This is a genomic window from Citrobacter sp. Colony219 (assembly GCF_019382635.1).
GTDB lineage: Bacteria > Pseudomonadota > Gammaproteobacteria > Enterobacterales > Enterobacteriaceae > Citrobacter > Citrobacter youngae.
Genome location: NZ_CP080033.1, coordinates 3,867,828 through 3,925,250, shown reverse-complemented (window position 1 = coordinate 3,925,250; position 57,423 = coordinate 3,867,828). Strand labels below are relative to the sequence as shown.

General features: G+C 53.5%; 53 protein-coding genes, 5 tRNA genes and 1 pseudogene (1 of these 59 cut by a window edge). 32 read left to right on the top strand and 27 right to left on the bottom strand.

Features of this window, described 5'->3' with window-relative positions:
• Window positions 1–1,001, top strand: the 3' portion of a protein-coding gene (locus JTI85_RS17510; protein ID WP_061068472.1) for a non-oxidative hydroxyarylic acid decarboxylases subunit C. The gene continues 427 nt to the left of window position 1, outside the view; the window shows 1,001 of its 1,428 coding nt (coding positions 428–1,428); the start codon falls outside the window, past its left edge; it ends in the stop codon at window positions 999–1,001.
• 10 nt (window positions 1,002–1,011) lie between these two features.
• Window positions 1,012–1,248, top strand: coding sequence for a non-oxidative hydroxyarylic acid decarboxylases subunit D (locus JTI85_RS17505; RefSeq protein WP_061068471.1), 237 nt, complete (start codon window positions 1,012–1,014; stop codon window positions 1,246–1,248).
• A 122-nt stretch (window positions 1,249–1,370) separates the two neighbouring features.
• Here the strand turns inward: JTI85_RS17505 and mutS are convergent, their stop codons facing one another.
• Window positions 1,371–3,932: a DNA mismatch repair protein MutS gene (gene mutS, locus JTI85_RS17500; protein ID WP_061068470.1), complete on the bottom strand. Its 2,562-nt coding sequence runs from the start codon at window positions 3,930–3,932 to the stop codon at window positions 1,371–1,373.
• Window positions 3,933–4,084: 152 nt separating this feature from the next.
• Here mutS and JTI85_RS21575 point away from each other — a divergent pair, with 152 nt between their 5' ends.
• Both JTI85_RS21575 and JTI85_RS17490 read left to right on the top strand, forming a co-directional pair.
• Window positions 4,085–4,327 carry a DUF4102 domain-containing protein gene (locus tag JTI85_RS21575; RefSeq protein WP_320338604.1) on the top strand — a complete coding sequence of 81 codons (243 nt, stop codon included), beginning with the start codon at window positions 4,085–4,087 and terminating at the stop codon, window positions 4,325–4,327.
• A gap of 23 nt (window positions 4,328–4,350) precedes the next feature.
• A pseudogene (locus JTI85_RS17490) lies at window positions 4,351–4,860 on the top strand (transposase); the annotation flags it as partial.
• Between the two features lie 187 nt (window positions 4,861–5,047).
• Here JTI85_RS17490 and sitD read toward each other — a convergent pair.
• From sitD to JTI85_RS17460, 6 genes are all read right to left on the bottom strand, one after another.
• Window positions 5,048–5,899 (bottom strand): iron/manganese ABC transporter permease subunit SitD, encoded by an 852-nt coding sequence (sitD, locus tag JTI85_RS17485; protein ID WP_048213041.1) that lies wholly within the window; start codon window positions 5,897–5,899, stop codon window positions 5,048–5,050.
• Window positions 5,890–6,753, bottom strand: a complete 864-nt coding sequence (gene sitC, locus JTI85_RS17480; RefSeq protein WP_199986485.1) for an iron/manganese ABC transporter permease subunit SitC — start codon at window positions 6,751–6,753, stop codon at window positions 5,890–5,892. Before sitC ends, sitD begins: the two co-directional genes overlap by 10 nt.
• 2 nt (window positions 6,754–6,755) lie before the next feature.
• Window positions 6,756–7,571, bottom strand: coding sequence for an iron/manganese ABC transporter ATP-binding protein SitB (gene sitB / locus JTI85_RS17475; protein WP_219351814.1), 816 nt, complete (start codon window positions 7,569–7,571; stop codon window positions 6,756–6,758).
• Window positions 7,568–8,485: a metal ABC transporter substrate-binding protein gene (locus tag JTI85_RS17470; RefSeq protein ID WP_048213038.1), complete on the bottom strand. Its 918-nt coding sequence runs from the start codon at window positions 8,483–8,485 to the stop codon at window positions 7,568–7,570. The genes sitB and JTI85_RS17470 overlap by 4 nt, the downstream gene beginning before the upstream one ends.
• Window positions 8,486–8,667: 182 nt before the next feature.
• A complete protein-coding gene (locus JTI85_RS17465; protein WP_061068468.1) occupies window positions 8,668–9,441 on the bottom strand; it encodes a DUF4886 domain-containing protein in 774 nt (257 codons plus the stop codon).
• 10 nt (window positions 9,442–9,451) lie between these two features.
• Entirely contained in the window at window positions 9,452–10,492 is a 1,041-nt protein-coding gene (locus JTI85_RS17460; RefSeq protein WP_219351813.1) for a porin, read from the bottom strand.
• A 406-nt stretch (window positions 10,493–10,898) separates the two neighbouring features.
• On the opposite strand from JTI85_RS17460, the gene JTI85_RS17455 reads away from it, so the two are divergent.
• Entirely contained in the window at window positions 10,899–12,269 is a 1,371-nt protein-coding gene (locus tag JTI85_RS17455) for an adenylosuccinate lyase family protein (RefSeq protein WP_219351812.1), read from the top strand.
• Window positions 12,270–12,315: 46 nt separating this feature from the next.
• Here the strand turns inward: JTI85_RS17455 and JTI85_RS17450 are convergent, their stop codons facing one another.
• Complete coding sequence (locus JTI85_RS17450; RefSeq protein WP_061068465.1) at window positions 12,316–13,209, bottom strand: MurR/RpiR family transcriptional regulator; 894 nt, start codon at window positions 13,207–13,209, stop codon at window positions 12,316–12,318.
• 353 nt (window positions 13,210–13,562) lie between these two features.
• Here JTI85_RS17450 and dcuC point away from each other — a divergent pair, with 353 nt between their 5' ends.
• The 3 genes from dcuC to JTI85_RS17435 all read left to right on the top strand — a co-directional run bounded on the left by dcuC (window position 13,563) and on the right by JTI85_RS17435 (window position 17,107).
• Window positions 13,563–14,930, top strand: a complete 1,368-nt coding sequence (gene dcuC / locus JTI85_RS17445) for a C4-dicarboxylate transporter DcuC (protein WP_061068464.1) — start codon at window positions 13,563–13,565, stop codon at window positions 14,928–14,930.
• Between the two features lie 51 nt (window positions 14,931–14,981).
• Complete coding sequence (locus JTI85_RS17440; protein ID WP_142878819.1) at window positions 14,982–16,676, top strand: NAD-dependent malic enzyme; 1,695 nt, start codon at window positions 14,982–14,984, stop codon at window positions 16,674–16,676.
• A gap of 86 nt (window positions 16,677–16,762) precedes the next feature.
• Window positions 16,763–17,107, top strand: a complete 345-nt coding sequence (locus JTI85_RS17435) for a nitrous oxide-stimulated promoter family protein (RefSeq protein WP_219352595.1) — start codon at window positions 16,763–16,765, stop codon at window positions 17,105–17,107.
• Window positions 17,108–17,232: 125 nt separating this feature from the next.
• Here the strand turns inward: JTI85_RS17435 and JTI85_RS17430 are convergent, their stop codons facing one another.
• The 7 genes from JTI85_RS17430 to hypA form a co-directional block, all read right to left on the bottom strand.
• Window positions 17,233–17,661, bottom strand: coding sequence for a molybdopterin-binding protein (locus tag JTI85_RS17430; protein WP_137346143.1), 429 nt, complete (start codon window positions 17,659–17,661; stop codon window positions 17,233–17,235).
• A gap of 44 nt (window positions 17,662–17,705) precedes the next feature.
• Window positions 17,706–19,784 (bottom strand): formate hydrogenlyase transcriptional activator FlhA, encoded by a 2,079-nt coding sequence (gene flhA, locus JTI85_RS17425; RefSeq protein WP_061068462.1) that lies wholly within the window; start codon window positions 19,782–19,784, stop codon window positions 17,706–17,708.
• Between the two features lie 219 nt (window positions 19,785–20,003).
• Complete coding sequence (gene hypE / locus JTI85_RS17420) at window positions 20,004–21,014, bottom strand: hydrogenase maturation carbamoyl dehydratase HypE (protein ID WP_219351810.1); 1,011 nt, start codon at window positions 21,012–21,014, stop codon at window positions 20,004–20,006.
• On the bottom strand, window positions 21,011–22,132 hold the full coding sequence (hypD, locus tag JTI85_RS17415) for a hydrogenase formation protein HypD (protein WP_115642975.1): 1,122 nt from the start codon (window positions 22,130–22,132) through the stop codon (window positions 21,011–21,013). The genes hypE and hypD overlap by 4 nt, the downstream gene beginning before the upstream one ends.
• Entirely contained in the window at window positions 22,132–22,404 is a 273-nt protein-coding gene (gene hypC, locus JTI85_RS17410) for a hydrogenase 3 maturation protein HypC (RefSeq protein WP_061068460.1), read from the bottom strand. The genes hypD and hypC overlap by 1 nt, the downstream gene beginning before the upstream one ends.
• Window positions 22,395–23,267 carry a hydrogenase nickel incorporation protein HypB gene (gene hypB, locus JTI85_RS17405; protein ID WP_219351808.1) on the bottom strand — a complete coding sequence of 291 codons (873 nt, stop codon included), beginning with the start codon at window positions 23,265–23,267 and terminating at the stop codon, window positions 22,395–22,397. Before hypB ends, hypC begins: the two co-directional genes overlap by 10 nt.
• A gap of 103 nt (window positions 23,268–23,370) precedes the next feature.
• A complete protein-coding gene (hypA, locus tag JTI85_RS17400) occupies window positions 23,371–23,742 on the bottom strand; it encodes a hydrogenase maturation nickel metallochaperone HypA (RefSeq protein WP_115601575.1) in 372 nt (123 codons plus the stop codon).
• 198 nt (window positions 23,743–23,940) lie between these two features.
• Between hypA and hycA the strand changes: the two genes are divergently transcribed.
• The 9 genes from hycA to hycI all read left to right on the top strand — a co-directional run bounded on the left by hycA (window position 23,941) and on the right by hycI (window position 31,819).
• The gene (gene hycA / locus JTI85_RS17395; protein WP_115601576.1) at window positions 23,941–24,399 is read left to right on the top strand and encodes a formate hydrogenlyase regulator HycA; all 459 of its coding nucleotides are present in this window, start codon (window positions 23,941–23,943) and stop codon (window positions 24,397–24,399) included.
• Window positions 24,400–24,542: 143 nt separating this feature from the next.
• Window positions 24,543–25,154 carry a formate hydrogenlyase subunit HycB gene (hycB, locus tag JTI85_RS17390; RefSeq protein WP_005130602.1) on the top strand — a complete coding sequence of 204 codons (612 nt, stop codon included), beginning with the start codon at window positions 24,543–24,545 and terminating at the stop codon, window positions 25,152–25,154.
• Window positions 25,151–26,977 carry a formate hydrogenlyase subunit 3 gene (hycC, locus tag JTI85_RS17385; protein WP_219351806.1) on the top strand — a complete coding sequence of 609 codons (1,827 nt, stop codon included), beginning with the start codon at window positions 25,151–25,153 and terminating at the stop codon, window positions 26,975–26,977. The genes hycB and hycC overlap by 4 nt, the downstream gene beginning before the upstream one ends.
• Window positions 26,978–26,979: 2 nt before the next feature.
• The gene (locus JTI85_RS17380; protein ID WP_219351804.1) at window positions 26,980–27,903 is read left to right on the top strand and encodes a respiratory chain complex I subunit 1 family protein; all 924 of its coding nucleotides are present in this window, start codon (window positions 26,980–26,982) and stop codon (window positions 27,901–27,903) included.
• A 17-nt stretch (window positions 27,904–27,920) separates the two neighbouring features.
• Window positions 27,921–29,630, top strand: a complete 1,710-nt coding sequence (hycE, locus tag JTI85_RS17375) for a formate hydrogenlyase subunit HycE (protein ID WP_003037393.1) — start codon at window positions 27,921–27,923, stop codon at window positions 29,628–29,630.
• Between the two features lie 9 nt (window positions 29,631–29,639).
• Window positions 29,640–30,182 (top strand): formate hydrogenlyase subunit HycF, encoded by a 543-nt coding sequence (gene hycF / locus JTI85_RS17370; RefSeq protein WP_003037391.1) that lies wholly within the window; start codon window positions 29,640–29,642, stop codon window positions 30,180–30,182.
• The gene (gene hycG / locus JTI85_RS17365) at window positions 30,182–30,949 is read left to right on the top strand and encodes a formate hydrogenlyase subunit HycG (protein WP_003037388.1); all 768 of its coding nucleotides are present in this window, start codon (window positions 30,182–30,184) and stop codon (window positions 30,947–30,949) included. The genes hycF and hycG overlap by 1 nt, the downstream gene beginning before the upstream one ends.
• A complete protein-coding gene (locus JTI85_RS17360) occupies window positions 30,946–31,356 on the top strand; it encodes a formate hydrogenlyase maturation HycH family protein (protein ID WP_003037385.1) in 411 nt (136 codons plus the stop codon). Before hycG ends, JTI85_RS17360 begins: the two co-directional genes overlap by 4 nt.
• Window positions 31,349–31,819, top strand: a complete 471-nt coding sequence (gene hycI / locus JTI85_RS17355; RefSeq protein WP_003037382.1) for a hydrogenase maturation peptidase HycI — start codon at window positions 31,349–31,351, stop codon at window positions 31,817–31,819. Before JTI85_RS17360 ends, hycI begins: the two co-directional genes overlap by 8 nt.
• 53 nt (window positions 31,820–31,872) lie before the next feature.
• Here the strand turns inward: hycI and JTI85_RS17350 are convergent, their stop codons facing one another.
• From JTI85_RS17350 to ascF, 3 genes are all read right to left on the bottom strand, one after another.
• The gene (locus JTI85_RS17350) at window positions 31,873–32,112 is read right to left on the bottom strand and encodes a SymE family type I addiction module toxin (RefSeq protein WP_003037379.1); all 240 of its coding nucleotides are present in this window, start codon (window positions 32,110–32,112) and stop codon (window positions 31,873–31,875) included.
• A 172-nt stretch (window positions 32,113–32,284) separates the two neighbouring features.
• Window positions 32,285–33,709: a 6-phospho-beta-glucosidase gene (locus tag JTI85_RS17345; RefSeq protein WP_219351803.1), complete on the bottom strand. Its 1,425-nt coding sequence runs from the start codon at window positions 33,707–33,709 to the stop codon at window positions 32,285–32,287.
• A gap of 22 nt (window positions 33,710–33,731) precedes the next feature.
• Window positions 33,732–35,186, bottom strand: a complete 1,455-nt coding sequence (gene ascF, locus JTI85_RS17340; protein ID WP_003037374.1) for a PTS cellobiose/arbutin/salicin transporter subunit IIBC — start codon at window positions 35,184–35,186, stop codon at window positions 33,732–33,734.
• A 264-nt stretch (window positions 35,187–35,450) separates the two neighbouring features.
• Between ascF and JTI85_RS17335 the strand changes: the two genes are divergently transcribed.
• From JTI85_RS17335 to hypF, 3 genes are all read left to right on the top strand, one after another.
• Window positions 35,451–36,458 carry a LacI family DNA-binding transcriptional regulator gene (locus JTI85_RS17335; protein ID WP_048213491.1) on the top strand — a complete coding sequence of 336 codons (1,008 nt, stop codon included), beginning with the start codon at window positions 35,451–35,453 and terminating at the stop codon, window positions 36,456–36,458.
• 151 nt (window positions 36,459–36,609) lie between these two features.
• Complete coding sequence (gene hydN, locus JTI85_RS17330) at window positions 36,610–37,155, top strand: electron transport protein HydN (protein ID WP_003037366.1); 546 nt, start codon at window positions 36,610–36,612, stop codon at window positions 37,153–37,155.
• Between the two features lie 143 nt (window positions 37,156–37,298).
• Window positions 37,299–39,539 carry a carbamoyltransferase HypF gene (gene hypF / locus JTI85_RS17325; protein ID WP_172741792.1) on the top strand — a complete coding sequence of 747 codons (2,241 nt, stop codon included), beginning with the start codon at window positions 37,299–37,301 and terminating at the stop codon, window positions 39,537–39,539.
• A gap of 810 nt (window positions 39,540–40,349) precedes the next feature.
• Here the strand turns inward: hypF and norW are convergent.
• Both norW and norV read right to left on the bottom strand, forming a co-directional pair.
• Window positions 40,350–41,483 (bottom strand): NADH:flavorubredoxin reductase NorW, encoded by a 1,134-nt coding sequence (gene norW / locus JTI85_RS17320; protein ID WP_115601585.1) that lies wholly within the window; start codon window positions 41,481–41,483, stop codon window positions 40,350–40,352.
• A complete protein-coding gene (norV, locus tag JTI85_RS17315) occupies window positions 41,480–42,928 on the bottom strand; it encodes an anaerobic nitric oxide reductase flavorubredoxin (RefSeq protein WP_048213024.1) in 1,449 nt (482 codons plus the stop codon). The genes norW and norV overlap by 4 nt, the downstream gene beginning before the upstream one ends.
• A gap of 188 nt (window positions 42,929–43,116) precedes the next feature.
• On the opposite strand from norV, the gene norR reads away from it, so the two are divergent.
• Window positions 43,117–44,637 carry a nitric oxide reductase transcriptional regulator NorR gene (gene norR, locus JTI85_RS17310; protein WP_048213023.1) on the top strand — a complete coding sequence of 507 codons (1,521 nt, stop codon included), beginning with the start codon at window positions 43,117–43,119 and terminating at the stop codon, window positions 44,635–44,637.
• Here norR and gutQ read toward each other — a convergent pair.
• The 7 genes from gutQ to srlA form a co-directional block, all read right to left on the bottom strand.
• Entirely contained in the window at window positions 44,634–45,599 is a 966-nt protein-coding gene (gene gutQ, locus JTI85_RS17305) for an arabinose-5-phosphate isomerase GutQ (protein WP_137364287.1), read from the bottom strand. The two genes, norR and gutQ, sit on opposite strands and share 4 nt — an antisense overlap.
• A complete protein-coding gene (locus JTI85_RS17300) occupies window positions 45,592–46,365 on the bottom strand; it encodes a DNA-binding transcriptional repressor (protein WP_048213021.1) in 774 nt (257 codons plus the stop codon). Before JTI85_RS17300 ends, gutQ begins: the two co-directional genes overlap by 8 nt.
• 68 nt (window positions 46,366–46,433) lie before the next feature.
• Window positions 46,434–46,793, bottom strand: a complete 360-nt coding sequence (gene gutM, locus JTI85_RS17295; RefSeq protein ID WP_048213020.1) for a transcriptional regulator GutM — start codon at window positions 46,791–46,793, stop codon at window positions 46,434–46,436.
• A 55-nt stretch (window positions 46,794–46,848) separates the two neighbouring features.
• A complete protein-coding gene (gene srlD, locus JTI85_RS17290; RefSeq protein WP_005130555.1) occupies window positions 46,849–47,628 on the bottom strand; it encodes a sorbitol-6-phosphate dehydrogenase in 780 nt (259 codons plus the stop codon).
• A gap of 17 nt (window positions 47,629–47,645) precedes the next feature.
• Window positions 47,646–48,008 carry a PTS glucitol/sorbitol transporter subunit IIA gene (srlB, locus tag JTI85_RS17285; protein WP_048213019.1) on the bottom strand — a complete coding sequence of 121 codons (363 nt, stop codon included), beginning with the start codon at window positions 48,006–48,008 and terminating at the stop codon, window positions 47,646–47,648.
• A 13-nt stretch (window positions 48,009–48,021) separates the two neighbouring features.
• Window positions 48,022–48,993 carry a PTS glucitol/sorbitol transporter subunit IIB gene (locus JTI85_RS17280; RefSeq protein ID WP_061068450.1) on the bottom strand — a complete coding sequence of 324 codons (972 nt, stop codon included), beginning with the start codon at window positions 48,991–48,993 and terminating at the stop codon, window positions 48,022–48,024.
• A complete protein-coding gene (gene srlA / locus JTI85_RS17275) occupies window positions 48,990–49,553 on the bottom strand; it encodes a PTS glucitol/sorbitol transporter subunit IIC (protein WP_048213017.1) in 564 nt (187 codons plus the stop codon). Before srlA ends, JTI85_RS17280 begins: the two co-directional genes overlap by 4 nt.
• 264 nt (window positions 49,554–49,817) lie before the next feature.
• Here srlA and mltB point away from each other — a divergent pair, with 264 nt between their 5' ends.
• The 11 genes from mltB (at window position 49,818) to JTI85_RS17220 (ending at window position 57,418) form a co-directional block, all read left to right on the top strand.
• Window positions 49,818–50,897, top strand: a complete 1,080-nt coding sequence (gene mltB, locus JTI85_RS17270) for a lytic murein transglycosylase B (RefSeq protein WP_219351801.1) — start codon at window positions 49,818–49,820, stop codon at window positions 50,895–50,897.
• A 191-nt stretch (window positions 50,898–51,088) separates the two neighbouring features.
• Window positions 51,089–51,586, top strand: coding sequence for a nicotinamide-nucleotide amidase (gene pncC / locus JTI85_RS17265; protein WP_115601590.1), 498 nt, complete (start codon window positions 51,089–51,091; stop codon window positions 51,584–51,586).
• A gap of 92 nt (window positions 51,587–51,678) precedes the next feature.
• Entirely contained in the window at window positions 51,679–52,743 is a 1,065-nt protein-coding gene (gene recA, locus JTI85_RS17260) for a recombinase RecA (protein WP_121584967.1), read from the top strand.
• Between the two features lie 86 nt (window positions 52,744–52,829).
• Window positions 52,830–53,330 (top strand): recombination regulator RecX, encoded by a 501-nt coding sequence (gene recX, locus JTI85_RS17255; protein WP_061068449.1) that lies wholly within the window; start codon window positions 52,830–52,832, stop codon window positions 53,328–53,330.
• 128 nt (window positions 53,331–53,458) lie between these two features.
• Window positions 53,459–56,086, top strand: coding sequence for an alanine--tRNA ligase (gene alaS, locus JTI85_RS17250; protein ID WP_048213013.1), 2,628 nt, complete (start codon window positions 53,459–53,461; stop codon window positions 56,084–56,086).
• Window positions 56,087–56,324: 238 nt separating this feature from the next.
• A complete protein-coding gene (gene csrA, locus JTI85_RS17245) occupies window positions 56,325–56,510 on the top strand; it encodes a carbon storage regulator CsrA (protein ID WP_000906486.1) in 186 nt (61 codons plus the stop codon).
• Window positions 56,511–56,846: 336 nt separating this feature from the next.
• A tRNA-Ser gene (locus JTI85_RS17240) sits at window positions 56,847–56,939 on the top strand.
• 3 nt (window positions 56,940–56,942) lie between these two features.
• Window positions 56,943–57,019, top strand: a tRNA-Arg gene (locus tag JTI85_RS17235).
• 90 nt (window positions 57,020–57,109) lie between these two features.
• Window positions 57,110–57,186, top strand: a tRNA-Arg gene (locus JTI85_RS17230).
• Window positions 57,187–57,225: 39 nt separating this feature from the next.
• Window positions 57,226–57,302: transfer RNA gene (locus JTI85_RS17225), tRNA-Arg, on the top strand.
• Between the two features lie 39 nt (window positions 57,303–57,341).
• A tRNA-Arg gene (locus JTI85_RS17220) sits at window positions 57,342–57,418 on the top strand.
• Window positions 57,419–57,423 lie beyond the last annotated feature (5 nt).

The window sequence follows — 57,423 nt, the reverse complement described above, 5'->3', positions numbered from 1 at the left end:
AAGCCTGCGTGGTTTCGCGCGATCCGCTGGATGTCGACAATTTCGGCAAGCAGAACGTCGGTATTTACCGTATGGAAGTAAAAGGCAAGCGTAAACTGGGCCTGCAACCGGTGCCGATGCACGATATTGCGCTGCACCTGCATAAGGCTGAAGAGCGCGGCGAGGATCTACCGATTGCGATCACCCTTGGCAACGATCCGATCATCACTCTGATGGGGGCAACGCCGCTGAAGTACGATCAATCTGAATACGAAATGGCGGGGGCGCTACGAGAAAGCCCGTACCCGATCGCCACCGCACCGCTCACCGGTTTTGACGTACCGTGGGGTTCAGAAGTGATCCTCGAAGGGGTCATTGAAAGCCGCAAGCGTGAAATAGAAGGGCCATTTGGTGAATTTACCGGGCACTACTCTGGCGGGCGCAACATGACTGTGGTGCGCATTGATAAAGTCTCTTATCGCAGTAAACCTATTTTTGAATCGCTGTATCTCGGGATGCCGTGGACGGAAATCGACTATCTGATGGGGCCAGCAACCTGCGTACCGCTGTATCAACAGTTGAAGGCAGAATTTCCGGAAGTGCAGGCGGTGAACGCCATGTACACCCACGGTTTGCTGGCGATTATCTCCACCAAAAAACGTTACGGCGGCTTTGCCCGTGCGGTAGGGTTGCGGGCGATGACCACGCCGCACGGTCTGGGTTACGTGAAAATGGTGATTATGGTTGATGAGGATGTTGATCCGTTCAACTTACCGCAGGTGATGTGGGCGCTGTCGTCGAAGGTTAATCCGGCGGGGGATCTGGTGCAATTGCCGAATATGTCGGTGCTGGAGCTTGATCCGGGTTCCAGTCCGGCGGGGATTACCGACAAGTTAATTATTGATGCTACCACGCCGGTCGCGCCGGATAACCGTGGGCACTACAGCCAGCCGGTATGTGATTTACCGGAAACGAAAGCCTGGGCTGAAAAGCTGACCGCCATGCTGGCTAACCGTAAATAAGGAGTTGCAGATGATTTGTCCACGTTGTGCCGATGAACATATTGAAGTGATGGCGAATTCGCCGGTAAAAGGCGTCTGGACGGTATATCAGTGCCAGCATTGTCTGTACACCTGGCGTAATACTGAACCGCTACGTCGCACCAGCCGTGAGCACTACCCGCAGGCGTTTCGCATGACGCAGAAGGATATTGATGAAGCACCGATGGTGCCAAGTATCCCCCCGCTGTTGGCGGAAGATAAGCGCTAATCAAAAATGCAGGTGAGGCGAAGCCCCGCCCGGTAAATTTGCCCGATGGCACTGTGCTTATCGGGCCTACAAATCAGGCCGTAGGCCGGATGAGGCGGAGCCGTCATCCGGCACCACGAGCATTACACCAGACTCTTCAACCGATAGATCCACTCCAGCGCCTGGCGCGGCGTCAGCGAATCCGGGTCAATATTCTCCAGTGCTTCAACGGCAGGTGATGTCTCTTCCGGTGCACTGAGCAGTGACATCTGCGTCCCATCAACCTGCGTTGCCGCGGCGTTTGGCGTGATGCTTTCCAGCTCGCGCAGTTTTTGCCGTGCGCGTTTGATAACCTCTTTCGGAACGCCAGCCAGTGCCGCGACCGCCAGACCATAGCTCTTACTCGCCGCGCCATCCTGTACGCTGTGCATAAAGGCGATGGTATCGCCATGCTCTAACGCATCCAGATGTACGTTCGCTACGCCTTCCATTTTTTCCGGTAACTGAGTCAGTTCGAAGTAGTGGGTAGCAAACAGCGTGAGTGCTTTGATTTTATTCGCCAGATTTTCAGCACAAGCCCAGGCCAGAGATAAACCGTCATAGGTTGAGGTCCCGCGCCCAATCTCATCCATCAGCACCAGGCTGTTCTCAGTGGCGTTATGCAGAATATTGGCCGTTTCGGTCATTTCTACCATGAAGGTTGAACGACCGGATGCGAGGTCATCCGCTGCGCCCACACGGGTAAAGATACGGTCGATTGGACCTATTTCTACCTTTTGTGCCGGCACATAGCTACCGATGTAGGCCAGCAATGCAATCAGCGCGGTCTGGCGCATATAGGTGCTTTTACCGCCCATATTTGGCCCGGTGATAATCAGCATCCGCCGCTGCGGGGAAAGGTTAAGTGGGTTGGCGATAAACGGTTCACTCAGCACCTGTTCCACCACCGGATGACGACCCTCTGCAATACGGATACCGGGCTTATCGCTGAATGTCGGGCAGGTGTAGTTCAGGGTATAAGCGCGTTCGGCCAGGTTGACCAGCACGTCAAGCTCTGCCAGTGCGCTGGCGCTCTGCTGTAAATCAGCCAGATGCGGCAACAGCATGTCGAACAGCTCGTCATACAGCTGTTTTTCCAGTGCCAGCGCTTTGCCTTTTGAGGTCAGGACTTTGTCTTCGTACTCTTTCAGCTCAGGAATAATGTAGCGCTCGGCATTTTTCAGCGTCTGACGGCGTACGTAGTTAATCGGTGCCAGATGACTCTGCCCACGGCTGATCTGAATGTAGTAACCGTGGACGGCGTTAAATCCAACTTTCAATGTGTCCAGGCCGGTGCGCTCGCGCTCGCGGATCTCCAGTCTGTCCAGATAATCGGTTGCGCCATCAGCCAGCGCTCGCCATTCGTCCAGCTCTTCGTTATAGCCCGGTGCGATAACACCACCGTCGCGTACCAGCACTGGCGGGGCATCAACCACGGCACGCTCCAGCAGTTCACGCAGTTCCGTGAACTCGCCCATTTTCTCGCGCAGCATCTGTACGGGAGCGCTGTTTACGTTTTCCAGTTGAGCGCGCAGTTCCGGTAATTGCTGGAAGGCGTGACGCATCCGCGCCAGATCGCGTGGGCGCGCGGTACGCAGTGCCAGACGAGCCAGAATACGTTCCAGATCGCCCACCTGACGTAGTACGGGTTGCAATTCGCTGGTGGAATCCTGCAGCGCGCCGATGGTCTGCTGGCGCTCGATCAGTATCTGCGTATCGCGGACTGGCATATGCAGCCAGCGTTTGAGCATACGGCTACCCATTGGCGTCACGGTGCAATCGAGCACCGATGCCAGCGTGTTTTCTACGCCACCGGCCAGGTTCTGGGTAATTTCCAGATTGCGGCGCGTGGCGGCATCCATAATGATGCTGTCCTGCTGGCGTTCCATGGTGATGGAGCGAATATGTGGCAGTGAGGTGCGCTGGGTATCTTTTACATATTGCAGCAGGCAGCCGGCAGCGCATAATCCACGCGGCGCGTTTTCCACACCAAAGCCGATCAGATCCCGTGTGCCAAACTGCAGGTTTAACTGCTGGCGGGCGGTATCAATTTCAAACTCCCACAGCGGACGACGACGCAGGCCGCGACGGCCTTCGATCAGCGACGTTTCTGCGAAATCCTCGGCATACAGCAATTCGGCAGGATTGGTGCGCTGTAGTTCCGCAGCCATCGTCTCACGGTCTGCGGGTTCACTGACGCGAAAACGCCCGGAGCTGATGTCCAGTGTGGCGTAGCCAAAGCCTTTACTGTCCTGCCAGACGGCGGCCAGCAGGTTGTCCTGACGTTCCTGTAAAAGTGCTTCATCGCTGATGGTGCCCGGTGTGACGATGCGTACCACTTTGCGTTCAACCGGCCCTTTGCTGGTTGCTGGATCGCCAATCTGCTCGCAAATAGCGACAGATTCCCCCTGATTGACCAGCTTAGCGAGGTAGTTTTCCACCGCATGGTGGGGAATGCCCGCCATCGGGATTGGCTCGCCTGCCGATGCGCCACGTTTGGTCAGCGAGATATCGAGCAGCTGCGACGCACGTTTCGCGTCGTCATAAAACAGTTCGTAAAAGTCGCCCATGCGGTAAAACAGCAGGATCTCCGGGTGCTGAGCCTTCAGCTTGAGATACTGCTGCATCATGGGGGTGTGAGAGTCTAGATTTTCTATTGTACTCATTGGAGTGTGATGTCCATATTTCTTAATTTTTAATGAGTTAGTGAATTTTATGGTTATCATTAGGTTTCACGTTGTCTCATCGAATATCATGGAATCCTACAGTTAACAGTAGGAATTCATGACTGCATAAGGTGCATGATAACGGAGTCTTTATGGTAGTAAAACAAGAGGGAAAGCCACTTTCGTTTAAAGCGGTAAAAATGATGAAGCCTGGTGGCAAAGATGAGGCTGACGTGGGCGAAAATCGTGGTTTACGTCTCTCATGTGGTGCCACCGGGATGAAGTCTTTTTCCTACCGTTACGCGAGTCCCCGACTGGTAAACTTGTTCAGTTTAAAATTGGTAACTTTCCACAACTTCTCTCGTTTGCTGCACGTTTTAAACTCCACGAATTAAAGCTTCTCCGTCAGGCCTGCCGGAGTCTGAACCAGAACTGGTCTGTCGACTTTATGCCTGATGCCCAGGTCTGTGGCCGTCGTTTTCGCACGTTCAATGTTGTTGATGACTTTAACCGTGAGGCGTTGTCGATTGAAATCGAACTGAATCAGCCAGCTCTGCGCGTGGTCCGTGTGCTCGACAGGATCGCGGCAAATCGCGGCTATCCGGTCACGTTACGCATGGATAATGGTCCGGAATTTATCTCACTGGCACTGGCTGAATGGACAGAGAAACATGCAGTAAAACTGGAGTTTATCCAGCCGGGTAAGCCGACACAGAACGCTTTTATTGAGCGCTTTAACCGAACATACCGTACAGAAATACCCGATTTTTATCTGTTCAGAATGCTGAATGAAGTGCGGGAAATCACGGAGAAATGGTTATCTGAATATAACTGTGAACGCCCGCATAAATCACTGAACAATATGACACCGGAGGAATACCGACAGCACTATTATCTGGCCGGGATCTCAAAAAATGCCTGGAACTAAAACGGGTCTATTTACACCACACCCCAATGTACCATTGAAGTGTGGCTGGTGAAGTTTGTATCAAATTACTCATTCATTTCGTGGTTGCTCTTTTTTATCTTATTGAATATCGATAATACCCGTCAGGATGCGGAAACGAGGTTTTAGAGGCATAAGCATCATTAGCTGGCATATCATGAAGCATTATTTATACATCATGCAGCTGAAGTTGATTCTCTAAACGCCGATCGCGCAGCGTTGAATAAATAAAGGTGATGACAAACAGCAGGGAAAATAAAACGACTATGGTCGGCGCGGGGGCACTGTCGATGAAAAATGACAGGTATACACCCAGAAATGACGTTGCAACCGATATGGCTGTAGCCAGTAATAATGCCTGGGCGAACCTGCGCGTCATTAAAATCGCAATCGCACCGGGGGCAATCAGCAAGGAGATCGACAAAATAATACCTACCGACTTTAGCGTCGCGACGATAGTCAGGGCTATCATACACAGCAGACCATAATGCAGCAGTGTGGTGTTAAGACCGCTGGCCTTTGCCTGGTGCGGATCGAACGCATGCAGTAGCAGATCTTTCCATTTAAGCCCGATGATAAGCGCTATCCCCAAAGCGATAACCGCAGTCTGCGCAATGTCGCCCAGCGAAACGCCCAGCATGTCACCGAACAAAATATGGTCCAGATGAATTTCAGACTGGATTGACACATACAGCACCAGTCCGGCGCCAAACATACCGGAAAAGACGATCCCCATCAGGGTATCGCGCTTGATACGGCTATTATCGTCAAGATACCCGGTGGCGACCGCGCAGAACAATCCGGCGACAAAAGCGCCAATCGCCAGCGGAATACCCGCAATCCAGGCCAGTACAATCCCTGGAAAGACCGCATGGCTCATGGCATCCCCCATCAGCGCCCAACCTTTCAACACCAAAAATACCGACAGCAGCGCGCAGGGGACGGCGACGATAACGGAGATGGTCAGCGCGTTGACCATAAAGCTGAACTGAAAGGGTTCCAGTAATGTGGTTAAGAACATGAGGACTCCTTGTTCACCAGTCGGGCGCGTCGGCGATTCGCCAGCAGACCATGTTTTGGTGCGAAGACAAATGCCAGCAGGAACAGCAATGTTTGCAGAACGACGATAATTCCGCCGGTTGCGCCGTCCAGCCAGTAGCTCAGCCAGGCGCCGAAAAAGCTGGTCAGGCTGCCGATAGCTACGGCGATGGTGAGCAGGCGTGGAAAACGATCGGTCAGCAGCCAGGCCGTTGCTCCGGGCGTGACCACCAGGCAAATGACCAGAAATGCGCCGACGGTTTGCAGTGCAGCAACGGTGGAAACGGAGAGCAGCGTAAAAAATAGCAGCTTCAGCCGACCAGGATTCAGACCAATAGAGCGTGCATGGTTTTCATCGAAAAAGACCACCATCAGGTCTTTCCACTTCAGCAGCAGGATAGTCAGTGAGATGACGCCGATGATCGCCAGTTGCAAAATATCTTCCGGCGCAATCGCCAGCACGTTACCGAGAATAATGGTCTGGATGTTCACCGACATCGGATTGAGCGACACCATAAACAGCCCGATACCGAAAAAAGACGAAAAAATCAGTCCGATAATCGCATCTTCCTTCAGGCGTGAGCGCTGATTGAGAAACAGCATACTGCCCGCAGCCAGTCCCCCGGAAAGAAATGCCCCCAGCGCGAAGGGAAGCCCTAACATATATGCCCCGGCAACACCGGGGACGATGGAATGCGATAGCGCATCGCCAATAAGCGACCAGCCTTTGAGCATCAGGTAGCATGAGAGGAACGCGCACAGGCCGCCGACCATCGCCGAAACCCACATGGCGTTGAGCATGTACTGGTAACCAAAGGGTTCTGTCAGCCAGTTCATGACTATTCCCCCTCGCGTGCCGTGCGGCGCGAAATAAACGGGCGCTCATCATCTGTAATCACATGCTGCTCACCCCCACTCAATGCGACGTGACGCAGAACGCCGCTAAATGCCTGTTCAAGGTTCTCGGTGGTAAAGGTGGTGTCAGTTGGACCGCTTGCCAGCACGGTGCCTTTAATCATTACCGTGTAATCACAAAACTCGGTGACCGAGCCCAGGTTATGGGTGGAGACCAGCATGGTTCGGCCCTCATCACGCAATTCGCGCAGCAGGTCGATGATCCGGGCTTCGGTTTTTACATCCACGCCGGTGAAGGGTTCATCCAGTAAAATAACCTGTCCGTCCTGTGCGATTGCCCTTGCCAGAAAAACACGCTTTTTCTGCCCACCGGACAGTTCACCAATCTGGCGATGGCGATATTCCAGCATATCAACCCGCGCCAGTGCAGCATCCACGCAGGCGTGATCGTGCGCCTTTGGCCGACGCAGCCAGCCCATATGGCCAAAACGTCCCATCATGACCACATCTTCCACCAGTACCGGAAATGACCAGTCCACCTCTTCAGACTGGGGCACATAAGCAATCAGATTCTGTTTTAGCGCCTTGTTGACCGGCTGTTGCAGGATAGAGATTTCCCCCTGTGCCAGCCGGACAAACCCCATCAACGCCTTAAACAGTGTTGATTTCCCGGAACCGTTGACACCAACCAGTGCGGCAATCGAGCCGCCCGGAACCTGAAACGTGGCATCCCGCAGTGCAGTGTGGCCGTTGCGATACGTCACCGTAACCTGATTCACGGTAATCGCAGATTGACTCATGGTTGACTCCCAAGGCCGTTATTGATGCCGTTAACAATGGTTTGTGTGGTGACGCGCAGTAGATCCAGATAGGTCGGGACCGGGCCGTCGGCAGCGCTGAGTGAATCGACGTACAGCACGCCGCCGTAATGTGCGCCAGACTCCCGGGCTACCTGACGCGCGGGTTTGTCGGACACGGTACTTTCGCTAAATACCGTGGGGATCTGATGCGCACGTAAGGTATCGATCACCTTGCGTACCTGCTTCGGCGTACCTTGTTGATCGGCGTTGATCGGCCATAAGTACAGTTCTTTCAGGTCGTTATCGCGCGCCAGATAGGAGAACGCCCCTTCGCTAGTGACCAGCCAGCGTTTATCGGCAGGAATTTTGGCAAGTTCGGCCTGGAGCGGCGCGAGCGTTTGCTGAATTTCTGCTTTATAGCGATCGGCATTCTTCTGGTAGGTCGCTGCGTTTTCCGGGTCATATTTCATTAACGCATCGCGAATGTTATCCACGTAAATCAGTGCGTTGTCTGCTGACATCCAGGCATGCGGATTGGGTTTTCCATTGTATGGCCCTTCGCTGATGCCCATCGGTTTTACGCCGTTTGAGACCATCACTTCCGGTACGCCGGACAGATGTTGGTAGAAGCGGGTAAACCAGAGTTCCAGATTGAGACCATTAGAGAGAATTAACTGCGCGCCCTGCGCCCGCTTAATGTCGCCTGGCGTGGGCTGGTATTCGTGAATCTCTGCCCCGGGTTTGGTGATTGAACTGACGTCTGCCGCATCGCCTGCCACATTGCTTGCCATATCAGCAATGATCGTAAACGTCGTGATGACCTTGAACTTTTCTTTCGCCCAGGCAGGCGACAGCGTAAGTGCCGTCAACAGGCTGGCAAGGAGAACTGACTTCAGACGAGGCAGATGCGGCATAGTATCCCTCACAACAAAGTGGTTAATTTATCATCGAATATAGCCTTTGCTATGTTATATAGCACATGGCATAAATAAATGAAAATAATTCTTATTTGCGTAGGGTGCTAAGGAATAGATGGGGGATAATGTGTTTTACGCCGGTACGATTGCCGGCGTGTTGGGAACGAATAACCCGGTGATTATGACTTTTGGAACTCGGTGACGGTTTCCCATGCTACCTGTTGTAACACTTTGGCGGTGGCTGGGGTCATGTCCGTATCAACAGGGAGCGCGCCGCCGACTGGAGACTGGTTATACAGGGTAGCGAAGAATACGCAGGCAGCGAGATACGTTCCAGAAATCGAAGGATGTACACCATCATGATAATACAGGTTAATTTCTGGGTGCGTTTTACGTGCTTTCTCGAAAGCCAGACCTACCGGAGCCACATATCCCCCCGTTTTTTGCGCAATCGAGATATAAGCATCTGCCAGTTTTTGGCTATCTTCGGGTTTGTCTTTTTTCGGCCAGGTCATGAAATAGACAACTTTTGCACCGGCTTTATGCGCCATCTCAGCCATTTGGGTTGCAGAGTCCACGAAGTTTTGTCGGGTACTTTCTTTCTTTGAAATCGTTTCTGTTGAGTTCCCCTGCAGGATGACGACATCCCATTTCTGTAGCGTGTTCTGATAGCGCATATTCTCAATTTGCCAGCCTAAATGACCGCTGGAAATCGTGATCCCCCGATACTTATAGCCTTTGGCATGGTCTGGCAGTAGGGACTGCGTTAAATCCCGCAGGCGGGTATTAATATTATTGTTATAGAAAGTGAAAGAGTTACCATAAAGCGCGACAATTTTATTCTCGCCATCCATTTTCGCATGTGCGGAAGGTGCTAATAACGTATCCGCGTGAGCACAGAGACTACTTAATGCGAGGGTCGTCGCTGCGGCAAGCAATGTTATCTTTTTCATTTTTTATCTCTTAGAAATCATAACGGAGTCCAACGATGAGCGCGTCATCATTGGTTTTTTTGTTCTTACTGGCGAACTCTTTATCGTAAGTAAATGATAACCACGTATCTTCGGCCAATGTTAATTGCGCTTCAGCACGCCAGTCTTCTTTTTCAGCAATATCTTTACCATCTTCATTTAAAAAACTATATCCGGTGAGAACCTTGACGGTGCCAAAATTGTAGGAAATGAGTGAATCCATCCCTTTATAATTATTATCGCTTTTGTTATCGCGAGAAATAGAAGTACGCAATGCGGTTACCGCGACTTCATAGGCTTTATAGCTGAGTTGTAATCCTCCCATAATTTGATCGTTTTGATTACGGCCATCGGTGGTCACTACGCCATCCTGTCGTTTGTAACGACTGGCCGCTATCGCAGGTGTAATCCTAAAATCGCCAAATTTGAAAGACTTACGATAGCTGGCTATTGCCCCGTAATCCAGCGCTTCGTTATCACTGTTGCCGTTACCGGAGACCCATGCCAGCTGGATTTCGTTACCGGCAAATTTGGCGTTCCACTGAACGGTGCCGTCCTGTCGGTTGAACTGGTAAGAATCATCAATGGTTGTAATACCATAGCTGTAGATATTGGGGGTGAAGTTTTTATACTTATCGGTCATTTTCATCACCTGATACAACGGGTTCTTGGTTCTCCCGGTGATCAGCTCGCCCCATGTTTTATTTGACAGGCCGACATAGGAATAACGGGCCTCCATATCGCTTTCACCGGTATTGTTATCATTTTTTTCGGTACGCACCTGCCATTCCAGGCGCCCCACGATTTTAGTTTCTGGCAGAAGGTCCAGATCCCGGGTGAGATAAATACCGACACGGCCACCCAGATCGCTTCGGCTTTCGCTACCAGCAAATGAATTCTGGCCACTCGCAATTTTTCCCTCAACGCGGCCATAAATATCCAGCGTATTTCCGTCCTTATTATAGACGTTTAAGGCGAACGCCGAGGAACTCATACCCATTAGTAATATTAGTGAATAATTTTTTAGCTTCATGTCATCCCTCAAACTTGCATTAATTTCCTGACCATAAAATAAAGTTCACAGCGGGATAATTGTTTGTGGAAAAGGAATGGCAGCGGTATGGGAATCATTTTTTCTCGTAATGAAATGTGATTATTCACGCATAAATATCTCTATTTTTGCTATTATATTAATGGTTCTAATATTTTATGAACGATTCTTTTGAAATATTACGGCTATTTGATCTACATTTTAAAAATTACTGTGAAGTGCATCGCATTTCTACTGGATAGAAAAGCTGAAAATGGGAAAGTTGTATTCTCATAATTATTTTTGGGGTGGGAATACTATTTTCCCCTATAAATTGGCAGACAGATCCCGCAAAATTGATTAATCACATTTTCGATTATCACGCATTCATTGGCCGGAGAGGCGCTGTATGTACGGGAAGCAAACAACGGTATTTGATTCTGACCTTTATTCATCATTGTTCACTCAGGCCAGGATGCGGGAAATATGGTCTGACGACAATCTGCTGCGTTGTTGGTTGCGCTTTGAGGCGACGGTCGCTCGCGTGCAAAGTGAGTTGGGGATTATCCCTGAACAGGCGGCCGTTGAAATTGAACAAACCTGTCGGGAAATACAGATAGACTGGCCAGCGCTGGCGCAGGAAACACAGACGGTCGGCATGGCGATAAAACCGCTGATCGATCAGATCTCCGCCAGCGGAACGCCGCTGGTAAGTCAGTTTCTGCATTGGGGATGCACCACTCAGGATTTACTCGACTCAGGCATGGCGATGAGATTGCAGCAAACGCTGCGGCTATTGCGTGAGCAATTGCTTGATGTTGGCGAAACCATGAAAACGATGGCGTTACGACATGCTCGTACGGTAATGGTTGCTCGCACCAATTCGGTGGATGCCTCTGCAACGACGTGGGGGCTGCATGTTTGCAGTTATCTGGCGGAGATAAACCGCCACCTGACAAGGCTCCAGCAGCTGTATCCGCGCGCCGTTACCGGACTCTTTGGCGGTGCGGTGGGCAACCTGGCTTCTGTGGGCGAGCAGGGAATGGAAACGCGCAAGCGGCTGATGTTAGCGCTGGGTCTGAACGTGCCCTGCGGGATTAATAATGCCAGCCAGGATGCGGTTGTTGAGGTTGTGCAGTTTTTTGCTCTTATCCACGGCACGCTGTGTCGCCTGGCTAACGATGTCGAAACCATGGGACGCACGCCGATTGCCGAAGTGCTTGAAGGAGAAGGCGGCGGCGGGTCAAGCACGATGCCGCACAAAGTTAACCCACGCGCCAGTAACATGATACAAACGCTGGCAAGGATGGGCTGGATGTATGCTTCTGGTGCGCCGGCCATGTTGGATCAACAGGATGTGCGAGCCGCCTCTATGAGGGTTCTGAACTGGACGATCCTTCCGGAGGCATCAAATGCCTTATCGACCAGTCTGACACGCGCAAAAAATCTGCTTTCGCATCTCGTCATTAATGAAGAGAAAATGCGCGCCAATTTTGACTGCTCAAAGCACTTTATTATGTCGGAATCGCTGACGATGAAACTTGCCGCCAAAATTGGCAGAGAGTCCGCCTATAACGTAGTGAAAAACCTGCTAAAGCATGCAACCGGAGAGCACCGCTTCATGGAGATCGTACAGGCTAGCCCGGAAATCCGCGCGTCATTGTCTGTGGCAGAAATTACCGCCGCCTGTGAGCCGCTGTCATATATCGGGGCTAACGATGCGCTCATTGCGGAAACAATTGCTGAGTTCGATCGCGTGAAAACCGCAGAGATTGCCTGATTCGTCATGCTGCCGGGCGGGATAACTCTCCTGGCGGCTGGCAGCGCTAAGTATTATGAGCCGATGCAGAAAATGTTTCGAAGAAGACGAACAATTCTTCCAGTTGGGCAAAATTCCCCTCGCTATCTCCTTTCTCATAAGCCAGATGCAGAATGAGTTCGATAAAAAAGAAGCCAAGAATACGGCTTTGAAAAATGGAATGTACGTCGCTTGGGAGAACAAACTGCAGATCGCAGAACTTACCGTAAGGGTTCGCCTCTGAGTTGGTCACCAACACTACGACGGCATTCTTTTTTCTGAACCATTTTGCAATATTGAGCGCGACCCGGTTAAATCGATAGTAAGAGAACACAATCAGGACGTCCTCCTCCTTGATATTGATGAGGCATTTGGGGAGTTCGCTGATGTCTGTTGGTAACAGGGTAATATCGCTGCGAAAGTACTTTAGCAACGTACAAAAATGCGTCGCCATGGCATGAGAAGATGAAGGACCGACGACATAAATATGGCGTTGATTGTTTAATACCAGATCGATAAACGCATTCAGGCTTTCAATATCGATATTATTTTTAAATTGACTAAATAACGTTGATATTTTATGCGTGAAATCAGTAACAATACTTTCTGTCGTGATGCTGGAATTGTTACGCAGTTTGATGTTTTTCTCAAAAGGTGCTGATAGTTTATTTTTTGACAGTGTAATGTCTAATGCTTTACGGAAAGCGGCATAACCGGTAAAACCTATTTTATTCAGGAATCGACCGATAGTAGCTTTACTTACCATCGCATTCTGCGAGAGATCAACAATGCCATGATAGGGGAGTTCATTGAAGTGCTTATTAATGTACTCATTAAGTCGGCACTCAGATTCTGTAAGATCGCCCATATTAAGAGTAAGTGAGTTATACTCATCCAGACTTAACGTGTTTTTTTTGTACATAGATAACACCCGATGGCTGTTGTATATCAACGCTGTTATAGGGTAATACGCTTTCGACGTCAATCATTGAATGAATATCCTGGAAACCCGCATCCAGCCTTTTTTGGAGGATGTGACCGTATTCAGATGAGTTGCGATCTTACTCACAAAAAGAGGTGGGAAAACACCTTTCCCGTATTTTACAACCACACAACCCATTACAATTAAATCTCAATATTTGAGTATGTAATACGATAAATTTACGTACATATTATAACTGCTTATATATGGATGTGATTTCCCGGTATCCTGCATAAGCTATGATGATATGACGGGTAACCCTACCAGATTTGTATGGCATAGGAATTGTTATTATGACGGCGTTTATTATAGCAATAGTGATAACAGTTATTGCTGCATGGTTAATTGTTAAAAATTATCAGCCGCAAACTGTTTTATTACTCGCTGGACTGGCATTATTGACCATCACAGTACTGTTTTATCCAGAAAACAGCATTCTCTATGATAAAGCGAAATCCACGGGGTCAACCTGGCTGGATATCTTTAGCTTTGCAAAAGCATCGTTGACCACACAAATTGCGGGTATCGGTCTTATCATCATGGCGGCGGGTGGATTTGCCAGCTATATGGATCACATCAAAGCATCGAACGCGATGGTGAATATGTGCATTCGCCCGCTACAGGTAATTAAAGCGCCTTACCTTATCCTCGCGTTGGGGTACATCTGCGCGCAGCTTCTGCACGTGGCAATTTCAAGTGCGGCGGGCCTGGCAATGTTGCTGTTGGTGACATTCTTCCCGGTTCTGGTGCGCCTCGGAGTCAGTAAAGCCTCTGCGGCCGCGATGATTGCCCTGTGCGCGTTTATGGATCTAGGGCCTGCGGCAGGTACGGCGAATCTGGCGGCGAAGCATGCCGGAATGGAAAGCGCTATCTACTTTGCTCATTACCAGATGCCGGTTGCGGTGGCGGTTATGCTGGCCGTGGCGGTGGTGATTTACTTCACCGCGAAATATTTCGACAAAAAGGATGGCTTTGTACCGGGTGCGCAAAGCGTGGCGCAAGCGGAAGAAGAGGGTCGCAAAGCGCCCGCGATTTATGCTCTTTTGCCGGTCCTGCCGGTGGCACTGGTGCTGGTCTTTAGCCCTTTGGTTATCAAATCCATCAAAATTGACGTAGTCACGGCGATGATCCTTGGCGCTGTGGTCGCATTTTTCTTTGAACTGGTGGCTACCCGTGATTTCAAAAGCAGCTGCAAAGGATTACAGGTCTTTTTCAAAGGCATGGGCAGCATGTTTACCAGTATCGTTTCCTTGCTGGTATGTGCGGATATCTACGCCCAGGGGTTGCAGAAAATTGGCGCGGTGGACTACCTGTTACAGTCAGTGCAAAACGCAGGACTGGGCTTTACCAGCATGACGCTGGTGATGACCGCGCTGGTGGGCGTAACCGCCATCCTGACAGGCTCTGGTGTTGCCGCCTTTTTCTCCTTCTCCGGACTGGCCCCCTCCATTGCAGCAAAATTTGGTGAGAGCGCCGTCAATATGATCCTGCCTATGCAGTTAATGGCGGGAATGGGGCGCTCAATGTCCCCAGTGGCTGGAATCATTATTGCGGTGAGTAAAGCAGGAGAATGTTCACCGTTTATGATCGTCAGAAGAACGCTGCTTCCAGCGCTGGCCGGTATTGCGGCGATGCTGGTTGCCAACTATGTCCTGATTTGAATCCCGAGAGCCTGCTAATGCAGGCTCTTATTTTTTATCTGGTTGTAATTTATGGATGGCAACGTGACAAACGATGTTTTATACGTCCCGTTTACGGGGAAGTTACTGCTTGAATCTCCGTTATTAAACAAGGGAAGCAGCTTCACGCAGCAAGAAAGGCACGACTTTAACCTGAGTGGGCTACTGCCTTGCGCCATTGAGAATATTGATGAACAAGCCGAACGGGCGTATCAACAATATCTTGAGGCTGAGTCCCACAACGCTCGACATATTTACCTGCGTAATATCCAGGATACCAACGAAACGTTATTTTATTACCTGCTGAAAAAGTATCTTCCAGAGATGCTGCCCATCGTTTATACCCCGGTAGTCGGGGCCGCCTGTGAAAAATTCTCGTGGATATATCGTCGTGCGCGCGGTGTTTTTATCTCCTGGCCCGATCGCGATCGTATTGACGATATTTTGCATGATATTCCACGGCACCATATCAAGGTCATCGTCGTCACCGATGGTGAGCGCATTCTGGGGCTGGGCGACCAGGGCGTTGGCGGTATGGGAATTCCTATCGGGAAACTGTCGCTCTATACCGTCTGTGGCGGGGTAAATCCGGCGAATACGCTACCTATTTTACTGGATGTCGGCACGAATAATGCGCGACTGCTGGACGATCCGCGCTATATCGGCTGGCGTCATCCGCGCATAACTGGTGAAGACTATTTCGCATTTATTGGAATGTTTATTGCTGCCGTAAAACGGCGCTGGCCTAACGTTCTGCTGCAGTTTGAAGATTTTGCCCAGCATACCGCGGTACCGCTGCTGGACCGTTATCGCGATGAGCTGTGCTGTTTTAACGATGATATTCAAGGCACGGCGTCGGTGGCTCTGGCGACTTTGGTTGCTGCCTGCCGAGGCAGCGGTCGTGACTTCCGTCAGCAATCAATCGTAATTGTGGGGGCGGGGGCTGCGGGATGTGGGATTGCCCGGCATATTATTGCCTGTCGCATCAGTGAAGGAATGAGCCAGTCTGAAGCCAGACGGACCATTTTTATGGTGGATCGCGACGGTCTGGTGATGACCACCAATAATGCCTTAGCTGATTTCCAGCAACCGCTGGCGCAGTCGCCCGAGGAAATTTCTGACTGGCAGTATGAGGGGCCGGCACCGTCGTTACTGGAGGTGATCCACAATGCCAAACCGGCGGTTATGCTGGGGGTGTCGGGTCAGGCTGGATTGTTCTCGCAGGAGGTAATTAGCACGATGTACCAATACTGCGACCGTCCGATTGTTATGCCGTTGTCGAATCCCACTTCGAGAATGGAAGCGCGACCAGAAGATATCATTCGCTGGACCGAGGGACAGGCCATCATTGCGACCGGCAGTCCCTGCGGTGTGATTGAATTTAATGGACGCTCCATTCCGGTGGCGCAGTGCAATAACGTGTATGTTTTCCCGGCCATCGGTCTGGGGGCTATCGCCAGCGGCGCGACACGCGTAACAGAGGCTATGCTGATGGCGGCAAGCCGTGCGCTGGCCGATGCTTCCCCGTTGGTGCGTAACGGGGAAGGCGCTCTGTTGCCGGAGATTGGGACAATCTGCGAGGTGACCCGCAGCATTGCCTTTGAGGTCGGTAAGGCGGCACAGCAGTCGGGTGTGGCAGAGAAGATGAGCGACGACGCGCTGTCGCAGAGTATTAAAGATAACTTTTGGCTACCGCACTACCGTCCTTATAAACGCAGGGCTATTTAGCCGTTGTGACGAGTAAGCGGTACTCGGGTCTTGGTTGCCTTCATGATTAAGGTGTATTATTTATGCAACTTAATTGTGGAGGCATCATGTCCGGCAAACGTATTGCTCGTGAAAAAATGACGATCCAAAAGATGATCTCGCTGTACGAAAGCCAGTGTCCGGAAGCTTCAGATGAACAGGGGCATTACGATGCGTTGTTTGCTTATGCGCGAAAGCGCCTGGACAAGTGCGTGTTTGGCGAGGAAAAACCGGCCTGCAAACAGTGTCCGGTACACTGCTATCAACCTGCTAAACGCGAAGAGATGAAGCAAATTATGCGTTGGGCCGGGCCGAGAATGCTCTGGCGTCACCCGATTCTGACCGTTCGCCATCTGATTGATGACAAGCGTCCCGTCCCGGAATTACCTGAGAAATATCAGCGCAAGAAGTAATCTGGTTATTTTGTGCCGGATGGCGGCGATGCCTTATCCGGCTAGCAAGCGCAGGCTCACCTGTCGCGTAGGCCCGATAAGCGTAGCGCCATCGGGCAATTTAACTATCGGGTACCGGATGGCGGTTACGCTTTGGTGGCAATAAGAATGGCCGAGGCTTTGATCAGCGCGATGACCCGGCTTCCCTGGCTCAGTTTCATCTCTTGCTGACTTTCGTTCGTCACGACCGCAACAATGTCAAAACCGGCATCAGTTTTGATGTGTACGGTGGCGTTAACGGCGCCTTCGGTTACCTGTGAAACGCTACCGGCAAATTGGTTACGGGCAGAGAATTTCAGGCCACAGTCTTCAGTCGCCAGCGTCACCCACGGCGCTTTAATCAGCGCAATGGCTTCTTTTCCTTTCGCCAGACCCAGTGCCTGCTGGCTGCTATGGGTCACAATCGCGACCAGTTTTGCGCCGCCAGCCAGCGTCAGTTCAACTTCATCATTCACTGCACCAGTGGCAACTGCACTGACTGAACCGGTTAATTGATTACGTGCTGATACCGCCATACTGCCTCCTTTCGTTGAGTTATCACCCAGTATAGCCACAATGGCTAAACCAGCGCATCCTTATCAATACCTAATCGCTTCATACGCGACAACAACGTGGTTCGTTTTAGCCCCAATCGCTGCGCAGCACCTTTAGGACCGGCAACCACGCCGTTGGTCTCTTTCAGGACGCGCATGATCAACTGGTATTCGTCCTCGCCATCCTGCGCAACTTCGGTGGCTACCGGCGGTGCGGACGGCGTCAACGCGGCAATATCCGGCAGGGACAGCTGTAGCACGTTGCCTCGGGTAAGCAGAACCGCGCGCTCCACCACGTTTTCCAGTTCGCGCACGTTACCCGGCCACTCCATGCTGCTCAAGGTACGAAGCGCTTCGGCAGGAATACTGTCGATATTGCGTCCCATCCGGCGAGCAATTTTAAAGGTAAAGGCTTTCACCAGCAGTGGGATATCTTCCGGGCGCTCGCGCAGCGGAGGTAAATGGATTGGGAAAACGTTCAGCCGGTAATACAGATCGTTACGGAATTCCCGATCGGCAACCATCTTTTTCAGATCGCGGTTAGTGGCGGCGATCAACCGAACGTCGGTCTGGATCAGCTTGTTGCTGCCCAGGCGTTCAAATTCCTGCTCTTGCAGTACGCGCAGCAGCTTAGGCTGTAGCTCCAGCGGCATGTCACCTACTTCATCGAGGAACAGCGAGCTTTTATCCGCCAGTTCAAAACGCCCAATTCGCTGTGTGCTGGCCCCGGTAAACGCGCCGCGCTCGTGACCAAACAGGTCGCTTTCCAGTAATCCGGCAGGCATTGCCGCGCAGTTCATCTTCACCATCCGGCGGGCGTTACGGCCACTCAGATTATGAATCGCTCTGGCGATCAGCTCTTTACCCGTACCTGTCTCACCCAGAATCAATACGGTGCTGTCGCTCTGCGCCACCATTTCGACCTGTTTGAGTACGCTGTACATGGCTTCGCTGCGACCGATAATTTCGCCGAACTCACTGTCCACATTGTTCAGTTGCTCGGTCAGCGCCAGGTTTTCATCGACCAGACGTTCTTTCAGGCGATGTATCTCCTGATAGGCAAGCGCGTTATCTACCGCAATGGCTACGCGTTCGGCAATCTGGCGCAACAGTTTCAGGTTGGCGGTGGTGAAAACTTTTTCTTCACACTGCGCCAGTTTGAGCACGCCAAGCATCGTGTTGCCGGACATCAGCGGCAGCAGGCACAGAGTCTGTAGCTGGTTGCCCCAGGTTTCGAACAGCATCCGTTCGTAAGGGGCGAGCGTATCGCGTTCGCTCAGATTAATCAGCAGCATCTCTTTGCTTTTGAAAACGCGTTCAGAAAGCGTACCTGCTTCATCCACTTCACTTTGTTCGTGCGCCGGATGATGTTCATCCAGATAGTGGGTGGAATAAATGCTGAGCTTGTTTTTGCGATCGCTGCGTAACACGATGCTGATGGCATCAATGTCGAAGTAGTGATGGATCTCTTTGGCGACTTCGCTGACCAGCTCGTCAATGTCCAGGCGGGAGAGCACCGCATTGGTGATGGCGACGAGGATACGAAAGTTGTCACGTTCGCGACACAGCAAATCGTAATCGACGTTGTTGCTGACTCTGCTCTGAATTTGTTCCGCAACGACGCCGACTATCTGGGTGAAGGTCTGCAGCCGGTTGTACTCTTTTTCACTCCACGGACGATCTTCGTTGCGGATGAATTCACAGCCGCCAAAGATGCGTCCATCCGCCGCCAGCGGCAGCAGGCAGTAGTGGCCAAATTCAGAATACAGTCCACCTGAAGCCAACTGTGGCCAGGTTTCCGTAAACTCGTGATAGTTGCAGTGCAGCGCATCGGGGCGAGACAAAATACGGCGTACCGGGCCATGGGCCAGTACCGTTTCATCTTCATAATCGATGGGTTTACCATTTTCACGCGTCGCAAAATAACGCGCACGCTGCGTTTGTGCCTGCCATAACACAATAGCCGCGCAGTCGGCCAGCGCTGAACGCTTGACCAGCTGCGAAAGCGCCTCGCTGAGAGACGGGAGATCGGGCTGCTGTAATAATGTACGAGTAATATCGAACAGGCCTTGCTGTCCGAGGTCACTCATCGGTGTATACGACATATTGCTTTTCCAGGAAAAGCACCGCAGAACGGTGCGAAAACGGTAAATGAATTATAGGTATAAGTCGTAAATCATTGCCGGATAGCTGACCGCGAACTCGCTGGTCACGCAATCCGTAGGCCTGATAAGCAAAGCGCCATCAGGCGATAATGCAGCGTTAATGCCGGATGTCGACGCAAATGCGTCTTATCCGGCCTACAGTATGCTGCCAACTGGCTGCTAACATATACGAGGTAAAGGTTCGGCGTGTGGTAAATCGAGGGTCCGTTTCACGCCGTACAGTCCGGCCAGACGCACACCTTTGCGTTCTACCACTTCACCAATCAGCGCGGCATCGCGTCCTAACGGATGCGCGCGCAGCGCGGCAAGTACGGCTTCAGCAGCCTGACGTTCAACGGCAATCACCAGCTTACCTTCGTTAGCAAAATTGAGCGCATCCAGACCCAGCAGTTCGCAAACGCCACGCACCGCGGGTTTCACGGGCAGGGCCGCTTCAGACAGCTCAATGCCAAACCCGCATGATGCGGCAAATTCATGCGTTACCGCATTCACGCCGCCACGGGTCGCGTCACGCAGCGCCTTCACGCCGGGGATATCACGTAGCGTCTGGATAAGCGGCGTCAATACCGCGCAGTCGCTGACCAGTTCGCCATCAAGACCCAGCTGTTCGCGCAGGTTAAGGATAGTTGCACCATGATCGCCAAGCGTACCGCTGACCAGCAGCACATCGCCCACGCTCAGGGTCTGGGCACCCCAGTGAATGTTGGCGGGGATCGCGCCCATTCCGGCGGTGTTGATAAAAAGTTTGTCCGCCGCGCCGCGCTGCACAACTTTGGTATCGCCGGTTACGATAGCAATACCCGCTTCGCGCGCGGTTGCCGCCATGCTGTTAACGACGGTTTTCAGCGTGTCCATTGGCAGACCCTCTTCGAGGATAAAACCGCAGGAGAGGTAGCGCGGTATCGCGCCGCTGACCGCCACGTCGTTAGCCGTACCGCAGATTGCCAGCTTGCCGATATTACCGCCCGGGAAGAACAACGGATCGATAACATAGCTGTCGGTTGAAAACGCCAGACGATCGCCTTCAGCGACCAGTTGCGCCAGTTCCAGACGTGCCTGATCTTCTTGTTCCGCCAGCCACGGATTCGCGAATGCCTCCATAAACAGACTGTTGATCAACTGCTGCATAGCCTGGCCGCCGCTACCGTGGGCGAGTTGTACGCTGTTCATGCTTCACACTCCTGCTGACGATACTGATACCAGGCGGCACATGCGCCTTCGGAGGAGACCATCAGGGCGCCAAATGCGGTCTCCGGGTTACAGGTTTTGCCAAATAGCGGGCACTGATGCGGTTTGCATCTGCCGGTCAATACCTCTCCGCAACGCGCGCGCGGATCGTCATACACCTGCTGCGGCGCTGGCTGGAAATGCGCTTCGGCGTCAAAGCGCTGATAGTCAGGCGTCAGGTGAACGCCAGAGGATTCGATAACGCCCAGACCGCGCCATTCGCTGTCGCCATTGACGCAGAACACCTCGGCGATGGCCTGTTGCGCTAACGCGTTACCGGCATCCGGTACCACGCGGCGATACTGATTTTCTACCTGGCTGTGCGCGGCAATTTTCTGCTCAATCAACATCACCACGCCCTGCAGGAGATCGAGCGGTTCGAAGCCAGCGACCACTAACGGACGATGGAAATCTGAGGCAATAAAATTATAGGCGTCAGTGCCAATCACCATGCTGACGTGACCCGGCGCTAAAAAGGCATCAATGCCGTTGTCCGGTTGTTCCAGCAGGCTGCGCAGCGTTGGGATCAAGGTGATGTGCTGGCAGAAAAAGTAAAAGTTCTGCACATCGCGCTGTTTGGCCTGCTGCAGAGTGATGGCGGTTGTCGGCATGGTGGTTTCAAAACCCAGGCCAAAGAACACCACTTTGCGCGTTGGGTTTTCCTCGGCCAGCTTCAGCGCATCCATTGGGGAATAGACGATACGGACATCCGCGCCGCGCGCTTTGGCTTGTAGCAGAGAACCTTGTTTACCCGGGACGCGCATCGCGTCGCCAAAGGTGCAGAAAATCACTTCCGGGTGGCTGGCGATTTCGACACAGCTGTCAATTCTGCCCATCGGCAGAACGCACACCGGGCAGCCTGGACCGTGAATAAACTCGACGTTTTCAGGCAGTAACTGGTCGAGACCGAACTTGAAGATTGCGTGGGTATGACCCCCACAAACTTCCATGATGCGCAGCGGGCGTTCAGCCGTGTAGGGGAGGAGTGCAGCACGTTCACACAGGTGCTCTATCAACTGCATCACCTGTTCTGGTGCGCGGTATTCGTCAACAAAACGCATTATTTTTCCTCGCCATACAGCAACGCGCCGACATCCGGCTCAACGTCAAACATGTTTTGCAGCGCGTCGAGCGTGTCGCGCGCTTCTGCTTCATTAATGATGCTCATGGCGAAACCGACGTGAACCAGTACCCACTGGCCCAGGCGTGGCTCACCCTTTTCATCACAGCTACCGACCAGCGTCAGATCGACGTCGCGCTGAATACCGCAAACGTCGACCTTAGCCTGGTTGCCATCAATGGTGCGGATTTGACCCGGAACACCTATGCACATCGCTGATTCTCCAGCCATGACAGCCATTGATCCATCCCTTCGCCGCTGGTGGCGGAAATCAGGATGATCTCAATTTCCGGATTCACTTCCCGGGCGCTGGCGATGCATTTTTCAACGTCAAAATTGAGGTACGGTAGCAGATCCACTTTGTTGAGCAGCATCAGCGATGCGGCGGCAAACATATGCGGATATTTCAGCGGTTTGTCTTCACCTTCGGTGACGGAAAGCACGGCCACTTTATGGCGCTCGCCGAGGTCGAAGCTGGCAGGGCAGACCAGGTTGCCGACGTTTTCAATGAACAGAATGCCGTTATCGTCAAGCGGCAAACGCGGCGCGGCGTCAGCAATCATTTGTGCGTCAAGGTGGCAACCTTTACCGGTGTTGACCTGAATGGCGGGCGTGCCTGTGGCGCGAATACGGGCAGCATCGTTCACCGTCTGCTGGTCACCTTCAATAACGGCGCACGGCACGCTATCTTTCAGCTTCATCAGCGTTTCGGTCAGCAGCGTGGTTTTACCGGAGCCCGGGCTTGAAACAAGGTTCAGTACCAGATGCTGACGGGCCGCAAAGCGGGCACGGTTGCGCTCGGCCAGGCGGTTGTTTTTATCCAGTACGTCAATTTCCACTTCCAGCATGCGGCGCTGGCTCATGCCTGGCGCGTGGGTGCCTGCTTCACCGTGACCGTAGTGCAAATCACCTTCTTCGGTCTGGCTCGGTGTGAAATTTGAGGTCTTCACACCGGTAATATTCAGCGCCGGACGAGCCGCCGGGGCAAATGGCGCGCTGCGAAACGCCGAGTGGGGATTATGCTCATCACCCTCTATATATAGGTTGCCTTCAGCGCAACCACATGTCGTACACATCGCTCACTCCTGATCTTTTTACTTGCGATACATCTGTTGCCGGATGGCGGCTTTGCCTTATCCGGCCTACAAACGAGCTCTTTGTGTAGGCTGGATAAGACGCTTAAGCGTCGCCATCCGGCGCTGGAGTCTGATCTATTTCAATACGTCGAATCTGTAAGCCGTCATCAGCCACAATTCTCAGCATATCGCTGTTGCATTGCGGACATCGGCGCACGCGTTGCGTCAGTAACGTGACGTATTGCTGACAAGATTCGCACCAACATTCGGCTTCTTGTTCTTCGAGGTGGAGTTTACAACCTTCTGCAAGGGTGCCACGGCATACCAGATCAAAACAAAAGGCGAGAGCGCTGGTTTCTACGCAAGAAAATGCGCCAATTTTGAGCCAGACCCCAGTTACCCGCTTTGCGCCGTGTTGGGTGGCCTGTTGTTCAATCAATTCCAGTGCCCGTTGGCAGAGGGTTATTTCGTGCATACCGCCTCCTGTGAAGTTGCCGTATCAAAAGCAATAAGCATGCCAGGTTGAATTTTTTCATTCGTGACAATGACGACGATGACGAAATGACATGTCGTCACCCGCCTTTGATTTTTTATCTATATGAAAATTAAGTAATTTAATTTTGGCATGAAATGTGCTTAAGGCTGTTCATCTCTGCTAAACGGGTAACCTGACATGACTATTTGGGAAATAAGCGAAAAAGCCGATTACATCGCTGAACGGCATCGTCGCCTACAGGACCAGTGGCGTATTTACTGTAACTCGCTGGTTCAGGGGATCACCCTGTCAAAAGCGCGTTTGCATCATGCAATGAGCTGCGCACCGGACAAAGATCTCTGCTTCGTCCTTTTTGAACACTTCACTATCTACGTCACGCTGGCGGACGGTTTTAACAGTCATACCATCGAATACTACGTCGAAACGAAAGACGGTGATGATAAGCAGCTGATTGCACAGGCAGAATTGACCATCGACGGTAAGGTCGATGAGCGTATCAGCAACCGCGATCGCGAGCAGGTGCTGGAGCACTATCTCGAAAAAATCGCCAGCGTCTACGACAGCTTGTACACCGCGGTTGAGAACAATATGCCGGTGAATTTAAGCCAGCTGGTTGAGGGACATAGCCCGGCTTAAGCCTCGGGGGCCGTCCAGTTTTGTCATGATGCGGTTTCATACTGCGTCACGATGTTTTAGGGAATGGGCATGTCGAAAAATGTCGAAATGACATTTTGCAGACATGTTTTCGTCAAAAATGACTATCACCTGAGGAATGCCTGGTGAATCGTTTTGTAATTGCTGACTCCACTCTTTGTATTGGCTGCCACACCTGTGAAGCCGCCTGCTCAGAGACACATCGCCAGCATGGCCTGCAGTCAATGCCGCGCCTGAAAGTGATGTTAAATGAAAAAGAATCCGCGCCGCAGCTTTGCCACCAGTGTGAAGATGCGCCTTGCGCCACCGTTTGTCCGGTTAATGCGATTAACCGTGTCGATGGCGCCGTACAGCTGAATGAAAGCCTGTGCGTCAGCTGCAAATTGTGCGGGATTGCCTGTCCGTTCGGCGCGATTGAGTTTTCCGGCAGCCGTCCGCTGCACATCCCGGCGAACGCCAATACGCCAAAAGCGCCTCCGGCTCCGCCGGCGCCTGCGCGTGTGAGCACGCTGCTGGACTGGGTTCCGGGCGTTCGCGCCATCGCGGTGAAATGCGATCTGTGCAGTTTTGACGAGCAAGGTCCGGCCTGCGTGCGCATGTGCCCAACCAAAGCCCTGCACCTGGTGAGCAACATGGATATCGCCCGCGCCAGCAAACGTAAGCGTGAGCTGACTTTCAACACCGATTTCGGCGATCTCACCTTGTTTCAGCAGGCTCAGAGTGGGGATGCAAAATGAGCGCAATTTCACTAATTAACAGCGGCGTGGCCTGGTTTACAGCGGCGGCGGTTCTGGCATTTCTGTTTTCATTTCATAAATCGTTGAGTGGCTGGATTGCCGGGGTTGGCGGTGCGGTGGGCAGCCTGTATACGGCGGCTGCGGGTTTTAGCGTACTGATTAATGGGCTGGCGGTCAGCGGCGTGATGCCGTTTATTGGTCACAGTCTGCAAATGACGCCGCTGAACGCTATCTGGCTGATTACGTTGGGTCTGTGCGGTCTGTTTGTCAGCCTGTACAACATTGACTGGCATCGTCATCCGCAGGTGAAAGCTAACGGCCTGCTGGTGAATCTGCTGATGGCCGCGGCGGTATGTGCGGTGGTTGCCAGCAACCTCGGTACGCTGGTGGTGATGGCGGAAATCATGGCGCTGTGTGCTGTGTTCCTCACCGGATGCAGTAAAGAAGGCAAACTGTGGTTTGCGCTGGGACGTATTGGTACGCTGCTGCTGGCGGTTGCCTGCTACCTTGTGTGGCAACGCTACGGCACCCTGGAGCTGCGTCTGCTTGATCTGCGTACCCAGGAGCTGCCGCTCGGCGCCGACATCTGGCTGCTGGGCGTGGCGGGTTTTGGCCTGCTGGCCGGAATTATTCCTCTGCATGGTTGGGTGCCACAGGCTCACGCCAATGCCAGCGCACCGGCTGCGGCACTGTTCTCTACCGTCGTCATGAAGGTGGGTCTGCTGGGTATTCTGTCGCTGTCGCTGCTGGGCGGTAACGCGCCGCTGTGGTGGGGCGTTACGCTGCTGGTGCTGGGGATGATCACCGCGTTTGTTGGCGGTCTGTATGCGCTGATGGAGCACAACATCCAGCGTCTGCTGGCGTACCACACGCTGGAAAACATCGGCATTATTCTGCTGGGGCTGGGCGCTGGCGTGACCGGGATTTCCCTGAATCAACCGGCGCTGATTGCGCTGGGTTTGACCGGCGGTCTGTACCACCTGGTAAACCACAGCCTGTTCAAAAGCGTTCTGTTCCTGGGCGCAGGCAGCATCTGGTTCCGTACCGGTCATCGTGATATCGAAAAACTGGGCGGTATCGGCAAACGCATGCCGGTTATCTCTCTGGCGATGCTGGTTGGTCTGATGGCGATGGCCGCGCTGCCGCCGCTGAACGGTTTTGCCGGTGAGTGGGTTATCTACCAGTCCTTCTTTAAGCTTGGCAACAGCGGCGCATTTGTCGGCCGTTTTTTAGGACCGTTGCTGGCGGTAGGACTGGCGATTACCGGCGCGCTGGCGGTGATGTGTATGGCGAAAGTCTATGGCGTTACTTTCCTTGGCGCACCGCGCACGAAGGAAGCTGAAAACGCCTGCTGCGCGCCAATCCTGATGGGTGTGAGCGTCGTTGCGCTGGCTATCTGTTGCGTGATTGGCGGCGTGGCTGCGCCGTGGCTGCTGCCGATGATCTCCTCTGCCGTTCCGCTGCCGCTGGAAACTGCGAACACCACCGTTTCTCAGCCAATGATCACGCTGCTGCTGATAGCATGTCCGCTGCTGCCGTTCATCATCATGGCAATTTTCAAAGGCAACCGTCTGCCGTCGCGTTCACGCGGTGCGGCATGGGTGTGTGGTTACGATCACGAGCAGTCAATGGTCATTACCGCACACGGTTTTGCCATGCCGGTGAAAGAAGCCTTTGCCCCGGTACTCAAACTGCGTAAATGGCTAAACCCGGTATCACTGATTCCGGGCTGGCAGAATGCGGCTGCACCGGTGCTGTTCCGTCGACTGGCGCTAATTGAGCTGGCGGTGCTGGTGGTGATTGTGGTTTCACGAGGAGCCTGAGAATGAGTGTTTTATATCCGTTAATTCAGGCGCTGGTGCTGTTTGCCGTTGCGCCGCTGCTGTCCGGCGTTACCCGCGTGGCGCGTGCGCGTTTGCACAATCGCCGTGGTCCTGGCGTTTTGCAGGAATACCGCGACATTATCAAACTGCTGGGCCGTCAGAGCATTGCGCCTGCGGATTCCAGCTGGGTTTTCCGCCTGACGCCGTTTGTGATGGTGGGCGTGATGCTGACTATCGCCACTGCGTTGCCGGTAGTGACCGTTGGCTCACCGCTGCCGCAACTGGGCGATCTGATCACCTTAGTTTACCTGTTCGCCATTGCCCGTTTCTTCTTCTCTATCGCGGGACTGGATACCGGTAGCCCGTTTACCGCCATTGGTGCCAGCCGTGAAGCGATGCTCGGCGTGCTGGTTGAACCTATCCTGCTGCTGGGGCTGTGGGTAGCGGCACAGGTTGCAGGTTCAACCCATATCAGCAATATCGCCGATACCATTTACCACTGGCCTGCTGCGCGCAGCATCCCGCTGATTCTGGCACTGTGCGCCTGTGCTTTCGCCACCTTTATCGAAATGGGCAAACTGCCATTCGATCTGGCAGAAGCAGAGCAAGAGCTGCAGGAAGGTCCATTGACTGAATACAGCGGCAGCGGTTTTGCCGTGCTGAAATGGGGCATTAGCCTCAAGCAACTGGTCGTTCTGCAAATGTTCGTTGGTGTGTTCCTGCCGTGGGGACAGATGGAAACCTTCACCGCGGGTGGGCTGCTGCTGGCGCTGGTGATTGCCGTCGTCAAACTGGTCCTCGGCGTGCTGGTCATCGCCCTGTTCGAAAACAGCATGGCGCGTCTGCGTTTTTGCGCCACTTCACGCGTGACCTGGGCCGGTTTTGGGTTTGCGTTTTTAGCGTTCGTCTCCTTGCTGGTGGCGTGATTTAAGAGAGTTTGAGCATGTCTGAAGAAAAATTAGGTCAACAATATCTCGCTGCGCTGCATCAGGCCTTTCCGGGCGTGGTGCTGGATGAAGCCTGGCAGACCAAAGATCAGCTGACGATCACCGTCAAGGTGAACTACCTGCCGGAAGTGGTGGAGTTCCTGTACTACAAACAGGGCGGCTGGTTGTCCGTGTTGTTTGGTAACGACGAGCGCCAGCTGTGCGGCCATTACGCTGTTTACTACGTGATGTCGATGGAGCAGGGCACCAAATGCTGGATAACCGTCCGCGTTGAAGTCGATGCCAATAAGCTGGAGTTCCCGTCCGTCACGCCGCGCGTTCCGGCTGCGGTCTGGGGCGAGCGCGAAGTGCGCGATATGTACGGTTTGATCCCGGTTGGTTTACCGGATGAGCGTCGTCTGGTACTGCCCGATGACTGGCCCGACGAACTCTATCCGCTGCGTAAAGACAGCATGGATTATCGTCAGCGCCCGGCGCCGACTACCGATGCTGAAACCTACGAGTTCATCAACGAACTGGGCGACAAGAAAAATAACGTGGTGCCGATTGGCCCGTTGCACGTCACCTCCGATGAACCCGGTCACTTCCGCCTGTTCGTGGACGGCGAGAACATTATCGATGCCGACTACCGTCTGTTCTATGTCCACCGCGGCATGGAGAAACTGGCGGAAACCCGTATGGGTTACAACGAAGTGACGTTCCTGTCAGATCGCGTGTGTGGCATCTGCGGCTTTGCGCATAGCACCGCCTATACCACCTCCGTTGAGAATGCGATGGGCATCGTGGTGCCGGAACGTGCGCAGATGATCCGTGCCATTCTACTGGAAGTTGAGCGTCTGCACTCGCACCTGCTGAACCTCGGCCTGGCCTGTCACTTCACCGGTTTTGACTCCGGCTTTATGCAGTTCTTCCGCGTGCGTGAAACGTCGATGAAGATGGCGGAGATCCTCACCGGGGCGCGTAAAACCTACGGTCTGAACCTGATCGGCGGTATCCGTCGTGATCTGCTGAAAGAAGATATGATCCAGACCCGTCAACTGGCGCAGCAGATGCGTCGTGACGTGCAGGAACTGGTCGATATGCTGCTCAGCACGCCGAATATGGAACAGCGTACCGTTGGTATTGGTCGTCTGGATCCGGAAATTGCCCGCGACTTCAGTAACGTCGGCCCGATGGTACGCGCCAGCGGTCACGCGCGTGACACCCGCGCCGATCACCCGTTTGTCGGTTATGGTCTGCTGCCGATGGAAGTTCATAGCGAGCAAGGCTGCGACGTTATTTCTCGTCTTAAAGTTCGTATTAATGAAGTCTACACCGCACTGAATATGATCGACTTTGGTCTGGATAACCTGCCGGGCGGCCCGCTGATGGTGGAAGGCTTTACCTACATTCCTCACCGTTTCGCACTGGGCTTTGCTGAAGCGCCGCGCGGAGATGACATTCACTGGAGCATGACCGGCGACAACCAGAAACTGTATCGCTGGCGCTGCCGTGCGGCGACCTACGCCAACTGGCCGACGCTGCGCTACATGCTGCGTGGTAATACCGTTTCCGATGCGCCGCTGATTATCGGTAGCCTCGATCCTTGCTACTCCTGTACTGACCGTATGACCGTGGTCGATGTACGTAAGAAGAAGAGCAAAGTCGTGCCGTACAAAGAACTTGAGCGCTACAGCATCGAGCGTAAAAACTCGCCGCTGAAATAAGGAATCGCCATGTTTACCTTTATCAAAAAAGTCATCAAAACCGGGGCTCCGACGTCGTCGTATCCGCTGGAGCCGATCGCGGTCGATAAAAACTTCCGTGGCAAACCGGAACATAACCCGCAGCAGTGCATTGGCTGTGCGGCCTGTGTGAATGCGTGCCCGTCGAACGCGTTGACGGTAGAAACCGATCTGGCCACCAATGAGCTAGCGTGGCAGTTCAATCTCGGTCGCTGCATCTTCTGCGCCCGCTGTGAAGAGGTCTGCCCGACGGCGGCGATCAAGCTGTCGCAGGAATATGAGCTGGCGGTGTGGAAGAAAGAGGATTTCCTGCAGCAGTCCCGCTTTGCGCTGTGTAATTGCCGCGTATGTAACCGTCCGTTTGCGGTACAAAAAGAGATTGATTACGCCATTGCGCTGCTTAAGCACAACGGTGATAGCCGCGCGGAAAACCACCGTGAAAGCTTTGAGACCTGCCCGGACTGTAAGCGCCAGAAATGCCTGGTGCCGTCTGACCGTATTGAACTGACTCGCCATATGAAAGAGGCCAGCTGATGAGCAATTTATTAGGCCCACGTGACGCCAACGGTATTCCGGTACCGATGACGGTGGATGAATCCATTGCCAGCATGAAAGCGTCGCTGCTAAAAAGCATCAAGCGTTCAGCGTACGTTTACCGTGTGGACTGCGGCGGCTGCAACGGTTGCGAAATCGAAATCTTCGCCACGCTTTCTCCGCTGTTTGACGCCGAACGTTTTGGCATCAAAGTGGTACCGTCCCCGCGCCATGCGGATATCCTGCTGTTTACCGGCGCGGTAACCCGTGCCATGCGCTCTCCGGCGCTGCGCGCCTGGCAGTCTGCGCCAGACCCGAAAATTTGTATCTCTTACGGTGCTTGCGGTAACAGCGGCGGTATTTTCCACGACTTATACTGCGTATGGGGCGGCACGGACAAAATCGTACCGGTGGATGTGTATATCCCTGGCTGCCCGCCAACGCCTGCAGCCACGCTGTATGGTTTTGCCATGGCGCTGGGTCTGCTGGAACAAAAAATTCACGCGCGTGCGCCGGGTGAACTGGACGAACAGCCGGCGGAAATTCTGCATCCGGATATGGTTCAGCCGCTGCGAGTGAAGGTGGATCGCGAGGCTCGCCGTCTGGCGGGATACCGCTACGGTCGCCAGATTGCTGATGACTATATGACGCAGTTAGGGCAGGGCGAGCATCAGGTGGCGCGCTGGCTGGAAGCGGAAAACGATCCGCGTCTGACCGAGATCGTCACGCATCTTAACCATGTTGTCGAAGAGGCGCGTATCCGATGAGTGAAACGGTGGTGTTCAGTCAACTGAGCCGTAAGTTTATTGATGAGAACGATGCGACGCCCGCTGAGGCGCAGCAGGTTGTCTATTACAGCCTGGCGATTGGTCACCACCTTGGGATCATCGATTGCCTGGAAGCGGCGTTAACTTGTCCATGGGACGAATATCTGGCATGGATTGCTACCCTTGCTGAGGGAAGCGAAGCCCGCCGGAAAATGGAAGGTGTGCCGAAATACGGCGAGATCGTCATCGATTTCAACCATGTGCAAATGCTGGCACGCGCGTTCGATGATGCGCGTGCCGTACAGACCCCGCAGCAGCAGGAGTGGAGCAAGCTGATGCTTAGCATGCTGCACGACATACACCAGGAAAGCGCCATCTATCTGATGGTGAGGAGACACCGTGACTGACGTTTTATTATGTGTGGGTAACAGCATGATGGGCGATGACGGCGCGGGCCCGCTGCTGGCCGAAATGTGTGCTGCAAATCCTCAAGGCAACTGGGTTGTCATCGACGGCGGTAGCGCGCCGGAGAACGATATCGTCGCCATCCGTGAACTGCGTCCGCAACGTTTGTTGATTGTTGATGCCACCGATATGGGGCTGAACCCAGGTGAAATCCGCATTATCGATCCCGATGACATTGCCGAGATGTTCATGATGACCACCCATAACATGCCGCTGAATTACCTGGTCGATCAGTTGAAAGACGACGTTGGTGAGGTGATTTTCCTCGGCATTCAACCGGACATCGTCGGGTTTTACTACCCGATGACACAGCCGATCAAAGATGCTGTTGATACCGTCTATCAGCGATTAGCCGGTTGGGAAGGACACGGTGGATTCTCCGAGCTGGAAGCGCCAGAAGAGTAAACCGTATCAGTGCCGGATGTGAACGACATCCGGCCTGTTTCCCGCCTTCCTCGTCATTCAATTGCCTGCTCAATAATTAATTTCCCCTGCATCACTGATACATTCACTGCCGTACCGGTCGGAAATCCAGCTTGTTCCAGCCAGTCGCCGTTCAGCGTGAGCGAGGCGTGCCGACTGATTCGTCGCGTGTAACCCGTTTTTGGATCTTCATGGCGTTTTCTGACATAGCTGACTTTCAAGCGACGTACCGGTTTGGTGATTACCTCTGCTGATTTGCCCTTTTTATCAAACATGCACGCTTCCTTGTGGTGAACGGCCAGGATTAAAAACTACTGAATAAAATGCCAGTAAAAAAGGATGAGGGCAAACCTGAAACTGGAAGGACGATTCCACATCTGGAATGTAATAAATGAAATGAAAATATGTAATTCTGCCGGAAGGTTGTAACCCCCTCCGACAGATCTGTTATGCCAGATCGGCACCGTTGCTGGCGATTACTTTTTTGTACCACCAGAATGATTTCTTACGGATGCGCGCCAGCGTGCCGTTGCCCGCGTCATCGCGGTCCACATACACAAAACCGTAGCGTTTGCTCATCTCACCGGTTGAGGCAGAAACCAGATCGATACAGCCCCAGGTGGTGTAACCCATTAGGGGCACGCCATCTTCAATCGCGTCTGCCATGGCGCGAATATGTTCGCGTAAATAACTAATGCGATAGTCGTCATTGATCTCACCATTGGCATCGATTTCATCCTTCGCTCCCAGCCCGTTCTCCACCAGAAATAGCGGTTTCTGGTAGCGGTCATACATCATATTCATGGTGATGCGCAGACCAAGCGGATCGATGCCCCAGCCCCATTCGCTGGCCGCAATATACGGATTACGCAGCGACTTCACCACGTTGGCGACGCTGGTATTGCCCGTGTTCATTTCCGCCGAGGCGCAGCGCGATGCGTAATAGCTGAACGAGACGAAATCGACGGTGTTTTTCAGGATGTCGTCATCTTCTGGGGCTTTTTCTATGACCACGCCTTTTTCGCGAAACACGCGGGCAGAATAAGCCGGGTAGGCCCCGCGCGCCTGCACATCAATAAAGAACAGGTTTTCGCGGTCTTTTTCCAGCGCGGTCCACACATCTTCTGGTTTACAGGAATAAGGATAAAAATTACCGCCAGCCAGCATACAACCGACCTGGTTTTGCGGATTAATTTCATGGGCTATTTTCGTCGCCAGGGCGCTGGCTATCAGTTCGTGGTGAGCGGACTGATATTTCACCTGATCCTGATTTTCACCTTCTTCAAATACCAGCCCGGCGCCTGAAAAGGGGCTGTGCAGCATAATGTTGATTTCGTTGAACGTCAGCCAGTACTTCACCAGACCGTCAAAGGCCTCGAAGCAGGTACGGGCGTAGCGGGTAAAGAACTCAACCATTTTGCGGTTACGCCAGGAGCCGTACTCGGTGACCAGATGCATTGGCACGTCGAAGTGACACAGCGTGACTAATGGCTCAATACCGTATTTTTTACACTCGGCAAACACGTTCTGGTAAAACGCGATGCCCTCTTTATTCGGCGTCAGCTCATCGCCGTTAGGGTAGAGACGGCTCCAGGCAATGGAAGTACGAAATACCGTAAACCCCATTTCCGCCATCAGCGCGATATCTTCTTTATAGCGATGATAAAAGTCGATCGCCTGATGGCTGGGATAAAATTCGTTATCCCGTAGCGCAAAGCGCTTTTCCTGACCCAGCTTGACGGGCATCCGGTGTGTGCCGTGGGGGATCATATCGACGGTAGTCAGTCCTTTGCCGCCTTCCCGGTATGCCCCTTCAGACTGGTTGGCGGCCAGTGCGCCGCCCCATAAAAATCCTTGCGGAAAAACAGACATAATTAACCTCAGTTCATACCAGTCAAATGCTGGCTCCATTGATATTGCCCGGTTGCGCGGCCTGGTTTTTTCTGGCCTGCGCGGCTGCATCTTCGACAGGAATATCTTCAAAGCCGAGAATCAGCGTTAATACAAAGGAAAGCACTACCGCCAGCGCCATCACGCCAAATACCCAGACGATGGTCATCGGATTGGCCGGATCGAAAAACTGGACGCTGGTGAACAGGCCAGGAGCCGCCATGGAGTGGCTTGCAAGTCCGGCCATTCCGGCAACGGCACCGCAGATAAAACCGCTGATAAGGCTCGCAATCAGCGGACGTTTCAGGCGGATCGCCACGCCATACAGCGCGGGTTCGGAAATCCCTGCCATGATGGCAGAGGCGGCTGCCGCTAACGCCGTCTGACGCAGTTCCGGGTTTTTGGTTTTCCATGCCACTGCCAGCGATGAACCGCCTAACGACAAGTTGGCGCCGATTTCTGACGGCATCACCATGCCTTCTTTTCCGGTTTCGGCAATGGTCTGAATAATGGTTGGCGTGAAGACGCGATGCATACCGGTCATCACCAGCAGCGGCCACAATGCGCCCATAATGGCCACTGACAGCCAACCGAGATAGCCGTGAATGGTATACACCAGCGCGGAAATTGCGCTACCGATCCAGATACCGATCGGGCCAATGATGACGATGGCGAGCGGCGCGGCGATCAGCACGATCAGCATTGGTTTAAGGAAGTTTTTGGTGACTGCCGGAGTGATGCGATCCACCCAACGTTCGATGTATGACAGGCACCAGGTCATCACCAGCGCCGGGATCACCGTGTAGGTATATTTCACCGCCGTCACCGGGATCAGGGCAAACTCAACGTGCTCACCCTGCGCGGCCTTCGCCATCAGATCGATGAAGCTGGGATGCACCAGTACACCCGCGATGGCGATTGCCAGTGACATGTTGGTTTTGAATTTGATTGCTGCCGACGCGGCGACCATCAGCGGCAGGAAGAAAAATGCGCCGTCGCCGATAACGGTCAGAATAGTGAGCGTGGACGATCCTTTCTCCAGCACGCCGGTCATTTCGAGGATCATTGCCAGCAGCTTGAGCATTGATCCGCCGATAATTGCCGGGATCAACGGCGACATGGTGCCGATCAGCGCGTCGAGGATCCCCGCGCCAATCCGCTTCAGCGTCAGTCGGGGTTTGGTTTGCGGCTCTGCGGGCTGCATATTGGCAGGCAACAGGCTGACCACTTCGCGATACGCCTGCGAAACGGTATTGCCGATGATCACCTGACACTGGTTATCGCTACGCACCACGCCAAGTACGCCAGAAAGCGTCTTCAGCGTCGCGCTGTCGACCTGCGAGTCATCTTTGATAACGAAACGCAAACGGGTCATACAGTGGGTCACTGCTGTGATGTTGTCAACGCCTCCCAGAGCCGTCACAACGGAGCGCGCCAGCGCTGCATAATTCTTGGACATCGGATTTAATCCTGTTTTATCAGTAGGGTACGTTATGTTTTATCCGTTTACGTTGGGTCGCTTTTCTGGGTTATGAAACGCAGATAGGAAACCGGTTCCACAAAAGAATGTTTAATTTATTTATATTGAGCAAGATTTAATTTTGATAATTTATTGTAATTGTGATGTTTATCACTGTATGTTGGCGTCTGCGATGTAGCAGCAAGGACAGCGGCGAAACGGTGCAGTACACTGCGTCACATTGAGAGAATAGGGATGAGTAATATGACCACGATGCTCGAGGTGGCGAAGCGTGCCGGCGTGTCGAAAGCGACGGTTTCCCGGGTGCTTTCCGGGAACGGCTACGTCAGCCAGGAGACCAAAGACCGCGTGTTTCAGGCCATTGAAGAGAGTGGTTATCGCCCTAACTTGCTGGCGCGTAGCCTGGCGGCGAAAACCACGCAGACGCTGGGACTGGTGGTGACGAACACCCTTTATCACGGCGTCTATTTCAGCGAACTGTTATTTCATACCGCACGCATGGCGGAGGATAAGGGGCGTCAGCTGTTGCTGGCTGACGGTAAGCACAGCGCTGAGGAAGAACGCCAGGCGATCCAATACCTTCTGGACTTACGCTGCGACGCGATTATGATCTATCCGCGTTTTCTCAGTGTGGATGAGATAGACGATATCATCGACGCCCATACTCAGCCGATTATGGTGCTTAACCGACGCCTGCGGAAAAACAGTAGCCACAGCGTATGGTGTGATCAAAAGCAGACCAGCTTTAACGCCGTTACTCAGCTCATTGCCGCCGGGCATAAAGAGATTGGTTTTATTACCGGCTCGATGGATTCTCCAACCGGCGTGGAGCGACTTTCAGGTTATAAAGACGCGCTGGCACATCATGGTATTGCGCTTAATAATGACTTGATTGTTAAGGGAAAGTGGACGCCAGCCTGCGGTGCTGCGGGCGTTGATGCGTTGCTTTCACGTAAGGTCAATTTTACCGCGCTGGTGGCCAGCAATGACGATATGGCGATCGGCGCGATGAAGCAGTTACACGCCCATGGTGTGCGGGTGCCTTTACAGGTGTCGGTGATTGGCTTCGATGATATCACCCTCGCACCATACACTATTCCTGCGCTTTCCAGCGTAAAAATTCCGGTAACAGAAATGATTCAGGAAACGATTGGGCGCCTGATCTTTATGTTGGGTGACGGGGCGTTTACGCCGCCAAAGACTTTCACCGGTGAACTCATCCAGCGCGACTCTGTTGCGCCGCCCGCTTAGCGCTGACGGCTGTCATTTGTCATCGTCACTAGTGACGATGACACGCCATCCTTGTATTCATTATAATAAAAATCCTTTAATAACAGTAAATTAAAATCTGGCACGATTTGTGAATGCTTCGGCAGATATTCTGTCATTGCTGGAGAAATTGATGAACCGTTTCATCATTGCAGACGCCAATAAATGCATTGGTTGCCGTACCTGTGAAGTGGCCTGCGTGGTATCCCATCAGGATAACCAGGACTGCGCATCGCTGACCCCTGAAACTTTTTTACCCCGCATTCACGTCATCAAAGGCGTTAATGTCTCCACGGCGACGCTGTGCCGCCAGTGTGAAGACGCGCCGTGCGCTAACGTCTGCCCGAACGGTGCGATCAGCCGTGATAAAGGTTTTGTTCACGTAATGCAGGAACGCTGCATTGGCTGTAAAACTTGCGTTGTGGCTTGTCCTTACGGCGCAATGGAAGTGGTCGTGCGTCCGGTTGTGCGTAACAGCGGCGCGGGTCTGAACGTCCGTGCAGAAAAAGCCGAAGCCAATAAGTGCGACCTGTGCCACCACCGTGAGGCCGGTCCTGCCTGTATGGAAGTCTGCCCGACTCACGCGCTGATTTATGTGGATCGCAACAAGCTTGAGCAACTGAGCGCGGAAAAACGCCGTCGCGCGGCGCTGGATTCCACCGCATCTTTGCTGTTCTGATATCTGCAAATCCGCGTAAAATACGGTAGTACTTATGCCGGATGGCGGCTTCGCCTTATCCGGCCTACTGTTCGCATCCCCGTAGGCCTGATAAGCATCGCGCCATCAGGCTAACCGGGATTGATGACTGCGGGAAAAATCTAATGACAATAAACACCCCCTCCGGCGTACAGTTGCGTATTCGCGGCAAGGTACAGGGCGTCGGATTTCGCCCCTACGTCTGGCAACTGGCGCAACGGTTACAGCTGCATGGCGACGTGTGTAACGACGGTGACGGTGTGGTTGTGCGCTTGCAGGAAGATCCGGCGGAGTTTATTGCGCAGTTACATCAACACTGCCCACCGCTGGCGCGCATTGACAGCGTTGAGAGCGAAGCATTCGCCTGGACGCAGCAACCTGCTGACTTCTCGATTCGTCAAAGTGCTGGCGGTACGATGAATACGCAGATCGTTCCGGACGCCGCGACCTGCCCCGAATGTCTGATTGAAATGAACACTCCCGGCGAACGCCGCTATCGTTATCCCTTTATCAACTGCACCCACTGCGGCCCACGTTTTACCATTATCCGCGCCATGCCGTATGACCGTCCGTTGACCGTGATGGCGTCGTTCCCGCTCTGTGCGCAATGCGACAAAGAGTATCGTGACCCGTATGACCGTCGCTTCCATGCCCAGCCTGTTGCTTGTCCGGCATGCGGCCCGCATCTGGAATGGATCAGTACTGACGTGCGGGCTGAAAAAGAAGACGCCCTGCAGGCGGCGGTGGCACAGCTGAAAGCGGGCGGCATTGTGGCCGTGAAAGGCATTGGCGGCTTTCATCTGGTGTGCGATGCGCGCAATGATGACGCCGTCGCACTGCTCAGGCTGCGTAAACACCGTCCGGCGAAACCGCTGGCGGTAATGCTGCCTGCTGATGACGGATTACCTGAACCCGCACGTCATTTGCTGACAACCCCTGCCGCGCCAATCGTGCTGATGCAGAAACGCTATGTCGCTGCATTGAGCGAGGGCATTGCGCCAGGGTTAACGGAAGTAGGCGTTATGCTGCCAGCGAATCCGTTGCAGCATCTGCTCTTACAAGAGATGAATTGTCCGCTGGTAATGACCTCCGGCAATCTTAGCGGCAGGCCACCTGCTATTACCAATGCGCAGGCGCTGGAAGATTTAAGTGAGATTGCTGATGGTTTTCTGCTGCATAACCGTGAAATTATGCAGCGCATGGATGACTCCGTGGTGCGTGACAGTGGGGAAATACTGCGCCGCTCCCGGGGTTACGTGCCGGATGCGATAGCACTGCCGCCGGGGTTTCGTGACGTGCCGCCGATGTTGTGCTTAGGCGCGGATCTGAAAAATACTTTCTGCCTGGTGCGCGGCGAACAGGCGGTTATCAGCCAGCATTTAGGCGATCTCAGTGATGACGGCATTCAGCAGCAGTGGCGTGATGCGTTACGTCTGATCCAGAACATTTATGACTTTACGCCGCAGCGTATCGTGCATGATGCGCACCCTGGCTATGTTTCCAGCCAGTGGGCCAGCGAGATGAATCTGCCAACCGAAACGGTGCTGCATCATCATGCGCATGCTGCGGCATGCCTGGCCGAGCACGGCTGGCCGCTCGACGGCGGCGATGTGATTGCCCTGACGCTGGATGGCATCGGCATGGGGGAAAATGGCGTGCTGTGGGGCGGCGAATGTCTGCGGGTCAACTACCGTGAATGCGAACACCTTGGCGGCTTACCGGCGGTAGCGCTGGCGGGCGGCGATTTAGCGGCAAAACAGCCATGGCGCAATTTGCTCGCGCAGTGCCTGCGTTTTGTTCCTGACTGGCAGGGTTACCCGGAAACATCGGCGTTGCAACGGCAAAACTGGAACGTACTGGCGCGCGCTATCGAGCGGGGAATCAATGCCCCACTGGCATCGTCGTGCGGGCGCTTGTTTGATGCGGTTGCCGCCGCGTTGCATTGTGCGCCGGAATCGTTGAGTTATGAAGGTGAGGCTGCCTGCGCGCTGGAGGCGCTGGCATCGCAGTGTGCAGGCGTTGATCACCCTGTTACGGTGCCGCTTAATGGCAATCATCTGGACTTAGCGGCTTTTTGGCAGCAATGGCTGGCCTGGCAGACCGCCCCTGCTGAAAGAGCGTGGGCATTTCACGACGCGCTGGCGCGTGGGTTTGCCACACTGATGCGTGAGCAGGCCGAAACGCGCGGAATTAAAACGTTAGTCTTCAGCGGCGGCGTGATGCATAACCGCTTATTGTCATCCCGGCTGGCGTTTTATCTGCGTGATTTTACCTTACTGTTCCCACAGCGTTTACCGGCGGGCGACGGCGGGTTGTCATTGGGGCAGGGCGTGATTGCCGCAGCGCGGGTGTTGACGCAAAAATAAAAAAGCCCCGGGACTGGCGTAATGCTTATCAGTTAACGAACCGGAGGTAATGAATCTGTTGCCTCCGTCGCATTGCTACGTTCACCTTAAATTTTTCACATATCTGAAATGGTAGTCCCCGTGAACGTGTTAAGGGTACTATCGCYGTACCCTTAACAATCCCGGCTCCCGGCRGGAAAATTGCCACTTCGTGGTTCCCTCCRMTTATTCCTYCAGGCTWYCGGGYCGGGCGCGAGGTAGCGTCCCTGCAAARCGCGCCCTGAGCCAGCATYCATGYTGGCTCTCCCGGCCTTACGRAAACACGYYGGCAATTTTCAGCCGGACCAGCCCACACCTGACCATCTGCGTTTTTTGTTTAAACAGCAAAACAKATTGAGCTGGAAGTCAGAGCGTTGAAGCGATGACCCYGGTCCGGCTGAAAATCGATGAGGCGTTGACGGCTGACCGGGTCTGCCCGCAGGGATGCGGGCAGAGGGGACGGCCTGCAGGGATGCAGGCTCGGCCCCGACCCGACAGGCAGACGGCATAAGACGAATGAATCGCGCAGCGACGATTTTCCCGCCGGGAGCCTGGGATGTAAGGGAGGCGGCGGTGAGCCTCCCTTACACGTTCACGGGTTTCCGAGCCTCAGAGAAATGACAATGCTGAGGTGAACGGAACCCTGAGCCGGAATTACATGTTCTCAATAATGCTTAACTGACTGGCATTACGGGACTGGCGGGGCAAGAAAAACATGCCGGGGCATACCGACAAGTGGCAACGCACATCCGTGTGCGTGAGGTTAATAAATCAAGCAACGGAACTCTGGACTTACACGGGCAACGTTTTCAGCAGCGCAAAGGCCTCTTTCATGCGGTCTTCACTGACGACGAAGGCACACAGCTGGCCTTCGTCGTTCATCCCTCTGGCGACCATACCTTGCGCTTCGGCGGCAATATGCCAGTTCAGATCGCGGCGCTGGGTTTCCCCTGCCAGATGCAATGGCAACTCCGGCGTTTTGACTTTTACCAGCATCGCTGGCAGCTTCAATGGCGCATTGCCGCCGAGCAGGTTTTTCGCCAGATACATGGCGCTCAGCTGAATCGGCTGCAGGAACGGCAGGACCTGACCGTTAATTTCCGCACAGTCGCCGAGGGCATAAATGTCCGGGTGGCTGGTCTGCAGGTAGCTGTCGACGCAGACGCCACGATTGATGTTCAATCCGGCGCGACGCGCCAGTGCGGTTTCCGGGCGCAGGCCGGTGGCGGCAATCACCGCATCGACTTCGACGTTGCGGCTACGATCGAGCGTGGCGCGAATACCGGTACTGGTTTTCTCCAGACTCTGAAGCTGTGATTTCAGCAGCAGATGGACACCCATATCGGTCAGATGATGCTGTAAGCGACTGCTGACTTCCGGCGGCATCAGCGAGGCCAGAATGCTGGCGGCGTTGTCGATAAGCGTCACCGCTTTACCTGCACGACAGAAATCCATCGCCAGTTCGCTACCAATCAGGCCACCGCCAACAATCAGTACCCGCCGGGCGTCACGCAGCTGCGTTTCACAGGCGCGGTACTCTTGTTGGCTGTTCAATGTAAGCATTAACTCACGCCCGCTAACCGGAGGTACAAAGGCTGAAGCCCCCGTTGCCAGCACCAGTTTTTCGTACTGCCACTGCTTGTCCTGACTTTTCACTACGTGGGCATCGGCGTCGATGTCGGTTACCCAGGTATGTGGGAACAGGCGCAAATTAAACTGTTCGGCAAACTCACCCGCCGACTGGCGGGTGAGGTCGTCTGCACGCTGTGACTGACTGATAACGTGGCTGAGATCGGGCTTGTTGTACTCATCCATGCTGTCCGCGGCAATCAGGGTCAGCGGAACAGCCGCATCCTGTTTACGGATATTTTTGACTAACTGGCGGGCGGCAAAGCCCGAACCAATGATGACAATTCCGTGGCTCATTTTGCCTCCGTTGCCAGTACGTCAAAGACGTCTTTACCTAATGAACATTCCGGGCACAGGAAGTTATCCGGCACGTCGCTCCACGGCGTACCCGGTGCAACGTCCTGCAGCGGTTCACCTTTTGCTGGATCGTAAATCCACTGGCACACGCTGCACTGCATGCTGGGACCAAGATCGGCGGCAGCCGCAGCGGCACAGGCACAGGCTTCTTCCTGGGCGACGGCTTTCACGGTTGTTTCCGGCAATGGAGCCAGCGCCCACTGACGCGCGATTTCACGGCCGTGCTGGCGGCACAGTTCCAGCGCATCGAGGTCAGGACGCCATTTGGCCTTCAGGCTCAGGGACATTTCAAAGCCCGCATCCTGCAAACGCGTGGACAAACGGTCTACTGCACCGCCGCTCCAGCCGTGTGAACCAAAGGCGCTGGCACGCTTGTTACGAAAACGCAGGCCGGTCATCTCTTCCACCAGACCGGCGATTTTCGGCATCATCACGTTGTTCATTGTGGAAGTCCCGACCAGCACGCCTTTAGAGCGGAAGACGTTGGTCAGAACTTCGTTTTTGTCGCTGCGGGCGACGTTAAAGATTTTCACCGCCACGTTCGGGTCGACTTCGTTGATGCCCTGGGCAATCGCGTCCGCCATCATGCGGGTGTTGTTGGACATGGTGTCGTAGAAAATGGTGATGCGGTCTTCCTGATAATCCGCCGCCCATTTCAGGTACAGCTCAACGATTTGTGTCGGGTTGTCGCGCCATACCACGCCATGGGAAGTGGCAATCATATCGACCGGCAGGTTGAAGCCGAGGATCTCAGTAATTTTCGGTGTAACCAGACGGCTGAACGGCGTCAGGATGTTGGCATAGTAGCGCTGGCACTGTTCGAACAGCTCGGTCTGGTCAACTTCGTCGTTAAACAGACGTTCGTCGCAGTAGTGCTGACCGAAGGCGTCGTTACTGAACAGCACCGCATCGCCGGTCATGTAGGTCATCATACTGTCCGGCCAGTGCAGCATCGGCGTTTCAACGAAGATCAGCTGCTTGCCGTTACCAATGTCCAGCGAATCACCGGTTTTCACTACGTTAAAGTTCCATTCCGGGTGATGGTGGTGCCCGTTGATAGAGTCAATGGCGTTGGCGGTGCAGTAAATCGGCGTGTCCGGGATGCAGGACATCAGCTCGGTCAGCGCCCCGGCGTGGTCTTCTTCAGCGTGGTTAATGATGATGTAGTCGATATCCGCGAGGTCAATTTCACTGCGCAGGTTCTGCACGAATTCACGGCTAAACTTGTGGTCTACGGTATCAATCAGGACATTTTTTTCTTCACGGATGAGATAGCTGTTGTAGCTGCTGCCGCGCAGCGTTTTGTATTCAGTTCCGTGGAAATCACGCACTTCCCAGTCACGTTGGCCAACCCAATGAATGTTATTTTTAACCAGAATAGACATAACAACCTCAATTAATTCAGCGTTTTTCAAAAAAGATGTTTTGTTAATTGCAGGTTGCGTGCCAACTTTTTATTTATTTGATTTTAAAGGATTAGTTGTTTTTCCACCTATAAGGTGGTAGTCAAAATGACTATATGTTTTATTGTCAATATGACAATATGAATTGTCAAAATGACAATGAGGTAGCCATGAGCTTTTCCGTAGACGTGCTGGCGGGCATCGCCATTGAATTACAAAGCGGTATTGGGCATCAGGACCGTTTTCAACGCCTGATAACCACCTTGCGTCAGGTGCTGGAGTGCGACGCGTCGGCACTGCTGCGCTACGAGTCGCGACAGTTTATTCCGCTGGCGATCGATGGGCTGGCGCAGGATGTTCTCGGCAGACGCTTTACTCTGGAAGGGCATCCGCGTCTGGAGGCGATTGCCCGCGCCGGGGACGTGGTACGTTTTCCTGCCGACAGCGATTTGCCCGACCCGTATGATGGTCTGATTCCGGGGCAGGAGAGTCTGAAGGTGCATGCCTGTATTGGGCTGCCGTTGTTCGCCGGTCAAAATTTGATTGGCGCGTTAACGCTGGATGGCATGGAGCCCGATCAGTTCGATGTTTTCAGCGATGAGGAGCTTAGGCTGATTGCCGCACTGGCGGCTGGCGCATTGAGCAATGCGCTGCTGATTGAACAGCTGGAAAGCCAGAATATGCTGCCAGGTTCGTCAACCAACTTTGAGCAGGTGACGGAAACCCAGATGATTGGCCTGTCGCCCAATATGATGCAGTTGAAAAAAGAGATTGAGATTGTGGCGGGGTCCGATCTCAACGTACTGATTAGCGGCGAAACAGGGACCGGGAAGGAGCTGGTGGCTAAAGCTATCCATGAAGGTTCGCCGCGTGCGGTGAATCCACTGGTGTATCTGAACTGCGCGGCGTTGCCGGAAAGCGTTGCCGAAAGCGAACTGTTTGGTCACGTAAAAGGCGCGTTTACCGGGGCTATCAGCAATCGTAGCGGTAAGTTTGAAATGGCCGACAATGGGACGCTATTTCTCGACGAGATAGGTGAACTCTCGCTGGCGCTACAGGCTAAGCTGCTGCGCGTATTGCAGTACGGCGATATTCAGCGCGTGGGTGACGATCGCAGCTTGCGCGTGGATGTGCGAGTGCTGGCGGCGACGAACCGTGATTTACGCGAAGAGGTGTTGGCCGGGAATTTCCGTGCGGATTTGTTCCACCGGCTGAGCGTCTTTCCCCTTTCTGTACCGCCTCTTCGTGAACGCGGTGAAGACGTGGTGCTGCTGGCAGGCTATTTTTGCGAGCAATGTCGGCTGCGGCTGGGACTGTCCCGCGTGGTGTTAAGCCCCGGTGCGCGTAGTCATCTGTTGAGCTACGCCTGGCCCGGGAACGTGCGTGAACTGGAACATGCCATTCACCGCGCGGTCGTTCTGGCAAGAGCCACCAGGGCAGGGGATGAAGTGGTGCTGGAGGCGCAGCATTTTGCCCTGCAGGATGAAGCGCCAGTAACACCGGCGGCGGAAGTTGTTGCAGAGATCCCGCAGCAGCATAATCTGCGTGAGGCAACGGAGTCATTCCAGCGAGAGATGATCCGCCGGGCGCTGGCGCAAAATAACCACAGTTGGGCGGCAAGTGCGCGGGCGCTGGAAACAGACGTCGCCAACCTGCACCGGCTGGCGAAGCGTCTGGGGCTGAAGGATTAGATAATACCGGCCTGATAGAAATCCTGCAGGTTGATAGCACCGGTGAGTTTACCGTTTTCATCGACCACCGGTGCGGCGGTGATTTTGCGCTTCATCAGGATCTCTTTGGCGTCAATCGCGCGGCTCTGCGCCTGCAGCGTAATGCCATTGTGGGTCATTGCTTCGCTAACCTGAGTGGTGAGCGCTCCGCCGCCAACCAGCCAGCGGCGCAGGTCGCCGTCGGTAAAGACCCCTTTCACCAGTGACTGGTCGTCGCAGACCGCGACCAGGCCAAGACCCGTGCGGCTGAGTTCCAGCATCGCGTCCATGACGCTGGTGGTAAGCGTCACCTGCGGGATGGCATCGTCGCGGCGCATCAGATGATGCACTTTATTTAACAGACGAGCGCCCAGCGCACCCGCCGGATGCGAGCGGGCGAAATCTTCTTCGTTAAAGCCGCGCGCCTGCATCACGGCGATGGCCAGCGCGTCGCCCATCATCAGCGTGTTAACGGTGCTGGAGGTCGGCGCCAGGCGCATCGGACAGGCTTCGCGCTCAACAGAAATATCCAGCACGGCTTTGGCGGCCAGGCCCAACGGTGAGGTCGGTTTTCCGGTCATTGCCAGCAGGGCGACGGATTTGTCTTCCAGGCGTGGGATGATGAGATCCAGCTCTTTAGCCCCGCCGGAGTAGGAGATAAACAGCATGACATCGCGGCTTTCAATCATGCCTAAGTCGCCGTGCAGCGCTTCTGCCGGATGCACAAAAAAGGCAGGCGTGCCGGTACTGGCGAGGGTCGCCGCAATTTTTTTGCCAATATGGCCGGATTTGCCAATCCCGGAAACAATCACTTTGCCTTCACAGTGGATGATAGTATTGGCAGCGCGGACAAAATCATCGCCCAGTCGTTCTGGCAGTCGGCTGGCTTCCTGTAGCTCCAGCATTAACGTCTGACGGCCCGCGTTCAGTAGTGCATCACTCATTGGTTTCTCCGGTTATGATCACTTCAATCCCTTTTGCTTCCAGCGCCTGACGAAATGCAGGGTCGATACCCGCATCGGTAATCAGCTTGTCGACGCTTTCCAGACTGCATACAACATTAGGGCTTTTGCGCCCAAATTTTGACGAGTCAGCCATCAGAATCACTTCGCGAGCGGCATTACACATCGCTTTACTGACGCTAAACACCTCATTAAAAGTGGTCACGCCGGCATTGAGGTCAATGCCGTCGGTGCCCATGAAGAGTTTATCAAAGCTGAACTGCTCAAAGGCGTTTTCTGCCAGCTGACCGTGAAATGACGCAGATTTTTTGCGAAAGGTCCCGCCGGGCATCAGGATGGTTTGCTCGTTGTCCAGCTCCGAAAGGGCGTTAACAATGTGCAGGCTGTTGGTCATAACGGTGATGTTGCTAAAGCGCGTGAGCATCGGCACCATCTGCAGTACGGTGCTGCCCGCATCCAGAATAATCGAGTCGCCATCGTGAATAAAACGGACGGCGGCTTCGGCAATCCGCTCTTTTTTATGCGTGTTGATTAGCGTTTTGTGATCGATTGGCGGGTCGGATTCGTCTTTATTTAATACCACGCCGCCATAGGTACGAATGACGGTGCCGGCATTTTCCAGAATGACCAGGTCTTTGCGAATGGTCGTGCCGGTGGTGTCAAAGTAGTGGGCCAGTTCTTCAACCGAGCATTTTCCCTGCTTTTGCAGGTGCTCCAGTATGGCAGCCTGACGCTGACGAGGTTTCATAGGCGTGATTACCCTGACTATAGGTTGCAAAATGATAATTTCGCAAGCTATTAGCATTCACAACGAAATTACCCATGTTTCAGTTTAAGCGCTAATGATAGTGCATTCTGCGATAGCGGATCATGGGGAAAGATCACATCAGGCTGTAATTCATCAAGATGTTTGCCCATTATTGTGGCAATTTTGCCGGGTCTGGCGAATACCGTAAGACCTTTCATAAATAACGTATCGGTAACCCGCTGCTGCTCATCTAACGCAATGGCGATCACCACGCGGGGTTTAAAACGTCCGCCGGAGCGCCCCACGCCAACCCGACCCCGTTGGCAGAGCTTATCGAAAGCCCGATTAAAGCGGGATATTTGCCAGCCACCGAGCGCCAGTTGCAGGCACCAGGCGATAGCGGCGACGGTAATCAGTGCGGAAACCATAATGTACTCCTTTGATTTTGCCGGATAAGCGTAGCCGCCATCCGGCAATTCAACATTAAAACATCACCTGACCGCCGGTCACGTTGATGGACTGCCCGGTGCAGTAAGAGGCTTTTGGACTGGCGTAAAACAGCAGCATGTTCAGCACGTCCTGATAATCGCAGCCGCGTTTGAGCGGAACCTTATCAATGTAGTACTGCTCAACTTCGTCTGGCTTAAGGCCAAGCTTGGTCGCATATTGCGGTAGTAACGACTGGAACATCGGTGATTTCAGCAGATTGCCGAGCATCAATGAATGCACGGTGATCCCGTATTCCGCCAGATCCAGCGCCAGCGACTGGGTTAAGCCCACGCCGCCAAATTTTGCCGCGCTATAGCCAGAGTTGTGTTTACTGCCCACTTTCCCTGATTTGGAGTTGATCTGGATAATGCGCCCCTGAACGCCATCGCGGATCATCAGGCGTGAGAACTCACGTGCGCAGAGGAAGTAGCCGACCAGATTCACCTGCAGCGAGCGGTCGAAATCCCCAAGCTGAAAATCGCTAATAAATGCGGCTTTAGCGATACCGGCGCTGTAAACCAGCAGATCGACGCGACCGAATATTTCGTCCACTCCGCGCGACAGCGCCAGCACGCTCTGCTCGCTGGTGGCATCTGCGCCAAAACCGTAGGCGGTGCCATCGCCAAACTCGGCGTTAATTTCTTGCGCCACGTTGGCGGCTTTATCGCTTTGAATATCCACCACCGCGACGCGGTATCCTTCTGTCGCAAGCCCACGGCAAAGGAATGCCCCAAGGGTCTGGCCTCCACCAATGACAACGGCAACCTGATTCATCTTTATCTCCTTCAATCTTAAGCAACAAACTTCAAAATACAGCCCGGCGCGATACCGTCCGGTACGGGGCCTGCAACGTGTACGGTGCCGGGGAATTCCGCTTCGCTCAGTCCGTCAAAACGCAGGGTGATATGCCCTAGTTCACGTAAATTTTGTTCCGCTACGCTGCCAACGGCGGTGACCGGGTAGTGATGCTGGCCCAGTTCAAACTGGATCCCGGCTTGCAACGAACCGTTCAGCTCGCCGTGGCAATGAATGAAGCAAAACTCCTCGATATCCGCTGGCGCGCCTTCACGAAAGGTAATCAACATCTGGTCGCTGAGTGCATCCGGGGCGCTCTGGCCGATACGGGTGATGGTGGTCTGATAAATCACGGTCATTTTTGAATGCCTCTTATTGGTAAATAAAGCCGGAAACAAACCAGGCGATGAGAACGGTAGGCGCGCCGGTGAGAAAACGACTCACCAGAACGGATGGCACGCCGACGCGAACCGTGTCCTGACGCGCTTCGGCCAGCGACAGCCCGACAGGAATAAAGTCGCATGCAGCCTGAGCGTTAATGGCGAACAGGGCAGGTAGCGCCAGATGAGGGGGAATATTCCCCAAACCAATCTGTACGCCGATCAAAACGCCGATAACCTGGGCGATAACCGCACCGGGGCCGAGGAAAGGCGACAGCAGCGGGAAAGAACAAATCAGCGCCAGGGTCACCAGCCCCAGCGGATGGCTGGCTAACGGTGCGAGTCCATGGGCTATCCAGTCACCCAAACCGGAAGCCATAATGATGCCAATCAGTGCCGAGACAAACGCCATAAACGGCAGAATGGTTTTCAGCACAGTATCAATCGTGTCGCGCCCGGCCTGGAACAGCACCGCGACGGCGGAGCCCATGCCCATGCCAACTTTTGCCAGCAGGCCATCGCTCTGTTCAGTGATTTTTTTGCTGGTGTCGTAATCGCGACCGATAGTGCTGTTTACAGGCGTTGGCGTAGCGGATGCTTCACCGACAACGGTGATATTTTCTTCTTTCACGCCAGAGACATAGATATCTTCAATAATGTATTGTGCCAGAGGGCCGGATTTCCCGGTCGCGTGAATATTCACCGTCGGGATACGACGTTTTGGATAGATCCCGCAGCGCAGTGTGCCGCCGCAGTCGATGATCGCTACACCGATTTCATTCTCTGGTGGTTCACCTTCTTTGAAGCCATCAACGGCCTGCCAGCCGGTCAGGTTCGCCAGCTTGTCGACAATCGCCGGGCGCGTTCCGGCAGTGATATAGACAATTTTCTTCCCGGGCGTTGCTTCCAGTTCAAGCGGACCACCCCAACCACCGGTGCCTTTTTCAATACGAATACGCGTCATGATGTTGCTCCCGCCAGATGCACTTTCTGCTCAAGTTGAATGCCCATTTTTTTCTCAAAGATGGCGGTGGTGAAATCGGTCACCCAGCCACGGAAGAAGTTGGTCACCAGACCGACCAGCAAATAGCTCACCGCGAGCGGGCCGAGCGGGAGGCCCAGCGTCGTCAAGCCGCTGGCAATCCCCAGATAGACAAACAACTCTCCGGGGTTAATGTGTGGGAACAAGCCGTTCATTGAGTGGCAGCTATAGGACGCTGCTGCGTAATAGCTGGGCTTATATCTCTCTGGCATAAAACGGCCCAGGCTCAGCGTCATGGGGTTACAAAAAACGAATGTGCCGATGCACGGCAGCAGCAGGTAGCGGGACAATGGGTTTCCGGCGCAGCGCTGGGCAAAACGTTCAATACGCTGCTGGCCAATAAAGTTAATCAGCGCATTCATGATGACCAGCAGGCTAATCAGCAGTGGAAGAATACCGGTCACCATGCCGGTAAAGACCTCTCCGCCTTTCTGGAACAGCCCGATAAACCACTCCGCACCGAGTGTGATGGTGTCGATCATTATTCTCTCCTGTAGGGATTTTAGTTACCTTGCCAAACGGTAACCAATTTTAATCAGATCGAAAGATTTAAAAGTGTTATTTTGATCTCAAAATGAAAGGAAAATATTTTAATTTGAAAGTTATTGCGTGAGTGCTCGCAAATGTGCGGCTCAGAGATGAAAGGGGATGTAAATTCTGTGAAGGAGAGCGACTACCGCTTCCTTGTATGACGGAGGATGCTTTACCATACTTCCCCCAGGCTGAATTTGTTTAATGGATGTCTCATGTTCAAGCGTCGTTATGTAGCGTTACTCCCCCTTTTCGTACTGCTTGCTGCCTGTAGCAGCAAACCCAAACTTTCAGAGACTCAAACGACTACGGGTACGCCATCCGGCGGCTTCCTGCTTGAGCCGCAGCACAACGTCATGCAAACAAGCGGCGACTTCGCCAATAATCCGAATGCACAGCAGTTCATCGAGAAAATGGTGAACAAGCACGGCTTTGACCGCCAGCAATTGCAGGAGATCCTGTCGCAGGCCAAGCGTCTGGACTCGGTATTGCGTTTGATGGACCGCCAGGCGCCGACGACGCAACCGCCAGCCGGACCTAACGGCGCATGGCTGCGGTATCGTAAACAGTTCATCACGCCGGATAACGTGCAAAACGGCGTGGCGTTCTGGAATCAATACGAAGATGCGCTGAACCGCGCGTGGCAGGTATACGGCGTACCGCCGGAAATTATCGTTGGTATTATTGGCGTAGAAACTCGCTGGGGCCGCGTGATGGGTAAAACGCGGATTCTGGATGCGCTGGCGACGCTGTCGTTTAACTATCCTCGTCGTGCGGAATACTTCTCTGGCGAACTGGAAACCTTCCTGCTGATGGCGCGAGATGAAAGCGACGATCCGCTCGATTTGAAAGGTTCTTTCGCGGGGGCAATGGGCTACGGCCAATTTATGCCGTCTTCCTATAAACAATATGCCGTTGATTTCAATGGCGATGGGCACATTAACCTGTGGGATCCGGTTGATGCCATCGGTAGCGTGGCGAACTATTTCAAAGGTCACGGCTGGGTGAAAGGCGATACGGTCGCGATTCCGGCAAATGGTCAGGCGCCTGGGCTGGCTAACGGCTTTAAAACCCAGTACAGCATTTCTCAGCTTGCCGCCGCGGGCCTGACGCCGCAGCAGTCGTTGGGGAATCATCAGCAGGCCAGCCTGCTGCGCCTGGATATCGGTACCGGCTACCAGTACTGGTATGGGTTGCCGAACTTCTACACCATCACCCGCTACAACCACAGTACCCACTACGCGATGGCCGTGTGGCAATTGGGTCAGGCGGTGGCGCTGGCGCGCGTGCAGTAATTGCTCCCCCGGCCTACCGGAGGATATCTCTTGTAGGCCGGAGAAGATGTCCTGACATCCCCATCCGGCAGATCTTATTTGTGCAACGGAGCAATTTTTGGAATCCTCCTCGTAAAACGTTCTCCCCATCCCCATATTGGTTATGAAAGTGCTATCTTGTCCGGCATATTTTTTAACTGACAGAGGCTGAAATGACCGACAGTGAACTGATGCAGTTAAGCGAGCAGGTTGGCCTGGCGCTGAAAGCGCGCGGGGCAACAGTGACGACGGCGGAATCCTGTACCGGCGGCTGGGTAGCCAAAGCGATTACGGATATTGCCGGAAGTTCCGCCTGGTTTGAACGCGGGTTTGTGACCTACAGCAATGAAGCCAAAGCGCAGATGATTGGCGTGCGCGAAGAGACGCTGACCCAGCATGGCGCGGTGAGTGAACCGGTGGTCGTTGAAATGGCGATTGGCGCGCTAAAAGCCGCCCGTGCAGACTTCGCCGTCTCGATTAGCGGTATCGCAGGACCCGATGGCGGTAGTGAAGACAAGCCCGTGGGGACGGTATGGTTTGCCTTTGCCAGCGCAAGCGGCGAGGGGATTACCCGCCGGGAATGCTTTATCGGCGATCGCGATGCGGTACGTCGACAGGCGACTGTCTACGCGTTACAAACCCTGTGGCAACAATTTCTACAAAATACTTGATACTGTATGAGCATACAGTATAATTGCCTCAACAGAACATTATCTATCACGTTTCGCGGTTTAACCCGAAAGCGGCATGACAGGAGTAATTAATGGCTATCGACGAAAACAAACAGAAAGCGTTGGCGGCAGCGCTGGGTCAGATCGAAAAGCAATTCGGTAAAGGCTCCATCATGCGCCTCGGTGAAGACCGTTCCATGGACGTGGAAACCATCTCCACCGGTTCGCTTTCTCTGGATATCGCATTGGGCGCGGGCGGTTTGCCAATGGGCCGTATCGTCGAAATCTACGGGCCTGAATCCTCCGGTAAAACAACGCTGACACTGCAGGTTATCGCCGCCGCACAGCGCGAAGGTAAAACCTGCGCATTTATCGATGCAGAACACGCACTGGACCCGGTCTATGCCCGTAAGCTTGGTGTTGATATCGATAATCTGCTGTGTTCTCAGCCGGATACCGGTGAGCAAGCGCTGGAAATCTGTGATGCGCTGGCGCGTTCCGGCGCGGTTGACGTTATCGTGGTCGACTCCGTTGCCGCATTGACGCCGAAGGCTGAAATCGAAGGTGAGATCGGTGACTCTCATATGGGCCTTGCGGCACGTATGATGAGCCAGGCAATGCGTAAACTGGCCGGTAACCTGAAGCAGTCCAACACGCTGCTGATTTTCATCAACCAGATCCGTATGAAGATTGGCGTTATGTTCGGTAACCCGGAAACCACCACCGGTGGCAACGCCCTGAAATTCTATGCGTCTGTTCGTCTGGATATCCGTCGTATTGGCGCGGTGAAAGAAGGCGACAACGTGGTAGGTAGCGAAACCCGCGTTAAGGTCGTGAAAAACAAAATTGCAGCGCCGTTTAAACAGGCCGAATTCCAGATTCTTTACGGTGAAGGTATCAACTTCTACGGCGAACTGGTTGACCTGGGCGTGAAGGAGAAGCTGATTGAAAAAGCCGGTGCATGGTACAGCTACAACGGTGAGAAAATTGGTCAGGGTAAAGCGAACGCAACTAACTGGCTGAAAGAAAACCCGGCAACCGCGAAAGAAATTGAGAAGAAATTACGTGAGTTACTGCTCAATAGCCAGGATTCAACGCCTGATTTCTCCGTTGATGACAGTGGTGAAGACGTAAAAGAAACGAACGAAGATTTCTGATAACCTGTTTTGAATCGYATGTTTTGAATCGTATATAGTAAAGGGCTGCATATCATGCAGCCCTTTTTCATTTCTGAAGGCTCACTATGACAGACGCAACTTCCCGCCGTTCCGCTTATTCCCGACTTCTTGACCGCGCCGTGCGAATACTTGCGATGCGCGACCACAGTGAGCAGGAACTGCGGCGTAAGCTGGCCGCTCCGGTGATGGGAAAAAATGGACCGGAAGACATTGATGCTACGCCGGAGGATTACGACAAGGTCATCGCCTGGTGTATTGAAAGTCGCTATCTGGATGATGACCGCTTCGTTCAGCAGTTTATCGCCAGCCGCAGTCGTAAGGGCTACGGACCTGCCCGCGTGCGTCAGGAATTAAATCAGAAAGGGATCGCGCGTGAGTCTATTGAGCGAGCTATGCGCGAGTGTGAAATTGACTGGGCAGCGCTTGCACGTGAGCAGGCCGTCCGGAAATATGGAGAACCTTTACCTGTGGAATTTTCAGATAAGGTAAAGGTCCAGCGTTTTTTGCTCTATCGCGGCTATCTGATGGAAGATATTCAGGCAATATGGCGAAATTTTGACGATTGAGCGCATACGGGATTTTACTTCCCAGTAAAGAAAACTTATCTTATTCCCACTTTTCGATTGCCAGAGGCGCAGTTTACGTGCCGATGCTGGTAATGACATTTCGTTAGCTTGATTTCTTCAGGATAATTATGAGCAAGAGCACCGCTGAGATCCGTCAGGCGTTTCTCGATTTTTTCCATAGTAAAGGACATCAGGTAGTTGCCAGCAGCTCCCTGGTACCGAACAATGACCCTACTTTGTTGTTTACCAACGCCGGGATGAACCAGTTCAAGGATGTTTTCCTTGGCCTCGACAAGCGTAATTATTCCCGCGCAACCACCTCGCAGCGTTGCGTACGTGCGGGCGGTAAGCACAACGACCTGGAAAACGTCGGTTACACTGCACGTCACCATACCTTTTTCGAAATGCTGGGCAACTTCAGCTTCGGCGATTACTTCAAACACGACGCCATTCAATACGCATGGGAACTGTTGACCGGTGAAAACTGGTTTGCCCTGCCAAAAGAGCGTCTGTGGGTCACCGTCTATGAAACTGACGATGAAGCCTATGAAATCTGGGAAAAAGAAGTCGGTATTCCGCGCGAACGTATCATCCGTATCGGTGATAACAAAGGCGCGGCTTATGCTTCCGACAACTTCTGGCAGATGGGTGATACCGGTCCTTGCGGTCCGTGCACCGAAATTTTCTACGACCACGGCGACCATATTTGGGGTGGCCCTCCGGGAAGCGCGGAAGAAGATGGCGATCGCTACATTGAGATCTGGAACATCGTCTTCATGCAGTTCAACCGTCAGGCTGACGGCACCATGGAACCGCTGCCGAAACCGTCCGTGGATACCGGTATGGGTCTGGAGCGTATTGCGGCCGTGCTGCAACACGTTAACTCCAACTATGAAATTGACCTGTTCCGTTCACTGATTGAGTCCGTGGCGAAAGTCACCGGCGCGACCGATCTGAGCAATAAATCACTGCGCGTTATCGCCGACCATATCCGTTCCTGTGCGTTCCTGATTGCCGATGGCGTTGTTCCGTCTAATGAAAACCGTGGCTATGTGCTGCGCCGTATCATTCGTCGCGCAGTTCGTCATGGCAACATGCTGGGCGCGAAGGACACCTTCTTCTACAAGCTGGTTGGTCCGCTGGTAGATGTAATGGGTTCCGCGGGCGAAGAGCTGAAGCGTCAACAGTCTATGGTTGAGCAGGTTCTGAAAACCGAAGAAGAGCAGTTTGCGCGTACGCTGGAGCGTGGCCTGGCGCTGCTGGATGAAGAACTGGCAAAACTGTCCGGCGATACGCTGGACGGCGAAACCGCATTCCGTCTGTATGACACCTACGGTTTCCCGGTTGACCTGACGGCAGACGTTTGCCGCGAGCGTAACATTAAGGTTGATGAAGCCGGCTTTGAAGCCGCAATGGAAGAACAGCGCCGTCGCGCACGTGAAGCCAGCGGCTTTGGCGCAGACTACAATGCGATGATTCGCGTTGATGGTGCTTCTGAATTTAAAGGCTACGAGCACCTGGAACTGAACGGCAAAGTCACCGCGCTGTTTGTTGATGGTAAAGCGGTAGACGCCATTAACGCAGGTCAGGATGCCGTTGTCGTTCTTGACCAGACACCGTTCTATGCGGAATCTGGTGGTCAGGTTGGCGATAAAGGCGAACTGAAAGGTGCGGGCTTCGCGTTTGCCGTTAGCGACACGCAGAAATATGGTCAGGCGATTGGTCACATCGGCAAACTGTCTGCGGGCTCTCTGAAAGTTGGCGATGCCGTGCAGGCAGATGTGGATGAAGCGCGTCGTGCGCGTATTCGCCTGAACCACTCCGCAACGCATCTGATGCACGCGGCGCTGCGCCAGGTTCTGGGCACGCACGTGGCACAGAAAGGTTCGCTGGTTAACGATAAAATTCTGCGCTTCGACTTCTCTCATACCGAAGCGATGAAGCCTGCTGAAATCCGTGCCGTTGAAGATCTGGTGAATGCGCAAATTCGTCGCAACCTGCCGATTGAAACGAACATCATGGATCTTGAGGCGGCGAAAGCCAAAGGTGCAATGGCGCTGTTTGGTGAGAAATACGATGACCACGTGCGTGTACTGAGTATGGGTGATTTCTCTACCGAACTGTGTGGTGGTACTCACGCCAGCCGTACGGGCGATATCGGTCTGTTCCGTATTATCTCCGAGTCTGGTACTGCTGCGGGCGTTCGTCGTATCGAAGCCGTGACCGGTGAAGGTGCTCTTAATACCGTGCATGCTGAAAGCGATCGCTTAAGCGATATTGCGCAGTTGCTGAAAGGCGATAGCCAGAATATCGGTGACAAAGTTCGTTCCGTACTGGAACGTACGCGTCAGCTCGAAAAAGAATTGCAGCAATTGAAGGAACAGGCCGCAGCGCAGGAAAGTGCGAACCTTTCCAGCAAAGCCGTTGATATCAATGGCGTGAAGCTGTTGGTCAGCGAGCTTGCGGACGTTGAACCGAAAATGCTGCGTACCATGGTTGATGATCTGAAAAATCAGCTGGGTTCTACTGTTGTCGTACTGGCAACAGTTGCTGAAGGTAAGGTTTCTCTGATTGCGGGCGTGTCTAAGGATGTGACAGACCGCGTGAAAGCAGGGGAACTGATTGGGATGGTCGCTCAGCAGGTAGGCGGCAAGGGTGGTGGTCGTCCGGACATGGCGCAAGCCGGTGGTACGGATGCTGCGGCTCTGCCGGCAGCGTTAGCCAGTGTGAAAGGCTGGGTTAGCGCAAAACTGTAAAAATTATAAGCGTAAGCCGACGCTGCGGACTTCAATCCGCAGCGTTTGCGTCAACGCTATCGACAACGATAAAGTCAGGTTGAAGTTGTGTATATCGGCTAAACTTAGGTTTAACAGAATGTGATGCCGTGACTGCTTACACTTAGGTGTTTGTCATCGCTTACTTTTTGGCGTTATATGATGGATAATGCCGGGATACAGAGAGACCCGACTCTTTTAATCTTTCAAGGAGCAAAGAATGCTGATTCTGACTCGTCGAGTTGGTGAGACCCTCATGATAGGCGATGAGGTCACCGTGACAGTTTTAGGGGTGAAGGGCAACCAGGTGCGCATTGGCGTCAACGCCCCGAAAGAAGTTTCTGTCCATCGGGAAGAGATCTACCAGCGTATCCAGGCTGAAAAATCCCAGCAGTCCAGTTACTAAGGTTTTCGCGTCTCACCTGTCTGGTGAGGCGCAACCTGATCGAGTTACCCTTTTTCTTCTCTGTTCTTCTTCGTCCTCCCCATTTTTTCGATTCCACTGGGCGTAATGCCTTTCCCTACGAAGTTTCCGTTTGTTCACTGCTTCAGGAAATTGCCAATTTATCTGTTGATAAAACACTCTTTTTGCCGTTTTTGCAGACTAATTGCGCGTGAAATGTGCAAACGATAAAAGCTCTGGAAAAATTGTTTGACTTATAAGTCCCAGAAAGTAATATGTGCGCCACGCAGCGACGATGAGCAGAAACAAGTTCTTCGAAGCACTCGTAAGAGGCGTGTTGGTGAGGTGGCCGAGAGGCTGAAGGCGCTCCCCTGCTAAGGGAGTATGCGGTCAAAAGCTGCATCCGGGGTTCGAATCCCCGCCTCACCGCCATTTGCATCCGTAGCTCAGCTGGATAGAGTACTCGGCTACGAACCGAGCGGTCGGAGGTTCGAATCCTCCCGGATGCACCATCTTCTCTGCAATAACGCATTAGCGTTGTTACGGAAATCGATATCACTTTAGCAGCGATATCAAATCTGCAGTAAGTAAGTTTTCCTGATGCATCCGTAGCTCAGCTGGATAGAGTACTCGGCTACGAACCGAGCGGTCGGAGGTTCGAATCCTCCCGGATGCACCATCTTCTTCGCAGTATCAGTAGTAAACAGCAATTCCCGATGCATCCGTAGCTCAGCTGGATAGAGTACTCGGCTACGAACCGAGCGGTCGGAGGTTCGAATCCTCCCGGATGCACCATCTTCTTCGCAGTATCAGTAGTAATCAGCAATTCCCGATGCATCCGTAGCTCAGCTGGATAGAGTACTCGGCTACGAACCGAGCGGTCGGAGGTTCGAATCCTCCCGGATGCACCATCTCC

Coding starts and splice junctions, on each gene's coding strand:
- JTI85_RS17505 (WP_061068471.1), top strand. CDS start 1,012: ATGATTTGTCCACGTTGTGCCGATGAACATATTGAAGTGATGGCGAAT.
- mutS (WP_061068470.1), bottom strand. CDS start 3,932: ATGAGTACAATAGAAAATCTAGACTCTCACACCCCCATGATGCAGCAG.
- JTI85_RS21575 (WP_320338604.1), top strand. CDS start 4,085: ATGGTAGTAAAACAAGAGGGAAAGCCACTTTCGTTTAAAGCGGTAAAA.
- sitD (WP_048213041.1), bottom strand. CDS start 5,899: ATGTTCTTAACCACATTACTGGAACCCTTTCAGTTCAGCTTTATGGTC.
- sitC (WP_199986485.1), bottom strand. CDS start 6,753: ATGAACTGGCTGACAGAACCCTTTGGTTACCAGTACATGCTCAACGCC.
- sitB (WP_219351814.1), bottom strand. CDS start 7,571: ATGAGTCAATCTGCGATTACCGTGAATCAGGTTACGGTGACGTATCGC.
- JTI85_RS17470 (WP_048213038.1), bottom strand. CDS start 8,485: ATGCCGCATCTGCCTCGTCTGAAGTCAGTTCTCCTTGCCAGCCTGTTG.
- JTI85_RS17465 (WP_061068468.1), bottom strand. CDS start 9,441: ATGAAAAAGATAACATTGCTTGCCGCAGCGACGACCCTCGCATTAAGT.
- JTI85_RS17460 (WP_219351813.1), bottom strand. CDS start 10,492: ATGAAGCTAAAAAATTATTCACTAATATTACTAATGGGTATGAGTTCC.
- JTI85_RS17455 (WP_219351812.1), top strand. CDS start 10,899: ATGTACGGGAAGCAAACAACGGTATTTGATTCTGACCTTTATTCATCA.
- JTI85_RS17450 (WP_061068465.1), bottom strand. CDS start 13,209: ATGTACAAAAAAAACACGTTAAGTCTGGATGAGTATAACTCACTTACT.
- dcuC (WP_061068464.1), top strand. CDS start 13,563: ATGACGGCGTTTATTATAGCAATAGTGATAACAGTTATTGCTGCATGG.
- JTI85_RS17440 (WP_142878819.1), top strand. CDS start 14,982: ATGGATGGCAACGTGACAAACGATGTTTTATACGTCCCGTTTACGGGG.
- JTI85_RS17435 (WP_219352595.1), top strand. CDS start 16,763: ATGTCCGGCAAACGTATTGCTCGTGAAAAAATGACGATCCAAAAGATG.
- JTI85_RS17430 (WP_137346143.1), bottom strand. CDS start 17,661: ATGGCGGTATCAGCACGTAATCAATTAACCGGTTCAGTCAGTGCAGTT.
- flhA (WP_061068462.1), bottom strand. CDS start 19,784: ATGTCGTATACACCGATGAGTGACCTCGGACAGCAAGGCCTGTTCGAT.
- hypE (WP_219351810.1), bottom strand. CDS start 21,014: ATGAACAGCGTACAACTCGCCCACGGTAGCGGCGGCCAGGCTATGCAG.
- hypD (WP_115642975.1), bottom strand. CDS start 22,132: ATGCGTTTTGTTGACGAATACCGCGCACCAGAACAGGTGATGCAGTTG.
- hypC (WP_061068460.1), bottom strand. CDS start 22,404: ATGTGCATAGGTGTTCCGGGTCAAATCCGCACCATTGATGGCAACCAG.
- hypB (WP_219351808.1), bottom strand. CDS start 23,267: ATGTGTACGACATGTGGTTGCGCTGAAGGCAACCTATATATAGAGGGT.
- hypA (WP_115601575.1), bottom strand. CDS start 23,742: ATGCACGAAATAACCCTCTGCCAACGGGCACTGGAATTGATTGAACAA.
- hycA (WP_115601576.1), top strand. CDS start 23,941: ATGACTATTTGGGAAATAAGCGAAAAAGCCGATTACATCGCTGAACGG.
- hycC (WP_219351806.1), top strand. CDS start 25,151: ATGAGCGCAATTTCACTAATTAACAGCGGCGTGGCCTGGTTTACAGCG.
- JTI85_RS17380 (WP_219351804.1), top strand. CDS start 26,980: ATGAGTGTTTTATATCCGTTAATTCAGGCGCTGGTGCTGTTTGCCGTT.
- hycE (WP_003037393.1), top strand. CDS start 27,921: ATGTCTGAAGAAAAATTAGGTCAACAATATCTCGCTGCGCTGCATCAG.
- hycF (WP_003037391.1), top strand. CDS start 29,640: ATGTTTACCTTTATCAAAAAAGTCATCAAAACCGGGGCTCCGACGTCG.
- hycG (WP_003037388.1), top strand. CDS start 30,182: ATGAGCAATTTATTAGGCCCACGTGACGCCAACGGTATTCCGGTACCG.
- JTI85_RS17360 (WP_003037385.1), top strand. CDS start 30,946: ATGAGTGAAACGGTGGTGTTCAGTCAACTGAGCCGTAAGTTTATTGAT.
- JTI85_RS17350 (WP_003037379.1), bottom strand. CDS start 32,112: ATGTTTGATAAAAAGGGCAAATCAGCAGAGGTAATCACCAAACCGGTA.
- JTI85_RS17345 (WP_219351803.1), bottom strand. CDS start 33,709: ATGTCTGTTTTTCCGCAAGGATTTTTATGGGGCGGCGCACTGGCCGCC.
- ascF (WP_003037374.1), bottom strand. CDS start 35,186: ATGTCCAAGAATTATGCAGCGCTGGCGCGCTCCGTTGTGACGGCTCTG.
- JTI85_RS17335 (WP_048213491.1), top strand. CDS start 35,451: ATGACCACGATGCTCGAGGTGGCGAAGCGTGCCGGCGTGTCGAAAGCG.
- hydN (WP_003037366.1), top strand. CDS start 36,610: ATGAACCGTTTCATCATTGCAGACGCCAATAAATGCATTGGTTGCCGT.
- hypF (WP_172741792.1), top strand. CDS start 37,299: ATGACAATAAACACCCCCTCCGGCGTACAGTTGCGTATTCGCGGCAAG.
- norW (WP_115601585.1), bottom strand. CDS start 41,483: ATGAGCCACGGAATTGTCATCATTGGTTCGGGCTTTGCCGCCCGCCAG.
- norV (WP_048213024.1), bottom strand. CDS start 42,928: ATGTCTATTCTGGTTAAAAATAACATTCATTGGGTTGGCCAACGTGAC.
- norR (WP_048213023.1), top strand. CDS start 43,117: ATGAGCTTTTCCGTAGACGTGCTGGCGGGCATCGCCATTGAATTACAA.
- gutQ (WP_137364287.1), bottom strand. CDS start 45,599: ATGAGTGATGCACTACTGAACGCGGGCCGTCAGACGTTAATGCTGGAG.
- JTI85_RS17300 (WP_048213021.1), bottom strand. CDS start 46,365: ATGAAACCTCGTCAGCGTCAGGCTGCCATACTGGAGCACCTGCAAAAG.
- gutM (WP_048213020.1), bottom strand. CDS start 46,793: ATGGTTTCCGCACTGATTACCGTCGCCGCTATCGCCTGGTGCCTGCAA.
- srlD (WP_005130555.1), bottom strand. CDS start 47,628: ATGAATCAGGTTGCCGTTGTCATTGGTGGAGGCCAGACCCTTGGGGCA.
- srlB (WP_048213019.1), bottom strand. CDS start 48,008: ATGACCGTGATTTATCAGACCACCATCACCCGTATCGGCCAGAGCGCC.
- JTI85_RS17280 (WP_061068450.1), bottom strand. CDS start 48,993: ATGACGCGTATTCGTATTGAAAAAGGCACCGGTGGTTGGGGTGGTCCG.
- srlA (WP_048213017.1), bottom strand. CDS start 49,553: ATGATCGACACCATCACACTCGGTGCGGAGTGGTTTATCGGGCTGTTC.
- mltB (WP_219351801.1), top strand. CDS start 49,818: ATGTTCAAGCGTCGTTATGTAGCGTTACTCCCCCTTTTCGTACTGCTT.
- pncC (WP_115601590.1), top strand. CDS start 51,089: ATGACCGACAGTGAACTGATGCAGTTAAGCGAGCAGGTTGGCCTGGCG.
- recA (WP_121584967.1), top strand. CDS start 51,679: ATGGCTATCGACGAAAACAAACAGAAAGCGTTGGCGGCAGCGCTGGGT.
- recX (WP_061068449.1), top strand. CDS start 52,830: ATGACAGACGCAACTTCCCGCCGTTCCGCTTATTCCCGACTTCTTGAC.
- alaS (WP_048213013.1), top strand. CDS start 53,459: ATGAGCAAGAGCACCGCTGAGATCCGTCAGGCGTTTCTCGATTTTTTC.
- csrA (WP_000906486.1), top strand. CDS start 56,325: ATGCTGATTCTGACTCGTCGAGTTGGTGAGACCCTCATGATAGGCGAT.